Raw genomic sequence first — 47,668 nt, 5'->3', positions numbered from 1 at the left:
GTTGTTTTACCATGGTCAACGTGACCGATTGTGCCCACGTTAACGTGTGGCTTATTACGTTCAAACTTAGCCTTAGCCATGAGATCTTCCTTTTTAAACTACTCATGGAGGATCACTCCATGAGCACTTGGTTTTAAACTATGAATTAGTTGGGCTTATAGTAATCGAAAGATTACTCGTCGTCACCTTTTTTACCACCAGCTTGGAACTTAGCAATGATGCCTTCAGCCACGTTACGTGGAGTTTCAGCATATTTAGCAAATTCCATAGAGTAAGTCGCACGACCTTGAGACATAGAACGCATGTGTGTTGCGTAACCGAACATCTCAGAAAGTGGAACTTCAGCACGGATTGCTTTAGTACCGCCAGGTAAATCGTCCATACCTTGAACCATACCACGACGACGGTTTAAGTCACCCATGATATCGCCCATGTAGTCTTCTGGAGTTTCTACTTCAACTTTCATGATAGGTTCAAGAAGAACAGGATCTGCTTTCATGAAACCATCACGGAATGCGTAAGAACCCGCCATTTTGAACGATAATTCGTCAGAGTCGACATCATGGTAAGAACCATCGAACAATGTCGCTTTGATGCCAACAACTGGGTAACCAGCTAGGACACCATTCTTCATACGTTCTTGAATACCTTTGTCTACAGCACCAAAGAATTCTTTAGGTACAACACCACCAACAACTTCTTCAGCGAACTCGTAGTCTTTACCAGCTTCAGGATCCATTGGCTCTAAACGTACATATACGTGACCGAATTTACCTTTACCACCAGTTTGACGAACAAACTTACCTTCTTGCTCAACAGATTTTTTAATCGTTTCGCGGTAAGCAACCATTGGTTTACCAATGTTCGCTTCAACACCGAATTCACGCTTCATACGGTCAACGATGATGTCAAGGTGAAGCTCACCCATACCAGCAATAATAGTCTGACCAGATTCTTCATCAGTACGAACGCGGAATGATGGATCTTCTTTCGCCAAGCGGCCCAAAGCAACTGACATTTTTTCTTGGTCAGCTTTAGTTTTAGGTTCAACTGCAAGTGCAATTACTGGCTCTGGGAATTCCATACGCTCCAATGTGATTACGTTGTTTTCATCACAAAGTGTATCACCTGTAGTCGTATCTTTAAGACCTACACATGCCGCGATATCGCCCGCACGAATTTCTTCGATGTCATGACGGTCATTAGCGTGCATCTGTACAATACGACCAACACGTTCACGTTTAGATTTAACAGGGTTATAAACTGCACTACCAGCTTTTAGAACACCTGAGTAAACACGAACGAATGTCAAGTTACCAACGAATTTGTCGTTCATAATTTTGAACGCAAGCGCAGCAAACGGTGCTTCATCAGACGCTTCACGAGAACCTTCTGTCTCATCTTTGTCGTCTAAGATACCTTTAATTGCTTCAACGTCAGTAGGTGCTGGTAAGAATTCAATAACAGCATCCAACATACGTTGAACACCTTTGTTTTTGAACGCTGAACCACAAAGCATTGGTTGAATTTCATTCAACAATGTACGTGCACGAAGACCACCGATGATTTCTTCTTTAGTCAAATCACCTTCTTCTAGGTACTTATCCATGAGTTCTTCTGATGCTTCTGCAGCAGCTTCAACCATGTTCGTACGCCATTCTTGAGCAAGCTCAACAAGGTCAGCAGGAATTTCACCGTATTCAAACTTCATACCTTGAGATGCTTCATCCCAGATAATCGCTTTCATTTCGATAAGGTCTACTACACCTTGGAAGTTTTCTTCTGCGCCAACAGGAATCACGATTGGCACTGGATTACCACCAAGACGTGTTTTTACTTGTTCAACAGCACGGAAGAAGTTTGCACCAGTACGGTCCATTTTGTTAACGAACGCAATACGAGGTACTTTATATTTATTTGCTTGACGCCATACAGTTTCTGACTGAGGTTGTACACCACCTACAGCACAGTAAACCATGCACGCGCCGTCAAGAACACGCATAGAACGCTCAACTTCGATCGTGAAGTCAACGTGTCCCGGTGTGTCAATTACGTTAATACGGTGTTGTTCGAACTGGTTACCCATACCTTTCCAGAAGCAAGTTACTGCTGCTGAAGTAATAGTAATACCACGTTCTTGCTCTTGTTCCATCCAGTCAGTTGTTGCTGAACCTTCGTGAGTTTCACCTAGTTTGTGGCTCTCACCTGTGTAGAACAAAATACGTTCAGAAGTCGTTGTTTTACCAGCATCAATGTGTGCTGAGATACCAATGTTACGGTAACGAGAAATTGGGGTTTGACGAGCCATGATTTCTTGCATTCCTAAATTTTGTTGTTTAAAACAGGACGCTTTAAGCTGCTGAGCAGCTTAAAGCGATTCGATGACAAATCAGTGAAACCCGACTTACCACCCTCCTGAATAGGGGCTGTTTTATCCGCTTAGAAACGGTAGTGAGAGAAGGCTTTGTTGGCTTCAGCCATACGATGCACATCTTCACGTTTCTTGATCGCTGAACCTTTACCTTCAGCTGCGTCAAGCAACTCACCAGCAAGGCGTAACGCCATAGTTTTTTCAGAACGCTTAGCAGCAGCATCTACTAACCAACGCATCGCTAAAGCAGTACGACGGGATGGGCGTACTTCCATAGGAACTTGGTATGTAGCACCACCAACACGGCGTGCTTTTACTTCGACCATAGGACGAACTTTTTCAAGAGTAGTCTCGAAAAATTCAACTGGGTCTACTTTAGATTTTTCTTGAACGCGGTCTAAAGCACCGTAAACGATACTTTCAGCAATAGATTTTTTACCATCTTGCATTACGTGGTTCATGAACTTAGCGATTGTTTGGCTGCCGAACTTAGGATCCGGAAGGATTTCACGAGCAGCGACTACGCGACGTCTTGGCATTTTAATACTACCTATAAATATGACACTTCAGGTTTATCCAGCAGCAGTACAAAGTGTCATGTACTATTCGCTGGCCTTACTACACGTCGCTTGAATTTCACAAAATTAAATGCAGAAATCAGACAAGCGAGACGATAAAGGATTGCAGTTCTATACGTTTAAGAAAATGATCTAGTTAGATTATTTCTTAGGACGCTTAGTACCGTATTTAGAACGAGACTGGTTACGATCTTTAACACCAGCACAGTCTAAAGAACCACGAACGGTATGGTAACGTACACCTGGTAAGTCTTTAACACGACCACCACGGATAAGAACAACACTGTGCTCTTGTAGGTTATGGCCTTCACCACCGATATAGCTAGATACTTCAAAACCTGAAGTTAAGCGAACACGGCAAACTTTACGCATTGCTGAGTTAGGTTTTTTAGGTGTAGTTGTGTAAACACGTGTACAAACACCACGACGTTGTGGACAAGCCTTCAACGCAGGAACTTTTGATTTTTCAATCAAAGTCGTACGACCCTTACGGATCAACTGATTTGTTGTTGCCATGTGGCAATTCTCCCGTTAATAAAAAGCCCCAAAAAATACTACTTTTTGAGGGCATGCAATTGTAAGCCAAGAAGTAAAAATGGTCAACATTCAACATGACATCAAATATTGACCATTGTGTGCTTACAACGAAATTTTCAGAATGATTTGATCAACCATTCATAACTAAATTTATTGTTTTTTCTGTGACGTAGGTAGTGAGTTTGCTGCTTCGTCTTTCTTTTTTGAATTACGACGCTTAGGGGGCGCTTTTACCTGCACAATAGGTTCGCCTTGAGGCTGGTCTTTATCAGCGTCTTGAACACTTTCATTAGAAGCCGATTCCACATGTTTTTCAGCTAAGGCCTTAAGACCATCCTCAACACTGACCACTTCTTCTTTTTCAGACTCGGTAGATTTTGCTTCAATTTTAATTGCTGAAATTGAATCATTATGAACTGCAGACTCATCAACTTGAATAGACTCTTCTCCTTCAAGTTTTTTTGCAAACTCTTCAACCTCAACCACTAACTCATTATTGATTGACACTGCGGAATTCAATGCGAGTGAAGATTGCTTTAATAATTCTGTACCGCGCTCAAAGGCCTCCTGAACAGATACCTGCTCATCTGGATGTTGGAGAATGTACTTCTGTGCTCCTGAAAAAACAGCTCTAGCTTTAGTATGAGCCTCTTCCACCAAACGCCAGCTATATACTGCACCAATACCAGCACCAGCCACAGGTGCTAATTTAGATAAAATTGAAATTTGAGGAATCTGATTCAACCAATTCCATTTATAACCACCTTCAGGATTACTCAGCCAATTTTTTAAAGCCGTGAAGTCGTTACTAGAGCCCAATAGGGTTTGTAGCTGATGAGTATCTTGTGTTTCCAATAAATTTGCGACTGTTCTTAATGCCACTAAAAGTGTTTGCTTTTCCGCAATAACACCTAAATCGACTTGTTTGAATACATACTCAACGATCTCTTGCTCTTGACGATGATTAAGTTCAAAACCGTGCGCGCGCCCTTCTTGGTAAATACTACGCAACGTAAATGCCAACGAGAAAGGAATATCGATGGCCGTACCAACTACGCCAGTCGCACCAGACACTGCCCCCTGAACCGCTGCAATCAACTTATTTTGATTGGCTAATGCTTCACCGATACGATTCGCACGATCAGGGCTTGATTTAAGTTCATCCAAGCTTTTTGCACCAACTTCCTTTAATACATGCTCAACTGAACTTAACTCAGAAACAAAATCATTCAATTTATCAAAAAAATAATCTGCAACTTTGTTGTTTAAGTCTGGAGAGATAAAAGAAGCAACATTATTTAATTTACTGTAATGACGACCAAAAATTTTTTGAGAAACTTGAGGGACATGATCACGAAATAATTGTTGAGGGGTTTCGTACTTTTTTTGTTCAGTCATTTTTCTCTCATCTAAAGTTATGTCAATAATTTTTTGTGGATCAGGTTGTTGCGTCAATTTCGCAATTGATCCTGGTGCAACATGTTGTGCCAGTTCAAATCCAGTAGCACTGAGCTTTTTAGCCACTCCAAATGCTTTTAATACCAGTCCGCTAGATTGCTTATTATTAGAATTTGCCATTTACAACCCTCCTTCGCATTTATCACTTATGTTTAAAATTCTATGTGCAGTCAAGAGTTATCTCAACTTTATCGTGTTTTATTCGGTTGCAATATAGTGAACATATCTGCCAATAAGCGTTTTAACGCTGCGATATTGATTTGCCATAAGAATTTAAAATAGATTCTGATATCATGATACGAATTTTTGACAAGATCTTATGGACTTTTACATCCAATCAAATCGATGTGAATTTTTCCATAAAATGACTTCACCATAATAGGGAATTGTAAATGAAACGTGTTGTAATCACTGGTATGGGCATTAACTCATGCATTGGTAATACATTAGAAGATGTAAATCATGCCTTACAAAATGGTATTTCAGGCACACGTTTTAACCCAACTTATGCTGAACTTAATTTTAAAAGTCATGTTAGTGCTGCAGCGGAACAAAATTTTGACGGTATTGACCGTAAACTGAAACGCTTTATGGGTGTATGTGCGATGTATGCCTATAACGCTGCAGTCGCTGCGGTTGAAAATGCGGGTCTAACCGCTGAAGATCTTGCGGGCAATCCTCGTTATGGTATTGCGGGTGGTTCAGGCGGCAACTCTACAGCTTCTGTCGCTGAAATGATTGAACTTCTTGAAGAGAAAGGCGCACGTAAAATTGGCCCTTTCTTTGTTCCACGCAATATGTCAAATACTATTACAGCTAACGTTGGTGTGGCATTCAAATTACAAGGTATCGCTCACTCTATTACAAGTGCTTGTGCAACCTCAGCTGATGCCATTGGTTACGCATACAACCTGATTCAACTTGGCAAACAGGATCTAATGCTCGCTGGTGGTGGTGAAGAAGACCATTGGTCACAAAGTCTATTATTTGATGCAATGGGTGCTTTATGCTCAAAATATAATGACTCACCAGAAACCGCTTCTCGCCCTTACTCTGCTGATCGTGATGGTTTTGTCATTGCTGGCGGCGGTGGTTTCGTGGTACTTGAATCTCTTGAGCATGCTCAAGCGCGCGGTGCAAATATTCTTGCTGAAGTCGTTGCATATGCAGCCAACTCTGATGGTGCTGATATGGTCGCACCATCAGGTGAAGGTGCAACACGTTGCATCTTGATGGCACTTGATGAAGCAAAACAGCATGGTGTTGAAAAAATTGATTATGTAAATACACACGGCACATCTACACCAGCTGGTGATGTGACTGAATTGAAAGCAATGGAACGCGCATTCGGTGAAGGTCAAGTACCACCTTTAAGTTCAACAAAATCTATGACAGGTCATAGCTTAGGCGCTGCAGGTGTACAAGAAGCGATTTACTCTATTCTCATGATGCAGAATGACTTTATTGCACCAAATATCAACGTTACTGAGCTTGATGAAGGTGCAAAACCATTTGATATCGTACTTGAAAAACGCGATACAAAACTGAATACTGTAATGAGTAACAGTTTTGGTTTCGGCGGCGTAAATGCCTGCCTCATTTTCAAGAAATGGGAAGGCTAATTTAATTCCGCCCATAATGGGTGATTAGATGGATGCTCCTTCAGATGCTTTCCTATGGGTAAAAGCATTACATATTATTGCTGTGGTATGTTGGTTCGCTGCTTTGTTCTATCTACCACGGCTTTATGTTTATCATGCGATGAGTGACGATGCCATAAGTCATCAACGCTTTGAAGTCATGGAACGTAAGCTTTATCGTGGCATTATGTGGCCTGCGATGATCGCAACATTGATCACTGCACATTTTTTAGTGGACTGGGGTGATGCAACTCGACATTATCATGAAGCTTTATGGTTTTATTTAAAAGTTGGTTTAGTCGGATTACTGGTCATATACCACCTAGTGTGTGGATATTACCGTAAAAAACTCATTGATAATGCACACTATAAAAGTCATAAGTTCTGGCGCTATTTCAACGAAATGCCCACATTGATCTTATTCGCAGTTGTAATTTTAGTTGTGGTCAAACCTACATTCTAACTAAAGAATATAAAAAAACCTCCATTCGTGGAGGTTTTTTCTTTCTCTAAAAATTAATTATGGTTACGCTTACGCATACGTGGTTTATAAAGAACACGGTATGTTACAGCCAACAGAATTAACCAGATTGGGCTAATCATCAAAGCTTTAAGCGTGTCTGGCTCTAAACTTAAAATGATTAATGCAAATAGCAAAAATGCCAATACAACGTATGACATTGCCACTCCACCCGGCATTTTAAAATTCGACTTTTCATGTAGCTCAGGTCGCAATTTACGGTAGCGTATATAGCACACCATGATAATCGCCCAAATACTAATGAAAAGAATCACACACAGCGAACTTGCTAATGTAAAAGCTTCCATCGTATTTGGCACAAAATACTGAAATGCTGCACCGGCCATAATAAATGTACATGAAAAGATTAATCCCTTAGCAGGTACGGCACGACTTGAAAGTTCTGCTAGCTTTTGAGGGGCTTGGCCGTCACGGGCCAATCCAAATAACATTCGACTGGTAGAAAAGACACCACTGTTCATGGAAGACATCACAGAAGACAAAACCACTAGGTTCATAATCACAGCAGCTGAACCAATACCCGCAAATAAGAATAATGTGACAAATGGACTTTGATCTGCTGGGATATTGATCCAAGGTGTCACAGACATAATCATGATCAACGAAAGCACATAGAAAATAATAATACGTGTCGGAATAGCATTAACCGCTTTTGGTAAATTTTTTTCAGGATCTTTGGTTTCCGCAGCCATCGTCCCGAGTAACTCTACACCAACAAAGGCAAACATTGCGATTTGAAAGCCTGCCAAAAAGCCCATGGATCCTTTCGGGAACATTCCACCATGAGACCAAATGTTACTGAAGCTTGCAACAGCACCACTTGGTGACTGAAAACTCGTAAACACCATGAAGGCACCCACCAAGATCAATCCAATAATGGCTAGAATTTTGATTAATGCAAACCAAAACTCAATTTCACCAAAAAGTTTTACAGTGACTAAGTTAATTGCGAGTATGAATAAGACACATCCTGCACTAATCGCTGCTTGCCCCATTGGGGTAAACATTTGATCTGGAGGTAACCAAAAACTGAGATAATTGATAATTGCTGCTAAATCAGCAATACCGACCAAAATCCATCCCAGCCAATAGGACCAACCAATATAATACCCTGCACCTGGTCCAATGAGATCATGTGCCATATCAATAAATGATTTGTAGTGCAGATTAGATAAAAGAATTTCACCAAGGGCACGCATCAAGAAAAAAAACATGGCACCAATAATCATATAAATGATGATGATTGAAGGTCCTGCAAGTGAAATCGTTTTTCCTGAGCCCATAAACAACCCTGTACCAATCGCTCCACCGATGGCGATGAGTTGTAAATGTCGATTTGAAAGCTTACGCTGTAATTCATTGGGAGATGATTGTTCATCAATATTTGTGGTTGTCATTATTCAACATCCTTTTACACCATCTAATCTAATCGATCAGCCTAAATTCCGCTTCAAACTGAGATTCGAGAGATTTTGTTATTATGAGAGGAGCCATAAATGACTCTTCCTCGTGAATTCTTACTTATATTCAGTTATTTCAATGCAGCAATCACTGCGATTTCAATTAACCATTCTGGATTAACTAAGTCAGCCTGAATGGTTGCTCGTGATGGTGGTATTGAATCCTCCATCCATTCAATCCAAATTTGATTGAAGATTTGAAAATCTTCCAAATTCTTCACGAAAACTTGTGCTGACAATAAACGAGATTTATCTGTGCCTACTTGAGCCAAAAGAGCGTCGATCGTATTCAGCACATCTTTCGTTTGTAAGGCGATATCAGGCGTCGTAATCTTAGGTACTTGACCAGAAAGATAAGCCACTTGATTAAAGACTGTAACTGCACTCATCACGCCATTACTATTGAATTTTTGAATATCCTGATTTTGCATATTAATTCCTTGATTACTCAGTATCGATCCTAGTGTTGATCGTTGAATTTTTAACATTAAATTTCTAGAACAAATGGAACCCGCGTCGTTACGCCACACATTAACTCATATCCCACAGTACTCGCTCCTGCAGCGACCTCATCAATCGGTAACAAACTTCCATACTTTGAGACGCCCCACAGTACGACTTCACTGCCAATTTTTGCATCTTCAATATGCGTGATATCAACAGCTAGCATGTCCATACTTACACGACCAATTAAAGAAGTTTTTTGCCCATTCACAAGCACTGCTGTGCCAGATTGAGTAATCCGTTGATATCCATCTGCATATCCACAAGCGACAATGCCAATTTTCATAGCTTGTTCTGCAAAAAATGTCGATCCATAGCCAATACTTTGCTGAGGATTAATTTCTTGAATCGCAATCAATTCACTTCTTAAAGACATTGTTGGTTTTAAGTCCCAATCTTGAATAGTATGGGTTGGATAATCCGGTGAACTCCCATACAACATAATGCCACTACGTACAATGTTAGAGTGGACATGATTGGCATGTCTAAGAATGGCTGCGCTATTACTTACTGAGCAAGGACCACCTAAAGCACTGACGATTTGATTGAATACTGAAATTTGATAGTCAACGCCAACCTGATTCAAGCGCTCGCCATCAGCATCAGAAAAATGTGTCATGTGAGTGATTGATGACACTTGCGGCAATTCAGTTAACAGACTCCAAATTTCAGAGTAACGTTGAGGTTGGAATCCTAAACGATTCATGCCACTGTTCATTTTCAGAAAAATATTAAAATGAGCATCTAAACCGCACCGATTAATCCATTCGACTTGAATCTCATTATGAACGGTAAATTGAAGTTCCAAATCATGACACAACTGTAAATCCGCTTCTTGAAAGATACCTTCCAAAAGCAAAATTGGGCCTTTCCAACCTAAATCTCGAACTCGTTGTGCTTCACTCAGCTCTAGAAGTGCAATCCCATCAGCATCCTTTAAGGCTGAATAAATGCGCTCGATCCCATGGCCATAAGCATTAGCTTTAACAACAGCAAAAACTTGGGCATTCGGTACATGTTGCTTAGCAACTTTCAAATTATGCTTGATCGCGTTTAAGTGAATAACAGCCTGTATTGGGCGAGACATATTCCTTGTCCTATTATTTATTTTTTAATAGCAAACCACGCAGCCTTTATGCTGCGTGGTTATAACGTTGAATTGAAAGTCCATCGGTACTAATCTCTGGAGTCCGATTCAGCACTAAATCACTAATCAGCTTTCCAGAACCACATGCCATAGTCCAACCGAGCGTGCCATGTCCAGTATTTAAAAATAGATTCTTATATTTCGTCGCACCGATAATAGGCGTACTGTCTGGCGTCATTGGTCGTAGTCCCGTCCAGAAGCTGGCTTGTGCCATATCTCCACCTGGGAACAAATCACGCGTTACCATCTCTAAGGTGCCACGGCGATCCTCATTTAACTCTTTATTAAAACCACTTAACTCAGCCATCCCACCAACACGAATTCGTTGATCAAAACGAGTTATTGCAATCTTGTAGGTTTCATCCAATACGGTTGATTGAGGCGCATATTGCGCATCCACGATAGGTATAGTTAATGAATATCCCTTTACTGGATAAATGGGCAAATCTAGACCTAATGGTTTAATAAAATCTCGTGAATAGCTACCGAAGGCAAGTACATAACGATCTGCTGTAAGTACTTGACCGTCGACAACAACGCCTTTAATTTCATCACCTTCAACTACGAGTTTTTCAACATTTTGATTAAATTTAAACTCAACACCAATACCTTTTGCATATTCAGCAAGCGCGTTGGTAAAGATATAGCAATCGCCAGTCTCATCATTTGGAAGATGTAAACCACCGACCAATTTGTCTTTAACTTCCGCTAAAGCAGGCTCAACTCGACCTAGACCTTCACGATCTAATAACTCAAATTCGACACCTGTTTCTTTTAAAACTTCAATGTCTCGTTGAACTGCGTCTAATTGCGCATCCTTACGAAAAATTTGTAATGTTCCTTTTGAACGATTCTCATAAGATATGCCAATATTTTCGCGTAATTCTCTTAAACAATCTCGACTGTATTCAGCAACACGTACCATACGCTCTTTATTGATAGCGTAATGTGCCGCATTGCAGTTCTTCAACATTTGAGCCATCCATTTCAGCTGCCACAAGCTTCCATCTACATTAATTGCTAATGGTGCATGATGTTGAAACATCCATTTAACCGCTTTAAATGGAATTCCTGGTGCGGCCCATGGTGTAGAATACCCAGGAGAAATCTGTCCTGCATTGCCAAAACTCGTTTCTTCGGCAGGACCTGATTGACGATCTAATACAGTGACGCTTGCTCCTTGTTGCGCTAGGTAATACGCACTTGCAACACCAATGACACCACTACCTAATACAATAACGCGCATGAACTATCCCTCAGCACTGTGTAGTTTATTTCACTAGTATATTTTTGCTTTAATAGTTTTTTTCACTCTTTTAAACGTTATAATTTAGGTAATTTAAGGGTTTTATCCTAAAAAAATTAAAAAATAAGGAAATTATTCATGCGGAAATTAGATCGCACTGATCGTATGATATTAGATATTCTGCAAAAGGACGGTCGTATCGCCATTAGTGAACTGGCTGCAAAAGTAAATCTTTCTACAACCCCTTGCTCAGAAAGAGTCAAAAGACTAGAACGAGATGGCATTATTATGGGCTATTACGCCCGATTAAATCCGGAGTTATTGGAGCGTAATTTACTCGTCTTTCTAGAAATTAAATTATCGGCGAAATCTGGAGACGTTTTTGATCAAGTCGCCAAGAATTTAGTTGAGATACCTGAGGTATTAGAGTGTCATTTAATTTCAGGTGAATTCGATTACTTGGTGAAAGCGAGACTAAAAGAAATGAGTGCTTATCGCCAACTACTGGGTGACCTGCTTAAAATGCTTCCCTCCTCTGCATCCTCCCATAGTTACATCGTGATGGAAGAGGTCAAAGAGTCCTTGTACTTGGATCTAAGCTAAGCTACGAAGAGCAATCTCTTGAGAGTTGCTCTTGAGCCCAAATTTCGGCTTAGATTAATCAACGTAATTTAAAATTTGATGGAAAGCTTGAATTCTGGCTTTGGGTGCAGCAGCGGCTAACTCTGCATCACTGCCATAACCGTATTCCACCGCAATCGTTTCAATCCCATTTTTTCGAGCACCGATAATGTCATGCTCTCGGTCCCCTACCATTAAACAGGTTTCTGGCTTAATTTTTTCTCGCTCTAAAATATATGCAATAAGTTCAGCTTTATTGGTGCGGTCACCATTTAACTCACTGCCATAGGCACAATCAAAATACGGTGTGAGATTGAAATGTTCAAGAATTTTCTGGGCATACACCTCAGGCTTTGCAGTAGCTAAAAACAATCTGTAACCTTTGTTCTTAAGTGTTGCCAATGTCTCTGCTACATCTTCAAATAATAAATTTTCAAATAAACCTTTTACAGCAAAGCGTTCACGATAACCAAGTAAAGCCTGTTCCGCCAAATCATCATTCACATCAACCTTCAAAATTTTGGCCAACGAGGCTTTTAAAGGTGGTCCAATAATCCAATCAATATTCTCATCCTCCGCGATAAGATGACCTACTTTTTCTAAACCATAACGTGCAGAAGTCGTAATACCCACTTTAGGATCAGTTAGCGTTCCATCTAAATCAATGAGAATATTTTTAATCATGCTGTACCTTTTTTAGAAATGCTATCGAGACTTCTCAGAAACTTGCCTATACTACTCCAAATTGATCGATGAAGGACATTGTTGTGCGCCCTACTGTATTGTGCTTTTCTGGTTTAGATCCATCTGGTGGTGCTGGCTTACAAGCAGATATTGAAGCAATCGGCCAAAGTGGTGCTCATGCAGCAATCGCATGTACAGCGTTAACCATTCAAAACTCTCAACAAGTTTTTGGATTTGAAGCAACCTCAAAAGATTTACTGCTGGCTCAAGCGAATGCTGTAGTGAACGATCTTCCTATCAAAGTAGTGAAATCTGGCATGCTCGGCACTACCGACAATATCGCCGCTTTGGCAGAATTCCTAAGAGCACATCCTGATTTCCAATACGTACTCGATCCAGTTTTGGTTGCCAATAGTGGTGGCTCATTAGGAAATCAAGCAACATTGGTCAAGGCTTTTGTTGAATTGATTCCTCTTGCTACGATTCTTACACCCAATACCGTTGAACTTCGCGCATTAACAGGCTGTGAAGATTTAGATCAAGCCACACAGAAGTTATTTGAAATGGGTGCTAAAGCTGTATTAGTCAAAGGTGGTCACGAAGACACACCGACTTATATTAGAAATGCACTCTACATTAACGGTGATATGGTCTCTGAAACAAAATGTCCTCGTCTTGAAGGTGAGTATCATGGTTCAGGCTGTTCTCTTGCTAGTTTTATTGCAGGGAGGTTGGCACAAGGTGATCAAATTAAAAATGCAGTTCACCATGCGGAAACATGGCTATTTGGTGTATTAAAACGCGCTGAAATCCCAGTTGAAGGTGGCCAAAGAATTCCAAAACGCTTCTAAATAAAAAGCCCACTGACTGTGGGCTTTTTTATTAATCTTTTAGTCTTTTTTTGACTGATCAGATATGTTCTCTATTGGTTTTCCACGATTTTTGAAGCGCTGCTTTTTCAATACGATATTTAATTCTCTGTAGTCTACGATCATCGATCACTTTCATTTTGTAGCTTTTAACTTCTTCAATCCAACTTTTACCCCAATGAACATGTACAGGAATTGGTGTTTTAAACTCACAATTAGGCACGAAAACCACTAACCCATGTATCGACAGATTTAGATCGATTAAGTCATTTAATAATCCCTCTAAAACCTTTATATGCTTGTAGTTTTGGTGCAATGGATTTTGAAATTTATGGCTGGATTTATAAATTTTTTGAGTCCACATTTTTTGATGTGATGAGCCAAAAATCCAACCTTTATAGTTTTTAGTCTCAATCACAAATATTCCATAAGGACTTAATAAAATATGGTCAATCTGTGTGGTCTGATTGTCCTGATCCAAAAATGTAAGATCATTCAGTAAAATATAGTCCTCATTCAAAAATTTTTTTGCATGATATTGGACAGTGTATTCACCCAATTTTCCTTTGATATAAGGTACAAACATTTTGAATACAGGGATGATTGCTAGAATGAAGATCAACCACCATAACTGCGATATGAGATTAAAAATAATTGTAATTATAGGATTTTCATTAGACATAATTTTTATATTTCATATGTTTATGCTGTTATAACATCACCACTTATCATCTTCAAGCTGCAGCAGCTTAAGCTTATTCTCCACACCACCTGAAAATCCGACCAGCTTGCGATTGGTGCCTATTACACGATGACAAGGTACAATGATCGCGATAGGATTTTTTCCATTGGCCAACCCGACCGCTCGAACCGCTTTTACATTCCCAACATCCTCAGCAATTTGCTTATACGTTCTAGACTCTCCAAAAGGAATTTTTAACAGCGCATTCCATACCGAGCGTTGGAATTCTGTCCCATAAAGTTCTATGGGCAAATCAAATACCTGACGTTGTTTTAAAAAATATTCGCGAAGCTGTGTTTCGGAAATGCATAAAATCTCGTGATCATCCCGCTGAATGACGATTTGATTTCGGATAAACTGAGGAAGTGCATTCTCCCAAGCGACAACAATCAATGCTCGATCATGAGCAACCAATTGAAGTTCACCGACAGGTGTCATTATTTTTTTTAAATAAAATTGAGCCATTCTTTAATCGCCTGTAAGTTGAATCATCTAACTATGTTGATGATAACTTCATCAAGACCAAACCCGAAATAATCAATACTGCAGCGATCATTCTCATTGCATTTGCAGGTTCTCCAAGAATAAAAATCCCAACCACAAATGAACCTACAGCGCCTATGCCTGTCCATACGGTATAAGCTGTCCCGAGTGGTAAAGTTTTCATCGCATGGGAAAGTAAAGCAAAACTTGCGATCATGAAAACGATCGTCAAAATACTGGGTGTCAATTTGGTGAAGCCATCTGAAACTTTCATAAAATAGGCCCAGACCACTTCCAACAACCCTGCAACAATCAAGACTAACCAAGCCAAAATAAACCCTCTCTCAATTAAAAAAGCAGCGTATGGATACGCTGCCTTAAATCTTACGCTGAAGCTAATTTCATCATGACTAAACCTGAAATAATCAGAATAGCCGCAATCATCCGCATTGCTGTCGCAGGCTCACCCAGAATAAAAATGCCGACTAAAAAAGACCCTACTGCACCAATCCCCGTCCAAATCGTATAGGCAGTTCCCAGAGGTAATGTTTTCATGGCATGTGCCAACAACCCAAAACTGAGAACCATAAAAAATAGAGTAATTGCAGTCGGTGTGAATTTAGTAAATCCTTCAGACATTTTCATACTATATGCCCAAACGATCTCAAATAAACCCGCGAGAATAAGAATAAACCAAGCCATGATGCCTGCTCCCAATTAAAATAATTTAAGAGTCAGGCCGTCCTGACGATTTTTCTCAGAGAAATGAGGGAGGTCGTTCCTCCAAATGATGGTTGAATTATATCAACACACGCACAAAATAGGCGCAATTTTACAATTTTTGACCCAAAATACACCTACAAAAAATAGGTCATTATCGGACTAGCTTTTCTAGATTATTTCTGCATTTTTAGGCTATTGCATTACAAAGGCGATCGCTATTGGCAGATGGAAGACTAAATCCGCACCAAATTAGAACACTTCACTGCACTATAGAAAATCACTGGTCTAGGATGTTTAAATTTAAATTGATTTTTTATCTCGCTCTTTTAAGACTTATTCACGAAGATAAGCCAAATAATGAGCAACGAAAATTTCTCCCCCAAACAATTCAACAGAAAGGATAAGAAGATCCATTTTTTGTAAAAAAGGACTCAAATGAGTCCTTTTTATACATTTATTGTCTAATAAACAAACCATTGAACTAAATATGATTATAATCTAATCAAATTATCCAGACTGTTATCAACACAGATATCCACCAAGTTATCCATAAACTTATCCACAGATGTGTGTAGTGTTATACATGTTTCGGATCAAACGTTAATTGAACCTACTTTCGCCAACTCTGCACGCATTTCATCAATTACAGCTTTATAATCTGGCTTTCCGAAAATGGCAGAACCAGCCACAAACATATCAGCACCAGCTTCAGCGATTTCACGAATATTTGCTGGACCAACACCACCATCAACTTCTAAGCGAATATCTTTACCAGATGCATCAATAATTTTGCGTGCTTCACGAAGCTTATCTAGTGTCTTTGGGATAAATTTTTGTCCACCGAAGCCAGGGTTGACGCTCATTAATAAGACTTGATCCACTTTATCCAGTACATAATCAAGGTAATGTAAAGGCGTTGCAGGGTTAAAAACTAAACCTGCTTTAGCACCACCAGCTTTAATCAGCTGCAATGAACGGTCGATATGGTCTGATGCTTCTGGATGAAAAGTGATGATATCTGCACCCGCTTCTAAGAAATCTCCAATCATACGATCGACTGGTTTCACCATAAGATGAACGTCAATTGGGGCCTGAATACCATATTTTTTAAGTGCCTTACATACACCAGCCCCAAAAGTTAAATTTGGTACATAATGATTGTCCATTACATCGAAATGGACCACATCTGCACCTGCTTCAAGTACGTTTTCGACTTCTTCACCTAAGCGAGCGAAATCAGCAGATAAAATCGATGGAGCAATTAAGAATGGCTTGGACATGTCAGGACCTGGCGGGAAATTAGAATTCAAAAGTTGATTATAGCAAAACTTCGTTTATTCATTCCTTCGAAATTACTGCTATTTAAATTTCAACTCAAAATGCAAATCGTTGATAAAAAAATCTTCATGGACGGAATATGACTTATGCAAAGCTATGTTGCATATTCGGAACAACCTTATGGTGAGATGAATGTTAAGATACAATAAATTTCAAGCATTACGGTAAATAATGAAAACAACCACAACGATAGACAGCTCCGAAGCATTACGTATCGCTAAACGATTAAGCAATCATTGGAAACATAAATTTGATGTCGCCAATACCGATGACCAATATCAAATTTTTATGCCAAAAGTGACAGTTGAATTATCAATACAACCTGATCAACTTCATGTCAGTATTGTGAATAAAGAAGAAATATCTTTAGAAGAATTAATACGACTAGAAAATGTCGTGCTTGATCATATCAATCGCATGGTTCAAGCTGACTATCAAGTTATATGGTCTAGAGAAAGTTAAAGAAAAACCGACATAAAGTCGGCTTTTCATTATTGTTGCTGTTTAAATTCAGTAACACGGCGAATTCGTTCTTCAGTGGCAGGATGACTTGCAAAGAGATCAAGAATTTTTGATTGATCTTCGTCTTCTCCCATATCATCACTCATACGTTTTAAAAAGTTTGCAAAATGCACTGTATCCATTTCATGTTTATGCATGAGTTCTAGCGCATACTGATCTGATTCTAACTCAAACTTCCGTGAATATCCTGCACCAATCATGGCAACTGGCAAAGTCGCAATTAAATCCGATCCATCACCAGTGATAGCAATATAAAGTACGCTGAATCCTAGGCTCGAAAGACCTTGTTGTAAGCTGTGACGTTTTAATAAATGTGCTTGTTCATGTGCCAAAACGCCGATAATTTCCTGATCATTCTTGGCAAGCTTCACTAATTCATCGGTGAGATAAATTGTATTGTTTGGCAATGCGAGTGCATTGGCTCCAAGCGAGGTACCTTCCCTAAATTTCAACTGAGCGGGACGACCCTCAGCAACATATTTCAGATAATCCGCGAGAATCCGATCCTGTCTTTGCTGTGATAACTGAGAAGGTTTAGTGTATTCGGCTAAATAAACTTCTGCCTGACCACCCAAACGATTCAGCGTATTTTCTGGCAGCTGGAAAGCAACAATGTACGATGCCGTCGGTATTCCCCATTTAATGACGGAGAAACCAAGTGCGACCACGAAAATAACACTAAAAATAATCAACGATGGTGTACGTTCAAGTTTCCATACTTTTTGATGAAAATTTTTATGCTCAACAGGCAACCATTCAGGAAGCTGACGCTCATGAAATTCAATCCTAGCGTCATGTGTTAACTCTAAAGCTGGATTACGTCGACCAATTTTACCAAGCAATACCATTTCATCTGCATGATAGTAGACTGTTTTCACTTCGCCTTTATCTGTATAACTGACAGCGATACTGTCTTGATGAGCAGGGCGAATCTGTGCTGTAAAAGGCTTAGAAAGAACACCATCATAATATGTCACTGTGAGAGGTTGATTCATTGAATTAACTCCTAAAGTGAAATATCAATATCAAAAATATCACTAATTTCTTCCGCGATGGCACTATGATCACTTTGCGCAATATTCATCATCAGGTTTGGATCATCATTTAATTCTAAGCTCATCGATTCAACTTGGTATCGATAAATGCGAATAGCAGCCCATGCTGACAATAATCCTAAACTTAAGATTCTAGCGATCCAATTACTCGCAACAATCCATGCATAGCGCCATTGATTACAACTGGTCTTAAACTGACTGCTGTTGAGTGTTGTGCTATTCCACGTAGTAATAAAAATTCGTGCCTGTATTAACGGACCAATAAACAACATTCCAATCGCATAAATGGCAAAGATCATCATCAGCATCATATCCATTCCATGACCACTGAGTATTGATAATGTCGAACCACCAAATCCGATGAGCATAAGAATCAATACAAAGAGAATCATGGGAACATATACTGCTCGCATATAACTAGGCCAGTCATTGTTTAATTGAAATTTGAGTTGTCCAACGTACAAATGATTAAGCGTATATTTTTTATAAATCCAAATTGCGACAGGGCTAAATATACCTAATGTAAAAATGGTGATAGCAAGCGCAATTAAAAATTGTTTATAGGCTTCTTTATTCGTGCCAGAAAAATAAAAACGGCTGTTCCCAAATTTACTGTTGCGCGCATTAAATCGAATTGTGGCACGTACCAACCATGGAAGAGCAATATAAATAATCAGTCCACCAAATGCTGCTATCGTCATATCCATATATGAGGCAATCGCAAATATTGCCCAAATGCCAATGGCTATCAGTCGACCAATCAAAATTTTAGTCGGTAAACCAGTAAAATCAAAAAAGCGATGAAAAAATTCGGTATTGTTATAAAAATATCTTAAACGACGTACTTTCGCCCATGGCGCATATAGGCTCAATGTCGCAATCGTCAACAGAATGTTGACGATCCATATGCCAAAGTACTCCATCGCATTGCCATGAAATTTAAATTTAAATACTTTCCCCATATAAATCGGTCGATTTTCATCTGCATCAGATAATGGAAATGGATCGTTGATGAATGGTAAAGGTGCTTGTTCAGCGGAGTGTTCTGATGAATTCATTATTATTTTCTCTGATTATAAAAAATGACATCCCGAGAGATGTCATCATTCAACATGGTTTAAATGTGATATCGCACACATTATAACGAACTTAAGTATGAATATCTTAAAATTCAAATGAGATTAATTTTGCAATTGTAAAGCATGGAATTGCAGATGATCATCAATAAAACTTTGGATAAAGAAGTATCCATGATCATAACCCTCATGCTCCCGCAATGTGAGCTTTTGACCTACGGTTTTACATGATTCAGCAAATAGTGCTGGATTAAGTTGAGCATAAAACTGATCTGCACCCCCCTGATCAATTAAAACTTCGTGATATAGAGCACCCTTAGCTTTCACGAGCTCATTCGCATCATGTGCTTTCCATAACTCACGATCTTCTCCGAGATAAGCTGAAAATGCCTTTTCACCCCATGGACAAATTGATGGCGCACAAATCGGTGCAAATGCTGAGACTGACTTAAATAAGTCTGGATACTTCCAAGCAAGCGTGAGTGCACCGTGTCCTCCCATGCTGTGACCAAAAATACCAATCCCCTCATCCTGTACAGGAAACGATGTAAGAACTAGAGGATACAGCTCCTGTATAAGATACGACTCCATCTGATAATGCTCAGCCCAAGGTGCTTGAGTTGCGTTTAAATAGAATCCAGCCCCTTGCCCTATATCCCAAGAATCCCCGACCGCCACGTCGTCACCACGAGGTGATGTATCTGGAGTAATCAAGATAATTCCCAATTGTGCAGCTAAACGTTGTGCGTGTGCTTTAAGGACAAAAGTTTCTTCAGTACAAGTCAAACCTGCAAGATAGTACAACGCAATACATTTTTGACCTTCGAGTGCCTGTGAAGGTAAAAATACAGAAAATTTAGTGGGATTTTTCAAAAATTTTGAATTGATCTGATAAACACGTTGTTCACCATCAAAACATTTATTCTTTTGAACCAATTCCATTGCACTGCCTCACACATTTAATTTTTAAACATCATCGCATATTCGTAAACTGAGCACTATCACTCTGGTGTTCACTACTTACGGTTGATAATCCAACCTGAGGAAATAACCTCTTTTCAAGTTGCGGCAACATAATTTCCATATTCTTACCAATGACCCATTGTGGCTCTGATGGCATAAACCCTTGTGCATTTTCCCAATGCGCAATATTGATTGATGCATCTTCAAAGGCTTCACGTAAGCTATTTTTTTCACGCATCGCTAAATCAAAGAAAGCACGTCCAAAATAAGTCGAGTCTGCATCATTTGAACAACCAAAAGACTCTCGATCTGCTGCAGCTGCAGTAATGACTAATGTATCTGGCGATTGCAACGCTGGAATAAAACTACCAGAGAAACATGATGAAATCACAATGACTCTCCATCTGATCCCTGATTTATCAAGCGTTTGGCGCAACCATTTTGGATCTATGTCTTCCAAATCAATTGGCGTATTTTCCATTTGAAATTGGTTACTCAATCCATGGGAAGTCATATAAAGAAACAGGACATCACTTTCACGATTCATCTGAGCGCCAATACGTTGCAATGCCAAATCAATACTGGTCTTTGACGCAATTGGATATTCTTCGCGAGTTGCAGGATTATTAATTAACGCAATTGAACGACCAAAGGTTCCGAAACGCGTATCAAATTGATCTTTAAATCTTTGAATTTCCAATTTGAATACATCTTGATAACTTGCACCAGCTACGCCCATAAAATACCAATGCGAGTTCGCGAACTCTCCAAATTGGATCTGTTCAAGCGCCTGATTTAATAATCTGCTTTGCGCGTAAAATGATTGTTCTGAAATACTTGGAGGCGCCTCATCTACCTTCCAAATTGGTTGACTTTGTGACGAAATCTGCCACACAAAAAGTGTAAAAAACGTGGCGATCATGATGAGCAGTCGCTCCCACCAAGGCCATTTTAATTCACGCGAAAAAACCCAAACAACAGCTAAACTTTGCCAAACAAACAATAAAGAAAATATGTGCTGCAAATGATCAACAAGGAAATTAGGTTGATAGTCAAAGTTATTAAAATAATATTGGATAAGACACTGAATCAAAACAATATGTGTGTCTAGTACTAACCAAAGTAATGCTGGCACCAACATCAAACGTGGATTATTAGTACGCTGTGAAAGGAAAATCCCAACAATTAAAGCAATAAATGGCCAGAGCGCATAACTCACTAATCCTTGAGAATTAAATTCTCCAGCACCATTCGATAACAACCAGCTAAATAAAGAGCTCGCTGAACCTCCAAGAATTCCCCAGAAAATAAGTTGAAGAATTGATGGCCTTACAATCTGTAGTGATTTCCTTGAACCTAAAAATAACCAAATCCCTGCAAGCTGGTTACTTTTTAAATCATGCCAAAAGTTAATTGAAGGTTTAAGGTCTATCATAAGATTACTGTGTAGGTGCTTAGATCAGCTTTTTTAAGTTTATGCTCGGTTAAATAATTATCAATGCTACTTTTAACTATATAACAATTTTTCGATTATTTTTGAGTCATTTACCAAACTACTCAGAAACAATCGTTTGAAAATAGGCATCAAAGCGACATGCATCACCTAACCATTGATGATCAGGTTTTTGCGCATTGAGATAAACAGCATGCCTTGGTCGCTTTACAATAACTCGCTTAGCAACGCTTTGAGCCAATGCCAACAATTCTTCACCTAAATCCATCTCTCCATCTTCAGGCAACAGAAGATGTAACAGCTGCATTTGTTTTTTAACTTGCGCTTGTTTTTTAATGGCATTTTGATTCTGATCGCGCTGTGGAAACATTGGATCTAAATATACTACATCGGCATCGACGTGTTGGTTTTCACATTGCTTAAGATAATCAGCGGAATCTGAAAAAACCAGCTGAATACGCGCAACAATACTCTTTAAAAATGGGTCAAGACTCGCTTGTTGATGAGTAGATTCTAACAAAGTATATAAAATTGGATGTCGTTCAACTAATGTGACATTTGCCCCTAAATGTGCCATCAGTAAACTGTCATGCCCAAGCCCTGCGGTGGCATCAATGAGCTGGGGTTTTTCAGATAACTGGCATGCCCTCGCAATCATTTCAGATTTCAAGCTAGCACGTTTTAAGCGACCGACTTCGGCTTTCCAATCAGGTTGCATACGCATGCCCTGTGCGCACAGCCACAACCCATCTTGATCAACACAAAGCGCAAGTTCAGGATGATGTCTGAAAAATCGAGCATTCAATTTTTCAACCTCTTCGATTGTTGACTGCACCCCACGAGAAGAAAGCACAGCATTAAAATGCTGTGCTTTCTCAAGAAAATCTCGTTCAGCAAATAAGCGTATTTCGCTTACCATAATTTCCAACCTGTAAATGCAAAGAGAAGGATCACTAAACCTGAAGCAATTCGATACCAAGCAAAAATCATAAAATCACGTTTTGCGACATAGGCAACCAAAGCTCGAATGAGTAATAAAGCTGAGACAAATGAAACAATCAATCCAGTTGTCAACACTGCCCAATCTTCAGCAGTCTGGAATACATCATAGCTTTGATATAAATCTAATAATCCAGCACCAATAATGACTGGAATTCCAAGAAAGAATGAAAATTCGGTCGCTGCTTTGCGGGAAACGCCTAAAAACATTGCCCCGATGATCGTAGCACCAGAACGTGATGTACCTGGGATCAAAGAGAGCACTTGAATTAAACCAATCCAAATTGCATCTTTATAACTGAGCTCTTCAACTTCTTTGACACGTATTCTTGGGGGATTTTTTTCTACCCAAATGATAATTAAACCACCCACAATCAGGCCAATTGCAATCGCGTAGTTATTAAATAATAGGTCTTTTACTGTTTGCCCAAAGGTCAAACCTATGGCAACAATTGGGATTGAAGCCAAGATTAAACCAAATCCGAGTCTTCTACCTTGTGCTTCGCCAGTGACCATACCCGTTGCAGCACCCCATAAGCGCGACCAATATTCATAAATAACCGCTGCGATTGCCCCCATTTGAATGGCAATCACAAAGACATCACTTTTTTCCTTGGTCCAGAAATTCATGAGTTCAGCGGCTAAAATTAAATGGCCTGTACTAGAAATGGGTAAAAACTCAGTAATACCTTCAACGATACCCATAATTGCCGCTTTAAGCAGCAGTAAAAGATCCATAGAAATTCCTAATTATGCTTTGCCTTGTTCTGGAATTTTTTTCCACGCATTGTCACGTAAATAAACGGGTAGTGCGAGATCGGCACTGAGCCAGTGTTCTTTTAAAGCATGTTCACGTGCAATCGTCGCTATATCCTCAGCAGTTGCTTGGACATTTGAATAATCACTTAATTCGGGATGAATACATTTTGTTCCCGAACCAATCATTTGAAACTTTTGATAGGCTGCAGCATTTTCATAATTTAATAATTGCTCTTCATCTACCAACTGCATTAAACCTTGAGCATTTAACTGAAAACTTGCGATGTAGACCTCACTCATTCTTGCATCAAGTACAGCCGTAACTTCTGTCAGTTGATACATTCGATAAGCAGCCTGTGCCAGAGCTTGAAGGGATGAAACAGGAATCACAGGCACGTCATGTGACCATGCAAGCGCCTGAGTGACTGCTGCATTAATACGCACACCGCTGAATGAGCCAGGACCACGACTAAAAGCGATCGCATCCAAATCTGAAACGTGTACTTCAGCTTGCTGAAATGCTGCTTCAATCATTGGGAGGATAGATTGGGTCTGCGCTTTTGCACGATCATCTAGTTGATAAAAAAGTACTTGATTCTCATCAATTAACGAAACTGAGCACTGCTCATTGGCAGTTTCTAATGCAAGCAATTTCATGCATGCCCCTATAAATCGTTAAAAATGGTGCTAATCATACTCCACTCGAATTATTCCTGCGAGAGCAGATCTGTTCAGATTTAGTGATTATTGAACGCTCGTATCAATCTCAACACTTATATTTAAAATTCAAATTTTTCAAGCTGAGTGAAATTTTTGAAATGATGCGCATAATGCATCGCACTCATTTTGAGTTTAGCTTCTGCAAACTCATCTAATGTTTTTATTACTTTGCCAGGAGAGCCCATCACCAATGAATTATCTGGGATGATTTTACCTTCTGGAATCAACGCATTCGCGCCAATAATGCAATTTTTACCGATTACAGCATTATTTAATATGACGGCGTTGATACCAATCAAACTATTATCTCCAATCGTACAACCATGTAACATTGCTTGATGACCAATGGTGACATATTGCCCAACATTCAATTCAATGCCCGGATCAGTGTGTAAGACGGCATTTTCTTGAATATTACTGAAATCACCAATACGAATTTTGCAGTTATCCCCGCGTATTACCGCACCAAACCAAACACTCACCTCTTGTCCAAGTTCAACATCGCCAATCACAGTGGCATTTTCTGCAATCCATCCATTCCATGGTTGAATCATCGTTGAAGGGGTTTTGTCTTGAAATTTGTACATCATATGCAGCAATCCTATGCATTTAATATTTTAATGTTGTTTGAAAATTGAAGATTTAAAACTTGGGGAATTGAGCAAAAAGGGCCAGTTTTTTTTATAATTTAAGCCATACTGAAACAACGAAATCAGGATCCTTGCTGTAAGACCCCATATCACCTCATTCTCAACTCTTAAACTTGGAAAATAGATTGATTGCTTAGCCAATCGAACTTCATAAGGTGTTGGGCGAGCATCCATCATTTCGCGTATTGAAGCAAAAAAAATACGATCTATTTCTGTAGGTTGTGGGACAAGCTTCACATTAGGCGGTATCAATCCAACAACAGGTTTTACTAAAACACCCGCTTTTGAGCGCTCTGAAGGCAGATCACCTAGCAACTTTACATCGAACGGATTCAAAGCCGTTTCTTCCCATGCTTCTCGGAGTGCAACGACAATATTACTGGTGTCGTTCGGATCTCTTTTTCCTCCTGGGAATGACACTTCACCCGCATGATTATTCATATAAATAGAGCGACGCGTCAGCAGAATTTTAGGATCATCTTCATTGGTGATTGCAAGTAATACTGCAGCATCAGCTTTTTGAATGCGTTTAGAAAACCTAAGGTGTTGTTGCAGTTGCAATGTTAATGAATGATCCATCATCTTGAATAGCTCGATCTCTCTTTTTTATTCTCATCCCATCATATATGAAATTTTGTGCATAAGGCTATAAATGATGCGAAAGTTATTTTTTTGGGGTATGCTGAATCATCTCATTTTTACTTGACAGCATATGCCTTTTTGCACGGCCTGTGGGCAACCGACGACCGAACAGATTCCTTTAGGTGATCATAAAGTACGCCAAGTCTGTACGCATTGTAAAACCATTCACTATGTGAATCCAAAGGTCATTTGTGGAGCCTTAGCGATTTGGGAAGATAAAGTACTCTTATGTCGTAGAGCGATTGAGCCGCGCTATGGTCTTTGGACGCTACCAGCAGGATATATGGAACTCTTCGAGACAATGGAGCAAGGTGCAGCTCGTGAAACTCGTGAAGAAGCTGAAGCTGAAGTGGAAATTGAGCAATTGTACTGTATGTACAATATCCCTCGTATTGGTCAAATTTACGTATTATTTAAATCTCACCTTGTTGAAGGTAAATTTGGAGCTGGTGAAGAAACCATCGAAAGTCGTTTATTTGAAGAACACGAGATTCCATGGGATAGTTTAGCTTTCCCAAGTGTTGAACGAACGCTTCGTCATTATTTTGAAGACCGAAAATCGAATCATTTTCCTACACACTTAGAGACCTTAGGTACTCGACTTGATCAAACAGGTTAAAAAAAACTCCATCTCATAAGATGGAGTTTTTTTGGTTAAGCTTTTCGACCTATTTGATAACAAGGTGTTAAAGCAATTTCAATTGTTCCTGTTCTAAGCTTTGCTAGATTAAGTTGTTCAGTCGTTGGTTTATTCTCTGGAATCGAATTGTACGTGTGTTGGTATGTCGCATGCGTATTCACCCATTCAGCTGCGGCTGTAGAGCCCTTATTATCCCAACTCGTGATATTAATACCCGCTCTTATGTCATTATTTACGATTAAGTTTTGTAAATTTAAACGTACGCCTCCAGATGACACAAGTTCACTATTAGAATCGACTCCAAAGTCTGGTCTGTTATTTAGTCCAGCTCTGACCCCATTTAGGTTCCCAAAAATTGGATTCGCTAGAATCATACGTATTGTCAGAGATTTATCATTTGCAGTTGAATATGTTGTGCCTGTCGTACCAATAATGAATTGTTGAACATCCAATTCATCGGTCATGGTTGAAGTATTCTTAATGCTTGGACAAGTGGTAGATTTTAAACTCGATGCAGTACGATTGGTTCGTATATCTCCATTTTCATCAATGACGATACTCACTGTTTGTGATGGAATCGTTTTATCATTAAAGTTAAACACTAAATCTGCGTATAATGGGAAAATAATTTGATCCCCAGCTTCAACATTTTTACGTGTTTTGAACACTTTACGATCTAAATAGCTCACTGGACTGTATTTTAGAATATCAAGCTTACCTGTATAGCGCTCAGAATTGACATCTTGACGCCACTCCCCATATACCTCAGTGCTTGTAGGTGTATCCTTGCTGCCTAAGAATCCTTGATAAGCATACTGATTACCAGGAATAATGGATTGACCAAACAGAGTTCCTTTATAGATTTCTAATTTGTCATTTGAAGATTCAATACTTTTAAAAACTAAAGGTTTTTGTATTTTTTGTGAGATATTATTCAACCAATCTTTTGAATTAGAAACGACATCTAATTTTTCAGGTGGTACTTGATTGATTAATAATACTCGTGCTAACTCTTCTGAAGTATTACTACCCGTAACAATTGGTTTCCCTCTCCACTGTGAGAGATAACCACTCGCATAACCTTCGCGCGTAGTAATTACGCTCATATCAGCAATTGCTTGATTATTGTTTAGGCTTGAGCCGTGAAACCCTGCGAAATTAGTATTTTGTCCAATAAAGAGTAAGTGATTGGCCTGATAAATACCCACACTTCTCATTCTGATGATCTGTTGTGCTACTTTTTCCGCATCATCAATTGATACCTTATCGACATCTAACCATGGTTTCAGGATCTGAACATAACTGCCATTTTTGAACTCATTGGCCGTTATATTTTGGCTGATCACTTGAAGCCCATCCAAATTGTCTTTTGACAGCACAACTTGCTGTATATCACCAGGTACATTACTGATTTGATCTACACCTAATGTTTGCAAAATTCGTGTAATTCCGACCATTGCATTATAGGTAGGATCGGACATATTAAAATTTTCAATTGGCTTACCAGTTAGCCCTTGAGCCATATCTTGCACACCAATCTGAATATAAACATCGCTCATTTTCTTAGGCACAATTGAACCTAGATCGACCGTCCCTAACTCAATTTTTCGAGCACTGGCTTCACCCTGAATATAAAATGTAACTTTGTCTCCCACTTTGCATGAACCAATCGCAACATTAGGATCGAGTTCAGTTCGATAGTGATTCAATTTGTCAGTACTACAATCGAACTTTAGTCCCTCTACAGGATAGTCCAAGACAAATCCCAGACAATTAGCATCATTTGAGGTTAAACAACCATTAGAGGTTGTAACGGAACCACGGTTAGGATCTTCATTTATTTTAGCACTCTCTCCACCACATCCAGTCAATGCTAAAAAAAGCGTGGAAAACGTGAATGGGATAATATTAGACTTTTTCATTATAGTTCTCTTTTATTTGATGGCCTTGAGCTTTAGCTGACCAGTATTCACGAGTTTTTGATTTTGAATATCAATTGATTCGACTAAAGGGGTGAGTAATAAATATCGTGTTTGAGGTGGTTTTTTTAATATACCTTCGAGTGCAGAGTATGTCGTGACGTTGGCTTGAGTATTTGTACTTTTAAAACCAGTCGCTCCCTCTAAAATGCAACCTTGCTGATCCAAAAATACTGCAATCGGCCAATAAAAAGTTGGGTTATTTTGAGATGAAGCAAATGATTGAATTTGAATCTGATCAATTGATTCATCTAACTCCACCACCTCGTAAGCAAAACGTTCTTTCAATGGCGCAACTGGCCATAAACCAATTTCACCTTGAGCACCCTTCAAACGCTTAGCTTTCTGAATTTTTTTATCTTGAAAACATGTATGTTCCAAAGATTCTGCAAGATCTTTTGCTTCAATACGCATGTACGTACTCGATAAAGCCATTGCTTCTTTCGCTGTAGGCTCTGTCGGCCGTAGGAACTGAGATAAAACGGCTTTGGTAATCCCTTTTTGTCGCTCAATCGTTTCAAAACGAGCTGCACCTACACCCTGCGTATCAGGAACTACATAAAACCGTTTTCTTCCTTCCAGATTAAACTCATGATCCTCAAGATATTCATGATCAATGTATTCAACACCATCAATCACAGTTACAGGACTTCCTGTTTCAGCTTTCAGTGAACCACCTGCGTTTTTGCTATCTAAAATCTGCTCAACACGTTGAAGGCTTTCTTTAGAATTTTGATCATGTGTAGATTTATTTTTTGTTAATGACTGCTCATGTTTCGTATTGACTTTAGTCTGTGCAAGATCAATTTTCGTCATTTGATCTTGAGTCTTTTTTTCAACACTCACTGTTGATTGTTCAACATTGTCATTTTGACTGTGCCCAACTGATTTGCTCGCTGTAGGAGCTTTAATACTCGGCTGAGCGATTTCAACATGTATTTTTTTAGGTTCATCTGCTGGTTTTTTTTGAATGATTTTTGGCTGAATATTTTCTCTTTGAACTGATTTTTGATTTTTAATAGATTCGTTTTTTTGAGCACTAGATGCAGCTCTTTCGATGACAATCGGTCTGCCATCTGGACCTATAATTGTGTAAAAGTCTTGGGCATACAATGTAGGACTTACTAAAAAAGAACCTGCACATATAACACAACCGAGAGACTGGCTCACTCTTGTTTTTATTTGTTTAAATTGCTCAAGATTTAAGTCCATTACCATCTCGTTCTATAATTAATACCTAAAATCGTAACTTTGGTATTTGTCGATACATTTAAGCCTGCATATGGATTAAGTAATAAATTATCCACGGCGTCTAGATTGGCTAGGCTACTTGATCCCGCTGGAATTCTATCGCGGCTACGAAGGAACCCGACTGATAAATCAATATCTGTATCTTCATCAAAACGGTAACCAATACCCAATCCAAACAATTGTGCATTATTGATCGGTACCATTGTATTCCGCTTTCCATCTGGGATCGCACTTGTTCTAGGTTCATAACCAGCACGGAATTTCAAACGGTCATTGGCAGAATATTCAACGCCAACGCCCCAACTCCATGGAGATTGAAAACCTAGAGGCAGAGATAAAGAAGAGTCTGTTACATCATTAGATAACAGTTTTGCAATCTTCAGAGCAGAAATTTGACGATCGAACTCAAATTTAAACTTATCCCAAGCCGCATAGTCAGTCCATCCCACATCGAAATTTACCTGTAAGTCCGGGAATACTTTGTACTTAATCCCCGCTTGGAAATGTGCTGGATATTCTAAATCCATAGACATTAGACCAGTTTCAATCGCAGGTACATAGTTTGGAAAACCAAGTATGGTTGCCAAAACTTGCCCCGTAGGTGAGGAGTTTAGTCCTTTGATTAATTCTCGGGATGCGTTTCCATTTTCTACAATATATTTACCCTTCAAGCGCATTTTAGCACCGCTTTGGTAAACCAGCCCCAAACCAAACTCTTCAGTGGGTTCCCACAAGACACCTAAGTTGTAGCTTGGTGATAAACTCTGCTCCATTTCAACATTGATTTTCCCGAAAGTTGAAAATGGATTCATGCCCTCATTGGTATTACATAAGCCGAATAATAAAATATTCGTGACAATATTGTCATTCCCTCCACGAAAAGGGGCACAGACAGACTCATCCACCATCCGAAGAAGACCAATCATTTCATTTGGAAAACGTAAATCTGTTTTCATGGCAATGGCTTGATAAGACATGCCCACTGAAGCACCAATTGAAAGTTCATCATTTACTTGATATGCAATCGATGGTGATAAATATGTAATACGCTCCATGGCAACTTGCTGCCCCATGAAGTTACCCGGATTACCATCTTCTGCACCGAAACCTGCAACCATTGGTGCATAAACTGCTGTAGCGAAAGTAAACTTAGATCCTGGTGGGTTGTAGGAGATTCCTCCAGTTGGAGCTGCTACTGGCCATCCCTCTCCTAAATCCACCATTTTTTTCAATATAGGAATATATAAGGATGCGTACTCGACATCACCTCTCACAGAATCCTTAAAATCAGTACAGAGGTTTGATGGATTATCAAGCGCATCATTACAGATTAATGGATCATCAGAATATCCAAAGACGTCATAACCTGATGGCGCGGAAAATTCACGCTGAATATCAAAATTAGCAACTAAGCCTTGAACGTCGGTTTGTAACCCTTTGAGTTTGGTTAAACCCGCAGGGTTAAAGTGAATTGCACTAATCCCGGGTGGATCTGCAGTGACAGCATTACCCATTGATAATGAGCGTACATCTACAGATAAATTCTGCCCAAGGTGTGCAAAGACTTGCGTACTACATCCACTCAGAACAATTGCTGTAACTAAAGGATGCAAACGGAATTGACTCATTTCCGAACTCCTTTAGCTTGCTTTTTTCTTACCAAAGCCAAGTATATCTAATGGGAACGATAGGCCGAGAGAAACATCTGGAGAGTCTTCAGTTAAGCCGATACCTATCGTTCCATTGACAATCGTCTTCGGACTAACACGTACACCGAGTGCCACCGCAAACATAGAGCTGGTCTGAGTCGCAGGCTCGTAATATTCACCTGTATCATATGTGAATTTGGTACCCATGTTCATCGATTGCTGATAAGACATGGTCAAGGAGACATCATAGTTAAATGAATATGCAAACCCGAACGAGAATCCAGCCGTAACACCGGGTTCAAAAGTATCTAAAACACGGTTACGCCCAGTTAAACCTTCACCTTGAGTATTTCCTCCCCCTCGGATTTGATTTAAGCCAGATTCTTTAAAACCATAATTTGTTGATACTGACGCAAACAATACAACTGGATCAATATATTTTCTTGTACTTGCACCAACACCAACTGAATAATACCCCTTACCTGTTGAGAGATCCGTCAAAGGATTAATTTCATAGGGGCTATCACCTGTTTTTGTCGATAGATTACCAAACAAAATAAGTGGCAAACGACCTTCTTTCAGTGGAAATGGCTCCCAACGCGCCCCTAAACTAATATCACCCAAACCAGCAGTGGTCGTATCTTTGACACTATCAGACTTTGCAACCAATGGAATTGAAGCGTTTAGCGTGATGTTATCTCTTAAACCATATTGCGCTGTGATGGTATTGGTAATCGTATGATTTGCATCTTCATCAATACGAAGTTGATACAACTGTCCTTCATCGATCGAAGCATTTATTTGTGAATCCCGATAGTACGAATAATCAAGATCATAGAACGTTGAAAACTCACCACGCTTAATCAGTGAATATTGTCGCTCATTAGAGGAAAAAACTTCCTGCAAGTTAGTCTCTTGCGTCGCATCACCTTCTTTTTGTTGGAGTGCATTTGCAGCCTGCCCTTCAACACCTGGCTTAAGAGAAGGTGTTGCATCAACATTTTCAGTAGATTCTGCCGTATAACTTGATTGTTCTTGTTCAAGCTCGGTCGCCGAACTATTTTCAGTATTATTTTGAGTATCTTGAGAAATATTCTCTTCTGATGGAGCTTCAACTGTTTCGGGTGCTGCATAGACGCCTGTGACAATCATTTGAATACTGATTGCGAGTAGCGTTCTTTTCGTCCATTGATTATTCATTTTACTTCCTACCACAATTCTTCATTATTTGGATTTTGTTTCAATTCAATTTAATTGCATTTAAATTACTTACGTTTATAGTAAAGCCGCATATATGTTGTAATGGGTTGATTATACGTTGGAGATTTGGGATCAAGATCTAATACTTTACGCATAGTTGAGGCTTTATCTGCGATTTTATTCATATAATCTGACGAAAATTGTGCATCAACTAAGGCGTAACGGTTAATTGTTGCATCATCGACATGTCTTAAATCTGTTTCTTGTAATGCCAATAGATCTTTCTGTTGAGATTCAGGAACGTTCACTAAAAATAAGGTATTGTTTTCCCAAATTTCTTTAAATCGTGCTTCATCAAAACTGATATTTCCTAATGCAGGGTCAGCAACATAAACCCTTCCATCTTTATATGCTTTGTATACAACAAAGTGCTTAAAACCTGCATAGTGAATTGGAACAATAGCAGGTTGTGTCTGTTTAATCAGGTCTTTGAATTCACCACGGTACCCCCCACTTTCATAACCTAAAGCAGTGACGAAGCGCTTCATATCCAATAATGAAAAGCTTCTACGCTCAATGATTCGATCATACTCGCCAAATCGCAACAATCCCTCCATGGTTTGTTGTTCTGTCAAATTTAGACCAGCGTGACCATTAAGAACTGTCGTCAACGCCGCAGAACCACAACTATAGTCATACGCTTGACGAACTATTCCTCTAAACTGATTTTCGATAGCCGGCTTGATAACTACAGGTTCACGGTGATTTTTTGTATAAGATAGATGTCGTGAGTCTGCAATCTCACTGTAATAAACTGCTTCGCGTGGTTTTTCTTTAATTTCGAGAGCATGACTCGCAAAAAAATACATAATTGCAGAGCCTAAAGTAATTTCTATCATAATGTTAACTGTTCTAGTTCGGCGTACTTGCCTTTATGATTCTGTAGTTGGAGTTTGCACTCACATTTATTCTTATATTCAGAATACCTTTTTCATCCTAAAAATACAGTACTTTTACTTTTTAATTTCAAATTCGCAAAATTTAAAAAACGCGTGATCAACACGCGTTTTTTGTATAAAAACTTAGTGACCAGAAATTTTGATTGAAGTGCTACCCAAATTCAAACCTTGAACTTCGATTGAACCGATACTCTTATTAGCTTCACCTAAAGAAACTTTTTGGATGTAAGCATTCAATGGTGATTGAGCTGGGCTGATATATAATCCATCTTTTGTTACACCAATTTTGGCGTCAGCATTCAGGTTTTTACTGCCTGAACTTGTAACTTTCAAGCCCTCGATTCCAATGCTACCACCACCCGATGTAGATGTATCATTAATAGTTAAGCTTGTAGATAAACCACCAGTGATTTCAGAATCAACGACAATCATAGCGCCTTGAGGTGCATTACCTAATTGAACGTTTGCTTTGGTTGCACCCAATGATAATGTTAAACCTGTAATAATTTGTTTTTCAGAACCTTCAACAACACCACGAACATTGTCATCAGAACTGTAAGTGCCAGAGCTTGCAACCCCAATAGAACCAACATTGATGTCTAAAGCACCAGTTTCAGCAAGAACATTAAGTACCGCTTGACCACCAACATCTGCGGCATCAACTTTCAACGTTGCTAAGTTTTGAGTATTTCCAGTACCCTTTGAAATCGTTAAACCGTTAACCGTGATTGCACCAGCACCAATTGTTGGATCAGCAGTGCCAGCTGTATTAATGGTCGTATCACCGAATGTCAAAGCGCTATTTGTAAAACCATCATTATCATGAATATATAACTTATCGATTTCGATACCAGCAGTTGTATCAATGGCAATAGTAATACCATCTTGACCAGTCGTTGCGCTGAGTGATGCATCATCCATTGCCTGCATCGCCATAGCATTCACGCTCACCGCCATTGAAGAAACTAAAGCCAATTTTGTGAATAATTTCATTATGTACTCTCCCAAGAGCATTTTTTTCATTTTTTTGACTGCTCTCCGTGTTTCTGAAGTTTTTATAATTTAACGACTGAAACTTCATCCTTGAGCAGTTCGCTTTGCAGTATTAAGTTAACCTTATGTTATCTTATGATCAATATCTGTTAAGAAAATTCGACCTATTCCCGATAAATGGCATAAGTGTGAACTAGTATTAAATGGGTGATGCAAATTTTCTGAAAAGAGTGTAACAAGTCACAAATGGTAAGTGCTTCATTTTTTAAACAAAACTTAAAAATTTCAGGACTAAGTAAAGCTGATTTTTTGCAAAAAATTGGTTCATTGACAGGATTGGTATATCTTGAAAATCAGGATTTACCGATTATCGGATTTTTGCCAAAAAAATATTGCGTTTATATAAACGGCGGATTCAGTCAATTTGTGCGTTGCTCTGATTTTAATTATCAGTATGAAAGCCAATTTTCTTCACTCAAAGATTTTGTTCAATGTAGCGAAAATTCACTTCCAGATTCTGCAAGCCATTATTTCAGAGGCGGTTACATTGGTTACTATGATTATAATTTTGCAGCAAATTTTCAAATCAACACCAAGGTAAAAAAACAACCACAATTGTTTTTTGGCTTGTATGAAAGCTATTTGATTTATGAAAATAATGATTGGGTTTTCTATAGCACTGAACATAATGCCGAGTGCCTTTATACACGATTATTAGACTGTTTTCAGCAATCTAGTCCATCATCATTTCAACTCAGTTCACCCATGCAAGCACGTTGGACTAAACAACAATATCGAACTGCATTTCAACGAGTACAAGATTACATTGTTGCTGGGGATTGTTACCAAATTAACCTAACTCAAGAATTTGTAGCACAAGCTGAAGGTGAGCTACTGAGTATAGCTAAACCTTTTTGGGCACTCACAAATGCTCCTTATGCTGCTTATCTTAAAATTGATAACCTTGAACTTTTGAGCTGTTCACCTGAGTTATTTATCGAGTTTAGACCCAATAAAAAAATGATCACTAAACCGATCAAAGGCACCATGCCACGCTTTAAAGATCCTCAAAAAGACCAAGAATCAAAACAAACACTCATCAACTCTGAGAAAGATAAAGCCGAAAATCTAATGATTGTTGACCTTCTCAGAAATGATTTAAGCATTTATGCAGAAACTGGCACTGTCAAGACACCAAAATTATTTAACATTGAAAGCTTTAATCAAGTCCACCACATGGTCAGTGAAATTGAAGCGACGTTAAAATCCGATGTTCATCAATTAGATGTTTTACACGCAGCGCTCCCCGGCGGTTCAATAACGGGGGCACCCAAAATTCGAGCGATGGAAATTATTGAAGAACTTGAAGAGTCCCCACGCGGTGCATACTGTGGCTCTATTGGTTATTTCAATTTTGATGGTACTGGTTCTTGGAATATTTTGATCCGAACGATTCAAAAATATCAGCAAGATGTGTCTATTTGGGCTGGTGGTGGTGTCACAATCAGTTCAGATTGCGATGCAGAATATCAAGAATGTTTTGATAAGGTTGAAGCCATGCTAAAACTGATGAATCAATGGTACGAATCATAAAAAAGCGACCTATCTGGTCGCTTTTTCAACAACAAAAATTTGCAGCACTCACACTTTTAAAATGTCATTCTTCAAGGTGTCTACTAAACGTTGATTTTGCTCATCTGTACCAATGGTGATACGCAAATACTGATTAATACGTGGTTTATTAAAATATCTTACGATAATGCCACGCTCTCGCAATTCATTTGCAAGCTGACCTGCATCTTTGCTAGGCAGTGTTGCAAATATAAAATTTGCGGCAGAAGGCAACACATCAAACCCTAAGGATTTCAGTTGCTCAACTAACTTTATACGACTAGCAATCACTTTGGCATTTTGCGCTTCGAAATAGGCTTGATCCTCGAAAGACGCCACTGCAGCGGCAATCGCAAAACGGTCCATTGGATATGAATTGAAGCTATTTTTTACCGCTTCTAACGCTGCAATTAAATGCGGCTGTGCAATCGCAAACCCGACCCGTAATCCCGCAAGCGAACGTGATTTCGAAGTTGTTTGACAGACCACCAAGTTGTCATATTTTTCTACGAGAGCCACTGCAGATTCAGCACCAAAGTCTACATATGCTTCATCAATCACAACCACTGAATTTGGGTTCGATTGAAGTACTTCCTCAATTGCAGACAAACCAAGTGCAATACTGGTAGGGGCATTTGGATTGGTGATAATGATGCCACCATTTGGTTGCTTATAGTCATCCACAACAATTTCAAATTTTTCGTTTAAAGGCAAAATTTGAGTTTTCACACCAAAAAATTGGCTATAAACAGGATAGAAACTGTAGGTAATATCTGGATAAAGAATTGGCAAATTTTGAACAAAAAATGCCTTAAAAATATGAGCTAAAACCTCATCAGAACCATTACCAACAAACACGTGTCCCACTGGAACATGTTGCTGTTTCGCAATTGCTTGCTTTAATTCCGATGCGTCAGGGTCAGGATACAAACGTAAAACATCCGCGCCATTTGCTAAAACTTGTTGTACCGCTTCTACAACTTTTGGAGATGGTGGATACGGGTTCTCGTTGGTATTCAATTTTAAAAGATTTTGGATCTTGGGTTGTTCACCAGGCACATAAGGCTCTAGTTCACGTACTTCGGGACTCCAAAAACGCATTTGTTCTACTGTAATATTCATTTTTAAATTCTCTAAATTCCCCTCACTGACTAAGGAGGTTAGGGAGAGATTTTTTAATTACCTTCACCTAACCTCACTTGCATTTCGATTTCAAGCAATGCTTAAAAACAGATTCAGAGAGGAATATTCATTCTAAATTTATCGCTTAAATTACTGATAACGATATCGTGCTGAACGAGCGTGAGCATCTAAGTTTTCTTGCTGTGCAAGAATATCTGCTGTTTTCGCTAAGGTTTTCACGCCATCCTCTGAACACATGATTAAGCTTGAACGCTTTTGGAAATCATACACTCCGAGTGGTGATGAAAAACGTGCCGTACCCGAGGTTGGCAATACATGGTTCGGACCTGCACAGTAATCACCAATTGCTTCAGGCGTATAACGCCCCATGAAGATAGCACCTGCATGGCGAATACCTTCAGCCATTTCTTGTGCTTCATCTAAACATAGCATCAAGTGTTCAGGGGCAACTTGGTTGATCAATTCTGCACCTTCGGCACGGTCTTTAACTAAAACAAGCGCACCACGATTAGCAATAGAAGTTCGTGCGATTTCTGCTTTAGGAAGTGCTTTTAAGTGCTCTTCAATTGCAATCGCGACATCATGAAGTAGTTGCTCGTCTGGCGTAATAAATACAGCTTGAGCAACAGTATCATGCTCTGCTTGAGACAGAAGATCCATTGCAAGCCATTCTGCATTATTGTCCCCTTCAGCATACACTAAAATTTCTGAAGGACCTGCAATCATATCAATACCTACCTGACCAAATACGGCGCGTTTTGCTGCTGCAACAAAACGATTGCCCGGTCCAGTAATTTTATCTACTGCTGGAATGGTTTCAGTACCATAGGCCAATGCTGCAACCGCTTGCGCACCACCAATCGTAAACACTCGAGTGACACCTGCCAAATACGCAGCTGCCAACACCAATGGATTTAAATCACCATTTGGTGCAGGCACAACCATAATAATTTCAGGCACTCCTGCGACGTGTGCAGGAACTGCATTCATGAGTACTGATGATGGGTATGAAGCTAAACCACCTGGCACATAAATTCCAACACGGTCAAGCGGCGTCACTTTTTGGCCTAAGGTGTTACCCAAAGCATCAACATAGGTCCAACCATCTTGTTTTTGTGCCTGATGGAATTCACGGACACGATTTGCAGCCAACTCTAAAGCTTCTCGAACTTCAGCCGTTAAATTATCAAATGCAGCTTTAAGTTGCTCTTGTGTCAGTTCTAAATCTGAAAATTGATGCGCTGGATGTCGATCGAACTGTTGTGTGAGTTTGAGAACATGAGCATCACCATGTTGACGAACATCGGCAATGATTTTGTCTACTATTTTTAAAAGTTCTGGGTCACTCACGGTTTCAAAAGCGAGCAAGTCAGCAAAGTCTTGCTTAAAATTTTGATCTTGAGTCGATAAACGTCGCATCAATTTATCCACAATGAAATTAAAGGGAAGCTTTAGTTTACCTGTTTTCTACTGATTTGTGGGCATCTTCATTCAAGCAACCCAAATAGAAATGATTGAAAATAACTTTTGATTAAATTGAATTTTATATTGAGCTCTGTTCTTATCATGATTTGATTTTATTCGGGGGGATTTTAGATGAAAGAAATAGAAAAATATGTCGGTTATTATTTAGGTGTATATGTCGTTGTTTTAGCTATTTGTGGATTCTTTCAATACTTTTACTATTGTCAGGGACAGTCTTTGATGTGTGCCGTTACTAAAACCGGAATCGTAGATATAGTAACTGTAACCGCTTATGTACTGACGCCAATAGTTGCAATTATCGGTTTTCTTTCATGGAAACATCAACACAACAAACTAGTTCTTGCAGATGAGGCTAAAGAATTACTTATCGCGATTAATGATGATATTAAATTATTTACTGATATCTCTGGATATTTACGCTCTAGAGAAAATAACTTAGCAATTAGAAATTGTATAGCTATGGATTACTTAGCTCGTGTTCGAAGGCTTGGTGATAATGTAACCAATGTATCCTCCAAAGCCTTAGTACTATACGAGTTAACAGACGATGAAGATCTCAATATGTTAAGAATTGAATACCACGAATTTACGAATAATTTATATATGCAACTCATAAATGATTTTATGCAAAATATAACCATACGCGAAGTTTTAGAATAGCTTGATATAAACAGTGAGTCTTTTATGAAAAAAAATAGACTATATAAGAAAAAAATTAGAAATTACATTATTGCACAATAGAATCTGACCAAAAAGAACCGCCCTTTCGGGCGGTTCTTAAAATCAACAAACTCAAGCAGTTTTCACTTGCTTTGCGTTTTCTCGTTCTTCCACTGCTTTTTCAAGCTGTGCAAGAATCGGATTAAGTAAGGCTTGCTTACGCTTAAAGCTCGCTTTGTTCACAATCAATCGAGAAGACACTTTACAGATTTCTTCAAGAGGCTCTAAGCCATTTGCGCGAAGTGTATTACCTGTGTCCACGACGTCGACAATGTAATCACCCAAACCAACCAATGGTGCAAGCTCCATCGAACCGTAAAGTTTAATCACATCTACTTGCTCGCCTAAGCTCGCATAGTATTGACGCGTCAAATTCACGTACTTGGTCGCGATCTTCAAACGACCTTTCGGACGCTCCATACCCACTTTGCCCGCTGTCATTAACTTACAGTTTGCAATTTTAAGATCTAATGGTTCATAGACATTTTGTGCACCATGTTCCATCAGTACATCTTTACCTGCAACACCAATATCAGCCGCACCATTTTCTACATAAGTTGGTACATCAGATGCACGTAAAATTAAAATTCGAACATGTTTATGCGTCGTAGGAAAAATTAATTTACGCGATTTATCTGGGTCTTCTAAAAGATTAATCCCTGCTGTTTCTAGCAATGGCAATGTCTCTTTTAAAATACGACCTTTACTTAATGCTAAGGTTAAACCATGATCAAAATTGCCCATTACGTCAAAATTAGGATCATCGTTTCTCATATCGCTCATTAACTTACTCGCTCACTCGCTTAATTTGGGCACCTAAACCTTGTAATTTTGCTTCAACATCTTCGTAACCGCGATCAATGTGATAAATACGGTCAATTAAAGTCTCTCCTTCAGCAGCTAAAGCAGCCAAAACTAAAGAAAATGAAGCACGCAAATCTGTTGCCATAACAGGTGCAGCTGAAAGTTTTTCAACTCCTGTTACAACTGCATCATTACCTTCAACCTGAATATTAGCGCCCATACGTGACAATTCAGGTACATGCATAAAACGGTTTTCAAAAATCGTTTCTGAAATTGTTGCAAACCCACGACCGATTGCATTGACCGCCATCAATTGTGCTTGCATATCTGTTGGAAAATCTGGATGAGGCAATGTACGGAAACTAACGGCCTTAGGACGCTTACCCATCATATCGAGTTCGATCCAATCATCACCGCGCGTAACTTCTGCACCCATTTCTTCAAATTTATCCAACACTGATTCCATCAGCAATGGATCTGTATGTGTCGTTTTAACTCGTCCACCCGTAATAGCAGCAGCAGCTAAATAAGATCCTGTTTCAATACGGTCAGCAACAACTGAGTATTCACAACCATGCAAACTTTCTACGCCAGTGACGATTAATGTATCCGTATCTAAACCTTCAATCTTCGCACCCATTTTTATGAGCATTAGTGCAAGATCAGTGATTTCAGGTTCACGAGCCGCATTACGGATGGTAGTAACACCTTCTGCTAAGACAGCAGCCATGAGGATGTTTTCTGTCCCACCTACAGTGACCATATCGAAAACAACTTCACCGCCTTTTAAGCGACCATCAACTTTTGCATTGACATAGCCTGCTTCGACTTCAATTTCCGCACCTAAAGCTTCTAATGCTTTTAAATGCTGGTCAACAGGACGTGAGCCAATAGCACAACCACCAGGTAAAGATACTTTTGCACTACCGTAGCGCGCCAGCAATGGGCCAAGCACCAAAATAGACGCTCGCATAGTCTTTACGAGTTCATATGGTGCAAATTGATTATCAAGGGTTGAAGTATCAGCGACAACAGTATCACCTTCATACTTCATGGTAATCCCAAGCCCTGCAATTAATTTTACAAGCGTATGAACATCTTTAAGCTTGGGTACATTTCTGAGCGTAATTGGCGTTTCAGCAAGAATCATTGCTGCTAAAAGTGGCAATGCAGCATTTTTTGCACCAGAGATGCGAACTTCGCCTTCTAGTCTTTTACCACCAGTGATTAGAAATTTATCCATTTATTCCTTAAGCTCCGAAAAGACTAGCTTTGCGCCATTCTTCTTTTGTCATTGCGCGTATGGTTACAGCGTGAACTGCACCACTTTTAATATATTCGTTAAGAGGAGCATAAACTGCTTGTTGACGAGCAACTGTTCTTTTACCTTCAAACAGATCATCTACAATACGGAGGTCAAATTTCCCACCTTGTCCACTTACAGCAACATCAGCAGAAGGGAAAGCAGCTTTTAAGATTTCAGTGAGCTGTTCACTATTCATTGCAAAGACCTCTCATGGGACGATCGATTGTGTAAAAACGGATTATTTTACTATAACTCATTCAATGAATTCATCTGCTATACAATTTATCTATAAAAAAAAGAGGCAATATACCTCTTTTTTTATTTTCAGCTACATACCGTCATATAGGCAGCGGCTGAAAAGCCATTTGCATTTTACGATATCGCATTAACTGTCTTTTTATTTTCTCAGTCAATTTTTTAATTGATGCATACATATCATCGCCAGATGCCTGAGCAAAAAGTTCGACGCCTGGTAAACGCACGATTGCTTCAGCGATATGATTCGAACTTCCTTTTTTCGAACGCTTATCGACTTGGTGATCCTTTGTGAGTTTCACCTGCATACTATTGACCTGATCAAGGTGCTTGGTCATTTCGGCGAATTTACAACGAATATTCTCTTCTATTGCAGGAGTAATACTTAAATGATGTCCACGAATTGTTATTTGCATAATCCTATCCCTCTCCTTCTAAAGGATTTGATTGAGTTAAGCCATGTGATTGCATGACAGAACATTCAACATAGAATTATTCTGCAAATTTAAGTCATGAAATCATGCTGGCTAAACCTCGTGTAACTAAAAAAAAGAGATTCATTATTTCGTCATAATGAACCTCTAGAATAATCACACTTCAAATTTCAGATCAAGACTTTTCGATCGGATGATGCAGGAATATGTAACGATTCACGATATTTTGCGACTGTACGACGTGCAACATCGATACCATCCTCATTTAACAACTTAGCTAAACTATTATCAGATAATGGTTTTCTTGGGTTCTCTTCAGCAATCAACTTTTTAATTTTTGCTCGGATCGCAGTTGAAGACGCTTCACCACCTGACGTTGTTCCAACATGGCTTGAGAAAAAATATTTAAGTTCAAACAACCCTCTCGGAGTAAGCAAATATTTATTGGTCGTTACACGAGATACTGTTGATTCATGTAACTCAACCTCCTCCGCCACATCTCTCAACACCAAAGGTTTCATTCCTTCAGCACCCAACTCTAAAAAATCTCGTTGATGCTGAACAATACATGTTGCTACTTTTAAAAGCGTTTTATGGCGCTCATCTACACTTTTAATAAAATTTTTAGCATCAAGCATTTGATTGCGTAAGTATTGATTATCTGCACTTTGATCAGCTCGACGAATCATATTTGCGTAATAAGGGTTGATACGTAATTTTGGCAAAATATCTGGATTTAAGTGCACATGCCAACTGTCATTTTTCTTTGCCACCACAACATCAGGCACTTGATATTCAGATTCTTTATTTTCAAACATTAACCCTGGATAGGGTTGTAATGATTTTAAAAGTTGTATCGCTGCTTTTAACTGTTCAAGTTTAAAACCTGTTTGCTTCAGTAATTTATTTAGGTCATTGGCAATCAATAATTCATAATGCTGCAATAACAATAACGCGTCATTACGGCATGGTAAGGTATTAGGCAAAACTTGAAGCTGAACATATAAGCATTCCACAAGATTGCGTGAACCAACGCCAATCGGCTCTAGTCTTTGAATATGTTTCAACACCACTAAAATTTCATCAATCTCAACATCTTCTTCAATATCCATCTGTGCGAGTAAAGTCAGCACTGCGTGGTGAATTTCTTCAACGCTCTCATCTAAAAAGCCTTTTTCATCCAAACCATCTACGATGCAATAAGCGATCAAAAGATCAGTTTGGGAGAAATTTAGGAGATTAACTTGCTCTAAAATATGATCTTTCAGTGTATTTTGAATTGATCGATTATCCTCACGTTCTTCATATTCTGGTAATTCCATTGATGATGATTGATGGGTATAGACATCATCCCAATCTGTATCTACAGGTAAATCATTTGGCAAATGATCTGCATTTAATTCTCGAGTAAGATCACTAGCAGAATTTTCCTGATTCAAGTCCTCCAAACTTTGCATTGGAGAATCATCATCCACCTTTTCAAGTAAGGGGTTACTATCCAACTGCAATTGAACTTCTTGCTCCAACTCTAAGCTGGATAATTGTAAAAGTCGGATCGCTTGTTGGAGCTGGGGTGTCAAAGACAAAGAATTGGATACTTTTAGTCCTAACGCTAATTTCATAAATCATTACCCCCTAACATCGTTATTATTCAAGCAATAATCATGCCTACAATTCTTATAACATAAGTTTCAAGTGTTATGTTAATCAATTAGTCTTAATCATTAATAAAAAATAAGGATAAAATACATTATAATTCAATCACTTTTTTTTAATTAATATTCAAAAAAATATGAGCACTCAAGTTTAAATTTAAAAAAAAATAATTTTTTAGCGTTATCTGCAGTTATGGTTGATTAAAAATAAACCACTTACTCATGATCAAGGTGTTATAAGCTCATGATTTATTTCGCGTTGATCAAAAAATCTAAATTCATTTGAATTTCGAGTATTTTTTATTCTTTACTTATTCTCATAGAAAGTATAAAAATAATTAATAGTTTATTTTGAATAGATTTCAACCAAATTTGAGAACTGTCAAAATTATAAGAACGATGCACTACAAGACATGGAGATTTCTTGATGAAAAGTCTATCTGGTAAAGTCCTTCTCAGCGCATTAGGCTTCATCATCGCTGGCGGAACAATGAGTCAAGCCAATGCCACTGACACGATTGCGAAAATCAAAAAAAATGGAAAAGTGATCATCGGGTATCGTGAATCTTCTGATCCAATCTCATATATCGTGGGTGGTAAACCTATGGGATATGCCATCGATATCTGTAATAACGTAGCTAACGAATTAAAAAAAGACTTAAAACTCCCCAACTTAAAAGTTGAATATAAAGCCGTTACTTCTTCCACGCGAATTCCTGAAATGCTCGCTGGAAACATTGATATGGAATGCGGGACGACAACCAACTCTGTCCAGCGACAACAGCAAGTCAACTTCTCTACAAATTACTTTGCCACTGAAGTACGTATGGCAGTCAAAGCTTCAGCGCCTTTCAAAGATTTAGGTGATTTAAATGGTAAAGCCGTTGCCACAACGCAAGGAACAACCTCGGATAAATATATTAAAATGGGTGCACGAGGAGAAAAAATAAAAGTTACCAATGTCTATGGTAAAGATCATGCTGATTCTTTTGCAATGGTCGCTTCGGGACGTGCAGCTGCATTTGTTATGGATGACAATATTCTTGCAGGGCTCATTGCCAAATCATCAAAACCTCAAGATTTTAAAATTGTAGGTCCAGTCCTTTCGTCAGAACCTTACGGAATTATGCTGCCTAAAGGGGATGCCAAGTTTAAAGCGATTGCAGATCGTGTGGTAACTGGAATGTGGAAAAATGGTCAAATGGATACCCTTTATAAAAAATGGTTCTTATCACCTATTCCACCACGCAATATCAATCTAAACATGCCTATGAGTAGCTCATTTAAAAAATTAAAAGCGTCTCCGAATGATGCAGGGATTAAATAACAAAAATTATGAGGGCTTAAATAGAAACACTTAAGCCCTTTTTTCTCGTAACCATTGCAGGGAATTTCAATGGCTGTTGGTTCTTTAAATTGGACGTCTTTTTGCTTGGCATCCAACGAATATGGCGTTGATAAAAAAGATTGGGCTGAATCTATCTGTAGTGCGATTGGAGGTTCAAGTTATTCAGCTGTTGCTGATGCACCGACTTGGTTACAGATACTTGGATCAGGTATTTGGACCATGATCTGGACTGCTGTCATTGCCTTTTTCATCGCATTTATACTTGGTTCACTTATTGGCATTATGCGTACATTACCCAATAAGTTACTTTCATTCATTGGGACTTGTTATGTAGAGTTATTCAGAAATATACCCTTAATTGTTCAATTATTTTTCTGGGCATTCGTTTTCCCTCAACTTCTACCATTGAGTATGAGTACTGGAAGTGGTGAAATGGTTTCTGGCGGATGGTGGCAAAATATTTTAAATAATAATCCAGCAATTATTGGTGTATTTGCGCTGGGTCTATATACCGCTGCAAGGATTGCTGAGCAGGTTCGAGCAGGTATTAATACCGTTTCACAAGGTCAAAAAAATGCAGCTTATGCGATCGGTTTAAATTTAAACCAAAGTTATCGTTATGTCATTCTGCCAGTGGCTTATCGAATCGTTTGGCCAACACTGACATCAGAAGCAATGAATGTATTTAAAAATTCAGCCGTACTTTTTGCCTTAAGTGTTTTGAATTTTTTTGCATATACCAAAACAATGCGAGAAGAAACCTCTCAAGACGTGGTCATTTTAATTCTTTCAACACCTGTTTATCTCATCATCACTTATTCAATTAAATACCTAATGGCATGGATTGAGAAACGGATGGCGGTACCAGGTCTAGGTTCGGGAGGTAAATAAAATGGACTTCAGTGTTCTAACTCATCCCGATGTTGTTGCAAGTTTGATCGCTGGTTTTAAATTCACAGTTACAGTAACCATTCTTTCAATTATTGGTGGGATTCTTCTTGGTACACCAATCGCGATGATGCGTCTATCGAATAATAAAATTGCCAGTGGATTTGCAAAATTTTATGTCGACTTTTTTCGAGGTGTTCCCCTCATTCAAGTTATTTTTATCTTTTACTTTTTACTTCCTAAGTTTTTCGATTTCCAATATCACACCTATTGGGGACCTTTATTTTCAAGTGTAGTAACCTTCGCTATTTTTGAGGCTGCCTTTTTTTCAGAAATTGTCCGTTCTGGCATTCAATCAGTTTCTAAAGGACAAGTGAATGCAGGTTATGCCTTGGGGTTTAATTATCGCCAGACAATGTCATACGTAGTTTTACCCCAAGCTTTTAGAAATATGTTACCCGTGATATTGACGCAATCCATTGTTCTTTTTCAAGATGTTTCTTTAGTTTATGTCATCAGTGCACCAGATTTCTTAGGCAATGCAAATACTTTAGCTAATACCTATGGTTCGGAAACCAAAGCCGTTTTCTATCTAGTTGTTGCTGTCGTCTATTTTGTCATTTCATTTGCACTTTCGCGACTAGTTAAACGCTTACATCAAAAAATAGCCATTATTCGATAAGGAGAATCAAAATGCCAATGATTGAAATTCAAGATGTATCCAAATGGTATGGAGATTTTCAGGTACTTAGCGAATGCTCAACCACTATCAACAAAGGTGAAGTTGTCGTTGTATGCGGTCCATCTGGCTCAGGTAAATCTACACTTATTAAGACAGTGAATGCTTTAGAACCTTTTCAACAAGGAAATATTATCGTTGATGGTACCGCTTTAAAAGACTCTAAAACGAATCTAGCAAAATTCAGATCTAGAGTAGGTATGGTATTTCAACATTTTGAACTTTTTCCTCATATGACTGTGTTAGATAACCTAACAATAGGACAAATCAAAGTACTTAATCGCTCAACTGAGGAAGCTAAAATAAAGGCTTTACAATATTTGGATCGAGTCGGTTTGACAGCACACAAAGATAAATTTCCAGGACAATTATCAGGTGGTCAACAACAACGTGTCGCGATTGCACGTGGTCTTTGTATGGACCCAGTCTGTATGCTTTTTGATGAACCCACTTCCGCTTTAGATCCTGAAATGGTCGGTGAAGTGCTTGAAGTCATGAGCCAACTTGCAAAAGAAGGCATGACGATGATGTGTGTTACCCATGAAATGGGATTTGCAAAAAAAGTTTCAGATCGAGTGATATTTATGGATCAAGGTAAAATTCTAGAAGATTGCCCGACTGATGACTTCTTTAATAAGCCACAAGAACGACATGAAAGAACAAAATACTTTTTAGAGAAGATTTCAGCAGTACACTAAACATCAGAATGAATCCAAAAATTTCGCGATATCTACTCAAATTATTTTCAAATTCAATTTATATATATAAAAAAACACCCCCTTCTATTGAAGGGGGTGTTTAGAATAATGAGCTGGCGATGACTTACTC

General features: G+C 38.9%; 48 protein-coding genes and 1 pseudogene. 12 read left to right on the top strand and 37 right to left on the bottom strand.

The annotated features are described in order from the left end of the window. The 5 genes and pseudogenes from AC1M9H_RS13820 to AC1M9H_RS13800 form a co-directional block, all read right to left on the bottom strand. Positions 1 to 80 (bottom strand): annotated as a pseudogene (locus tag AC1M9H_RS13820) (hypothetical protein); the annotation flags it as partial. 92 nt (positions 81 to 172) lie between these two features. Then, positions 173 to 2,308, bottom strand: a complete 2,136-nt coding sequence (gene fusA / locus AC1M9H_RS13815) for an elongation factor G (RefSeq protein WP_035268315.1) — start codon at positions 2,306 to 2,308, stop codon at positions 173 to 175. Between the two features lie 131 nt (positions 2,309 to 2,439). Then, positions 2,440 to 2,910: a 30S ribosomal protein S7 gene (gene rpsG / locus AC1M9H_RS13810; RefSeq protein WP_004648014.1), complete on the bottom strand. Its 471-nt coding sequence runs from the start codon at positions 2,908 to 2,910 to the stop codon at positions 2,440 to 2,442. A 180-nt stretch (positions 2,911 to 3,090) separates the two neighbouring features. Next, complete coding sequence (gene rpsL, locus AC1M9H_RS13805; protein WP_004648013.1) at positions 3,091 to 3,465, bottom strand: 30S ribosomal protein S12; 375 nt, start codon at positions 3,463 to 3,465, stop codon at positions 3,091 to 3,093. Between the two features lie 171 nt (positions 3,466 to 3,636). Then, the gene (locus AC1M9H_RS13800; protein WP_481592389.1) at positions 3,637 to 5,064 is read right to left on the bottom strand and encodes an EcsC family protein; all 1,428 of its coding nucleotides are present in this window, start codon (positions 5,062 to 5,064) and stop codon (positions 3,637 to 3,639) included. A 272-nt stretch (positions 5,065 to 5,336) separates the two neighbouring features. Between AC1M9H_RS13800 and AC1M9H_RS13795 the strand changes: the two genes are divergently transcribed. Beyond that, the gene (locus tag AC1M9H_RS13795) at positions 5,337 to 6,566 is read left to right on the top strand and encodes a beta-ketoacyl synthase N-terminal-like domain-containing protein (protein WP_035268310.1); all 1,230 of its coding nucleotides are present in this window, start codon (positions 5,337 to 5,339) and stop codon (positions 6,564 to 6,566) included. A gap of 28 nt (positions 6,567 to 6,594) precedes the next feature. Next, complete coding sequence (locus tag AC1M9H_RS13790) at positions 6,595 to 7,047, top strand: CopD family protein (protein ID WP_481588043.1); 453 nt, start codon at positions 6,595 to 6,597, stop codon at positions 7,045 to 7,047. A gap of 53 nt (positions 7,048 to 7,100) precedes the next feature. Here AC1M9H_RS13790 and AC1M9H_RS13785 read toward each other — a convergent pair whose 3' ends face one another. From AC1M9H_RS13785 to AC1M9H_RS13770, 4 genes are all read right to left on the bottom strand, one after another. Next, positions 7,101 to 8,522, bottom strand: coding sequence for an amino acid permease (locus AC1M9H_RS13785; protein ID WP_035268305.1), 1,422 nt, complete (start codon positions 8,520 to 8,522; stop codon positions 7,101 to 7,103). Between the two features lie 134 nt (positions 8,523 to 8,656). Then, on the bottom strand, positions 8,657 to 9,016 hold the full coding sequence (locus tag AC1M9H_RS13780) for a RidA family protein (protein WP_035268302.1): 360 nt from the start codon (positions 9,014 to 9,016) through the stop codon (positions 8,657 to 8,659). A gap of 56 nt (positions 9,017 to 9,072) precedes the next feature. After that, a complete protein-coding gene (gene alr / locus AC1M9H_RS13775; protein ID WP_481613611.1) occupies positions 9,073 to 10,176 on the bottom strand; it encodes an alanine racemase in 1,104 nt (367 codons plus the stop codon). A 46-nt stretch (positions 10,177 to 10,222) separates the two neighbouring features. Further along, positions 10,223 to 11,482: a D-amino acid dehydrogenase gene (locus AC1M9H_RS13770; RefSeq protein ID WP_481592386.1), complete on the bottom strand. Its 1,260-nt coding sequence runs from the start codon at positions 11,480 to 11,482 to the stop codon at positions 10,223 to 10,225. Between the two features lie 138 nt (positions 11,483 to 11,620). On the opposite strand from AC1M9H_RS13770, the gene AC1M9H_RS13765 reads away from it, so the two are divergent. Then, a complete protein-coding gene (locus AC1M9H_RS13765) occupies positions 11,621 to 12,085 on the top strand; it encodes a winged helix-turn-helix transcriptional regulator (RefSeq protein WP_092768640.1) in 465 nt (154 codons plus the stop codon). A 54-nt stretch (positions 12,086 to 12,139) separates the two neighbouring features. Here the strand turns inward: AC1M9H_RS13765 and AC1M9H_RS13760 are convergent, their stop codons facing one another. After that, positions 12,140 to 12,787, bottom strand: a complete 648-nt coding sequence (locus AC1M9H_RS13760; RefSeq protein WP_481592385.1) for an HAD-IA family hydrolase — start codon at positions 12,785 to 12,787, stop codon at positions 12,140 to 12,142. A gap of 83 nt (positions 12,788 to 12,870) precedes the next feature. Here AC1M9H_RS13760 and AC1M9H_RS13755 point away from each other — a divergent pair, with 83 nt between their 5' ends. Continuing rightward, positions 12,871 to 13,638, top strand: coding sequence for a hydroxymethylpyrimidine/phosphomethylpyrimidine kinase (locus AC1M9H_RS13755; protein ID WP_035268321.1), 768 nt, complete (start codon positions 12,871 to 12,873; stop codon positions 13,636 to 13,638). A 58-nt stretch (positions 13,639 to 13,696) separates the two neighbouring features. Here AC1M9H_RS13755 and AC1M9H_RS13750 read toward each other — a convergent pair whose 3' ends face one another. The 5 genes from AC1M9H_RS13750 to rpe form a co-directional block, all read right to left on the bottom strand. Next, positions 13,697 to 14,338 carry a nuclease-related domain-containing protein gene (locus tag AC1M9H_RS13750; protein WP_481613610.1) on the bottom strand — a complete coding sequence of 214 codons (642 nt, stop codon included), beginning with the start codon at positions 14,336 to 14,338 and terminating at the stop codon, positions 13,697 to 13,699. A gap of 36 nt (positions 14,339 to 14,374) precedes the next feature. Next, a complete protein-coding gene (locus AC1M9H_RS13745) occupies positions 14,375 to 14,863 on the bottom strand; it encodes a methylated-DNA--[protein]-cysteine S-methyltransferase (RefSeq protein ID WP_481613609.1) in 489 nt (162 codons plus the stop codon). Positions 14,864 to 14,894: 31 nt separating this feature from the next. After that, the gene (gene sugE, locus AC1M9H_RS13740; RefSeq protein WP_180000188.1) at positions 14,895 to 15,212 is read right to left on the bottom strand and encodes a quaternary ammonium compound efflux SMR transporter SugE; all 318 of its coding nucleotides are present in this window, start codon (positions 15,210 to 15,212) and stop codon (positions 14,895 to 14,897) included. Between the two features lie 53 nt (positions 15,213 to 15,265). After that, positions 15,266 to 15,583 carry a DMT family transporter gene (locus AC1M9H_RS13735; RefSeq protein WP_092768625.1) on the bottom strand — a complete coding sequence of 106 codons (318 nt, stop codon included), beginning with the start codon at positions 15,581 to 15,583 and terminating at the stop codon, positions 15,266 to 15,268. A 614-nt stretch (positions 15,584 to 16,197) separates the two neighbouring features. Continuing rightward, positions 16,198 to 16,884, bottom strand: a complete 687-nt coding sequence (rpe, locus tag AC1M9H_RS13730; RefSeq protein WP_035268285.1) for a ribulose-phosphate 3-epimerase — start codon at positions 16,882 to 16,884, stop codon at positions 16,198 to 16,200. A 229-nt stretch (positions 16,885 to 17,113) separates the two neighbouring features. On the opposite strand from rpe, the gene AC1M9H_RS13725 reads away from it, so the two are divergent. Next, positions 17,114 to 17,404: a DUF2218 domain-containing protein gene (locus AC1M9H_RS13725; RefSeq protein WP_481588036.1), complete on the top strand. Its 291-nt coding sequence runs from the start codon at positions 17,114 to 17,116 to the stop codon at positions 17,402 to 17,404. Between the two features lie 29 nt (positions 17,405 to 17,433). On the opposite strand, the gene AC1M9H_RS13720 is transcribed toward AC1M9H_RS13725, so the two are convergent. From AC1M9H_RS13720 to AC1M9H_RS13680, 9 genes are all read right to left on the bottom strand, one after another. Beyond that, positions 17,434 to 18,459, bottom strand: a complete 1,026-nt coding sequence (locus tag AC1M9H_RS13720) for a M48 family metallopeptidase (protein ID WP_481613608.1) — start codon at positions 18,457 to 18,459, stop codon at positions 17,434 to 17,436. Between the two features lie 11 nt (positions 18,460 to 18,470). Continuing rightward, positions 18,471 to 19,481 carry a YjgN family protein gene (locus AC1M9H_RS13715; RefSeq protein WP_481613612.1) on the bottom strand — a complete coding sequence of 337 codons (1,011 nt, stop codon included), beginning with the start codon at positions 19,479 to 19,481 and terminating at the stop codon, positions 18,471 to 18,473. 219 nt (positions 19,482 to 19,700) lie between these two features. Beyond that, complete coding sequence (gene fghA / locus AC1M9H_RS13710; protein ID WP_481613607.1) at positions 19,701 to 20,537, bottom strand: S-formylglutathione hydrolase; 837 nt, start codon at positions 20,535 to 20,537, stop codon at positions 19,701 to 19,703. Positions 20,538 to 20,568: 31 nt separating this feature from the next. Continuing rightward, a complete protein-coding gene (locus tag AC1M9H_RS13705) occupies positions 20,569 to 21,993 on the bottom strand; it encodes a C13 family peptidase (RefSeq protein WP_481613606.1) in 1,425 nt (474 codons plus the stop codon). A gap of 118 nt (positions 21,994 to 22,111) precedes the next feature. Next, complete coding sequence (locus AC1M9H_RS13700) at positions 22,112 to 22,930, bottom strand: class I SAM-dependent methyltransferase (protein WP_481594036.1); 819 nt, start codon at positions 22,928 to 22,930, stop codon at positions 22,112 to 22,114. Next, positions 22,924 to 23,748, bottom strand: coding sequence for an undecaprenyl-diphosphate phosphatase (locus AC1M9H_RS13695; protein WP_481613605.1), 825 nt, complete (start codon positions 23,746 to 23,748; stop codon positions 22,924 to 22,926). The genes AC1M9H_RS13700 and AC1M9H_RS13695 overlap by 7 nt, the downstream gene beginning before the upstream one ends. Positions 23,749 to 23,760: 12 nt before the next feature. Continuing rightward, positions 23,761 to 24,426, bottom strand: coding sequence for a tRNA (adenosine(37)-N6)-threonylcarbamoyltransferase complex dimerization subunit type 1 TsaB (gene tsaB, locus AC1M9H_RS13690; protein ID WP_481613604.1), 666 nt, complete (start codon positions 24,424 to 24,426; stop codon positions 23,761 to 23,763). 122 nt (positions 24,427 to 24,548) lie between these two features. Continuing rightward, positions 24,549 to 25,079: a gamma carbonic anhydrase family protein gene (locus AC1M9H_RS13685; protein ID WP_481613603.1), complete on the bottom strand. Its 531-nt coding sequence runs from the start codon at positions 25,077 to 25,079 to the stop codon at positions 24,549 to 24,551. 27 nt (positions 25,080 to 25,106) lie between these two features. Further along, positions 25,107 to 25,721, bottom strand: a complete 615-nt coding sequence (locus AC1M9H_RS13680) for a CoA pyrophosphatase (RefSeq protein ID WP_035268255.1) — start codon at positions 25,719 to 25,721, stop codon at positions 25,107 to 25,109. A 130-nt stretch (positions 25,722 to 25,851) separates the two neighbouring features. On the opposite strand from AC1M9H_RS13680, the gene AC1M9H_RS13675 reads away from it, so the two are divergent. Next, entirely contained in the window at positions 25,852 to 26,400 is a 549-nt protein-coding gene (locus AC1M9H_RS13675) for an NUDIX hydrolase (protein ID WP_035268253.1), read from the top strand. Between the two features lie 35 nt (positions 26,401 to 26,435). On the opposite strand, the gene filF is transcribed toward AC1M9H_RS13675, so the two are convergent. The 6 genes from filF to filA form a co-directional block, all read right to left on the bottom strand. Further along, positions 26,436 to 28,343, bottom strand: coding sequence for a putative pilus system protein FilF (gene filF, locus AC1M9H_RS13670; protein WP_481590801.1), 1,908 nt, complete (start codon positions 28,341 to 28,343; stop codon positions 26,436 to 26,438). A 12-nt stretch (positions 28,344 to 28,355) separates the two neighbouring features. Continuing rightward, a complete protein-coding gene (filE, locus tag AC1M9H_RS13665; protein WP_481613602.1) occupies positions 28,356 to 29,612 on the bottom strand; it encodes a putative pilus assembly protein FilE in 1,257 nt (418 codons plus the stop codon). Continuing rightward, entirely contained in the window at positions 29,612 to 31,279 is a 1,668-nt protein-coding gene (gene filD, locus AC1M9H_RS13660; RefSeq protein ID WP_180000164.1) for a putative pilus system OmpP1/FadL family transporter FilD, read from the bottom strand. Before filD ends, filE begins: the two co-directional genes overlap by 1 nt. 12 nt (positions 31,280 to 31,291) lie before the next feature. Next, a complete protein-coding gene (gene filC, locus AC1M9H_RS13655; RefSeq protein WP_481613601.1) occupies positions 31,292 to 32,500 on the bottom strand; it encodes a putative pilus system protein FilC in 1,209 nt (402 codons plus the stop codon). A 65-nt stretch (positions 32,501 to 32,565) separates the two neighbouring features. After that, the gene (filB, locus tag AC1M9H_RS13650) at positions 32,566 to 33,399 is read right to left on the bottom strand and encodes a putative pilus system C39 family peptidase FilB (protein WP_481609302.1); all 834 of its coding nucleotides are present in this window, start codon (positions 33,397 to 33,399) and stop codon (positions 32,566 to 32,568) included. A gap of 183 nt (positions 33,400 to 33,582) precedes the next feature. Further along, positions 33,583 to 34,452, bottom strand: coding sequence for a putative pilus system protein FilA (filA, locus tag AC1M9H_RS13645; RefSeq protein WP_092768589.1), 870 nt, complete (start codon positions 34,450 to 34,452; stop codon positions 33,583 to 33,585). A 246-nt stretch (positions 34,453 to 34,698) separates the two neighbouring features. On the opposite strand from filA, the gene pabB reads away from it, so the two are divergent. After that, entirely contained in the window at positions 34,699 to 36,045 is a 1,347-nt protein-coding gene (gene pabB, locus AC1M9H_RS13640) for an aminodeoxychorismate synthase component I (RefSeq protein WP_481590805.1), read from the top strand. Between the two features lie 48 nt (positions 36,046 to 36,093). Here the strand turns inward: pabB and hisC are convergent, their stop codons facing one another. Together hisC and hisD are read right to left on the bottom strand one after the other, a co-directional pair. Next, on the bottom strand, positions 36,094 to 37,185 hold the full coding sequence (gene hisC, locus AC1M9H_RS13635; RefSeq protein WP_481613600.1) for a histidinol-phosphate transaminase: 1,092 nt from the start codon (positions 37,183 to 37,185) through the stop codon (positions 36,094 to 36,096). A gap of 150 nt (positions 37,186 to 37,335) precedes the next feature. Continuing rightward, positions 37,336 to 38,637, bottom strand: coding sequence for a histidinol dehydrogenase (hisD, locus tag AC1M9H_RS13630; RefSeq protein ID WP_481613599.1), 1,302 nt, complete (start codon positions 38,635 to 38,637; stop codon positions 37,336 to 37,338). Between the two features lie 165 nt (positions 38,638 to 38,802). On the opposite strand from hisD, the gene AC1M9H_RS13625 reads away from it, so the two are divergent. Next, complete coding sequence (locus tag AC1M9H_RS13625; protein WP_481613598.1) at positions 38,803 to 39,351, top strand: hypothetical protein; 549 nt, start codon at positions 38,803 to 38,805, stop codon at positions 39,349 to 39,351. A gap of 132 nt (positions 39,352 to 39,483) precedes the next feature. Here AC1M9H_RS13625 and hisG read toward each other — a convergent pair whose 3' ends face one another. From hisG to AC1M9H_RS13600, 5 genes are all read right to left on the bottom strand, one after another. Next, on the bottom strand, positions 39,484 to 40,194 hold the full coding sequence (hisG, locus tag AC1M9H_RS13620) for an ATP phosphoribosyltransferase (protein WP_481613597.1): 711 nt from the start codon (positions 40,192 to 40,194) through the stop codon (positions 39,484 to 39,486). 4 nt (positions 40,195 to 40,198) lie between these two features. Beyond that, positions 40,199 to 41,458, bottom strand: a complete 1,260-nt coding sequence (gene murA, locus AC1M9H_RS13615; RefSeq protein ID WP_481592367.1) for a UDP-N-acetylglucosamine 1-carboxyvinyltransferase — start codon at positions 41,456 to 41,458, stop codon at positions 40,199 to 40,201. A 7-nt stretch (positions 41,459 to 41,465) separates the two neighbouring features. Continuing rightward, entirely contained in the window at positions 41,466 to 41,717 is a 252-nt protein-coding gene (ibaG, locus tag AC1M9H_RS13610) for a BolA family iron metabolism protein IbaG (RefSeq protein WP_180000146.1), read from the bottom strand. A gap of 142 nt (positions 41,718 to 41,859) precedes the next feature. Further along, positions 41,860 to 42,192 carry a ribosome hibernation-promoting factor, HPF/YfiA family gene (hpf, locus tag AC1M9H_RS13605; protein ID WP_035268921.1) on the bottom strand — a complete coding sequence of 111 codons (333 nt, stop codon included), beginning with the start codon at positions 42,190 to 42,192 and terminating at the stop codon, positions 41,860 to 41,862. A gap of 188 nt (positions 42,193 to 42,380) precedes the next feature. Next, positions 42,381 to 43,832: an RNA polymerase factor sigma-54 gene (locus AC1M9H_RS13600; protein WP_481613596.1), complete on the bottom strand. Its 1,452-nt coding sequence runs from the start codon at positions 43,830 to 43,832 to the stop codon at positions 42,381 to 42,383. Between the two features lie 460 nt (positions 43,833 to 44,292). Between AC1M9H_RS13600 and AC1M9H_RS13595 the strand changes: the two genes are divergently transcribed. The 4 genes from AC1M9H_RS13595 to AC1M9H_RS13580 all read left to right on the top strand — a co-directional run bounded on the left by AC1M9H_RS13595 (position 44,293) and on the right by AC1M9H_RS13580 (position 47,538). Next, the gene (locus tag AC1M9H_RS13595) at positions 44,293 to 45,192 is read left to right on the top strand and encodes an amino acid ABC transporter substrate-binding protein (RefSeq protein ID WP_180028739.1); all 900 of its coding nucleotides are present in this window, start codon (positions 44,293 to 44,295) and stop codon (positions 45,190 to 45,192) included. A gap of 69 nt (positions 45,193 to 45,261) precedes the next feature. After that, positions 45,262 to 46,104 carry an amino acid ABC transporter permease gene (locus AC1M9H_RS13590; RefSeq protein ID WP_481592365.1) on the top strand — a complete coding sequence of 281 codons (843 nt, stop codon included), beginning with the start codon at positions 45,262 to 45,264 and terminating at the stop codon, positions 46,102 to 46,104. A 1-nt stretch (position 46,105) separates the two neighbouring features. Continuing rightward, a complete protein-coding gene (locus tag AC1M9H_RS13585) occupies positions 46,106 to 46,783 on the top strand; it encodes an amino acid ABC transporter permease (RefSeq protein ID WP_180028741.1) in 678 nt (225 codons plus the stop codon). Between the two features lie 11 nt (positions 46,784 to 46,794). Beyond that, positions 46,795 to 47,538 (top strand): amino acid ABC transporter ATP-binding protein, encoded by a 744-nt coding sequence (locus tag AC1M9H_RS13580; protein WP_481612405.1) that lies wholly within the window; start codon positions 46,795 to 46,797, stop codon positions 47,536 to 47,538. Positions 47,539 to 47,668 lie beyond the last annotated feature (130 nt).

It is taken from the genome of Acinetobacter sp. ANC_7512 (assembly GCF_056779935.1).
This window is presented reverse-complemented; position numbering and strand designations above follow the sequence as displayed.

Coding starts and splice junctions, on each gene's coding strand:
- AC1M9H_RS13600 (WP_481613596.1), bottom strand. CDS start 43,832: ATGAAATTAGCGTTAGGACTAAAAGTATCCAATTCTTTGTCTTTGACA.
- AC1M9H_RS13780 (WP_035268302.1), bottom strand. CDS start 9,016: ATGCAAAATCAGGATATTCAAAAATTCAATAGTAATGGCGTGATGAGT.
- filE (WP_481613602.1), bottom strand. CDS start 29,612: ATGGACTTAAATCTTGAGCAATTTAAACAAATAAAAACAAGAGTGAGC.
- murA (WP_481592367.1), bottom strand. CDS start 41,458: ATGGATAAATTTCTAATCACTGGTGGTAAAAGACTAGAAGGCGAAGTT.
- AC1M9H_RS13745 (WP_481613609.1), bottom strand. CDS start 14,863: ATGGCTCAATTTTATTTAAAAAAAATAATGACACCTGTCGGTGAACTT.
- AC1M9H_RS13725 (WP_481588036.1), top strand. CDS start 17,114: ATGAAAACAACCACAACGATAGACAGCTCCGAAGCATTACGTATCGCT.
- AC1M9H_RS13685 (WP_481613603.1), bottom strand. CDS start 25,079: ATGATGTACAAATTTCAAGACAAAACCCCTTCAACGATGATTCAACCA.
- tsaB (WP_481613604.1), bottom strand. CDS start 24,426: ATGAAATTGCTTGCATTAGAAACTGCCAATGAGCAGTGCTCAGTTTCG.
- AC1M9H_RS13800 (WP_481592389.1), bottom strand. CDS start 5,064: ATGGCAAATTCTAATAATAAGCAATCTAGCGGACTGGTATTAAAAGCA.
- AC1M9H_RS13735 (WP_092768625.1), bottom strand. CDS start 15,583: ATGGCTTGGTTTATTCTTATTCTCGCGGGTTTATTTGAGATCGTTTGG.
- AC1M9H_RS13760 (WP_481592385.1), bottom strand. CDS start 12,787: ATGATTAAAAATATTCTCATTGATTTAGATGGAACGCTAACTGATCCT.
- filC (WP_481613601.1), bottom strand. CDS start 32,500: ATGAATAATCAATGGACGAAAAGAACGCTACTCGCAATCAGTATTCAA.
- AC1M9H_RS13790 (WP_481588043.1), top strand. CDS start 6,595: ATGGATGCTCCTTCAGATGCTTTCCTATGGGTAAAAGCATTACATATT.
- AC1M9H_RS13770 (WP_481592386.1), bottom strand. CDS start 11,482: ATGCGCGTTATTGTATTAGGTAGTGGTGTCATTGGTGTTGCAAGTGCG.
- AC1M9H_RS13765 (WP_092768640.1), top strand. CDS start 11,621: ATGCGGAAATTAGATCGCACTGATCGTATGATATTAGATATTCTGCAA.
- fusA (WP_035268315.1), bottom strand. CDS start 2,308: ATGGCTCGTCAAACCCCAATTTCTCGTTACCGTAACATTGGTATCTCA.
- ibaG (WP_180000146.1), bottom strand. CDS start 41,717: ATGAATAGTGAACAGCTCACTGAAATCTTAAAAGCTGCTTTCCCTTCT.
- AC1M9H_RS13680 (WP_035268255.1), bottom strand. CDS start 25,721: ATGATGGATCATTCATTAACATTGCAACTGCAACAACACCTTAGGTTT.
- alr (WP_481613611.1), bottom strand. CDS start 10,176: ATGTCTCGCCCAATACAGGCTGTTATTCACTTAAACGCGATCAAGCAT.
- AC1M9H_RS13595 (WP_180028739.1), top strand. CDS start 44,293: ATGAAAAGTCTATCTGGTAAAGTCCTTCTCAGCGCATTAGGCTTCATC.
- fghA (WP_481613607.1), bottom strand. CDS start 20,537: ATGGAATTGGTTCAAAAGAATAAATGTTTTGATGGTGAACAACGTGTT.
- hpf (WP_035268921.1), bottom strand. CDS start 42,192: ATGCAAATAACAATTCGTGGACATCATTTAAGTATTACTCCTGCAATA.
- pabB (WP_481590805.1), top strand. CDS start 34,699: ATGGTAAGTGCTTCATTTTTTAAACAAAACTTAAAAATTTCAGGACTA.
- hisG (WP_481613597.1), bottom strand. CDS start 40,194: ATGAGCGATATGAGAAACGATGATCCTAATTTTGACGTAATGGGCAAT.
- rpe (WP_035268285.1), bottom strand. CDS start 16,884: ATGTCCAAGCCATTCTTAATTGCTCCATCGATTTTATCTGCTGATTTC.
- filD (WP_180000164.1), bottom strand. CDS start 31,279: ATGAGTCAATTCCGTTTGCATCCTTTAGTTACAGCAATTGTTCTGAGT.
- AC1M9H_RS13590 (WP_481592365.1), top strand. CDS start 45,262: ATGGCTGTTGGTTCTTTAAATTGGACGTCTTTTTGCTTGGCATCCAAC.
- AC1M9H_RS13715 (WP_481613612.1), bottom strand. CDS start 19,481: ATGGGGAAAGTATTTAAATTTAAATTTCATGGCAATGCGATGGAGTAC.
- filF (WP_481590801.1), bottom strand. CDS start 28,343: ATGAAAAAGTCTAATATTATCCCATTCACGTTTTCCACGCTTTTTTTA.
- AC1M9H_RS13720 (WP_481613608.1), bottom strand. CDS start 18,459: ATGAATCAACCTCTCACAGTGACATATTATGATGGTGTTCTTTCTAAG.
- AC1M9H_RS13705 (WP_481613606.1), bottom strand. CDS start 21,993: ATGATAGACCTTAAACCTTCAATTAACTTTTGGCATGATTTAAAAAGT.
- AC1M9H_RS13625 (WP_481613598.1), top strand. CDS start 38,803: ATGAAAGAAATAGAAAAATATGTCGGTTATTATTTAGGTGTATATGTC.
- AC1M9H_RS13695 (WP_481613605.1), bottom strand. CDS start 23,748: ATGGATCTTTTACTGCTGCTTAAAGCGGCAATTATGGGTATCGTTGAA.
- filB (WP_481609302.1), bottom strand. CDS start 33,399: ATGATAGAAATTACTTTAGGCTCTGCAATTATGTATTTTTTTGCGAGT.
- rpsL (WP_004648013.1), bottom strand. CDS start 3,465: ATGGCAACAACAAATCAGTTGATCCGTAAGGGTCGTACGACTTTGATT.
- hisC (WP_481613600.1), bottom strand. CDS start 37,185: ATGAATATTACAGTAGAACAAATGCGTTTTTGGAGTCCCGAAGTACGT.
- AC1M9H_RS13585 (WP_180028741.1), top strand. CDS start 46,106: ATGGACTTCAGTGTTCTAACTCATCCCGATGTTGTTGCAAGTTTGATC.
- rpsG (WP_004648014.1), bottom strand. CDS start 2,910: ATGCCAAGACGTCGCGTAGTCGCTGCTCGTGAAATCCTTCCGGATCCT.
- AC1M9H_RS13700 (WP_481594036.1), bottom strand. CDS start 22,930: ATGGTAAGCGAAATACGCTTATTTGCTGAACGAGATTTTCTTGAGAAA.
- AC1M9H_RS13750 (WP_481613610.1), bottom strand. CDS start 14,338: ATGTCTAATGAAAATCCTATAATTACAATTATTTTTAATCTCATATCG.
- AC1M9H_RS13675 (WP_035268253.1), top strand. CDS start 25,852: ATGCCTTTTTGCACGGCCTGTGGGCAACCGACGACCGAACAGATTCCT.
- AC1M9H_RS13785 (WP_035268305.1), bottom strand. CDS start 8,522: ATGACAACCACAAATATTGATGAACAATCATCTCCCAATGAATTACAG.
- AC1M9H_RS13795 (WP_035268310.1), top strand. CDS start 5,337: ATGAAACGTGTTGTAATCACTGGTATGGGCATTAACTCATGCATTGGT.
- filA (WP_092768589.1), bottom strand. CDS start 34,452: ATGAAATTATTCACAAAATTGGCTTTAGTTTCTTCAATGGCGGTGAGC.
- AC1M9H_RS13580 (WP_481612405.1), top strand. CDS start 46,795: ATGCCAATGATTGAAATTCAAGATGTATCCAAATGGTATGGAGATTTT.